Here is a 57,377-nt window from a genome sequence, read left to right on the forward strand (position 1 = left end):
GGACTTACTGAATTTTGCAAGTCTCATAAAGAGCTTTTAAGCGCAGATCTGCTGATAGCTAGTGATGGTCCTCGCATTAATGCTAATTCCCCAACAATTTTCTTGGGTTCAAGAGGGTTGGTTAATTTCAGCTTGACTGTTAAGCCAAGGGATAAAGCCTATCACTCTGGAAATTGGGGTGGGGTGCTGGTCAATCCTGCGACACGTTTAATTCATGCTCTAAGTACACTTGTGGATATGAATGGACGTCTTTTGGTTGATAAGTTATATGCACCTCCACCTAGCGCTCTGGTCAAAGATGCTTTAAGTTCGATCGAAATTGGTAAGGATCCTGGCGATCCCAAAATCGACCTTAAGTGGGGGCAGTCAGAGTTGACCCCTGCAGAGCGTCTCATTGCGAGTAATACTTTAGAAATCCTAGCTTTAGGTTCTGGTCAGCCTGATCGACCAGTAAATGCAATTCCATCCCAGGCTATCGCTCACTGTCAATTGCGATTTGTGGTGGGTACCGATTGGGAAAATTTATTAACGCATATACAAAATCACTTAAGACAAAGTGGGTTTGATGATGTAGTTGTCAATATTCATGCATTTACACCAGCAACGAGGTTGGATCTAAATAATCCATGGGTCAACTGGGTAAAGTCTTCGATTGAAAATACAACCAATAAAAAGGTGACGGTTTTGCCTAACTTAGCTGGTTCACTGCCTAATGATGTATTTGCTGATATCTTAGGGCTGCCAACTATTTGGGTGCCGCATTCTTATCCAGCATGTAATCAACATGCGCCTAATGAGCATATGTTGGAATCGGTAGCCGCAGAGGGTTTGCAGATGATGGCAGGTATATTTTGGGATCTAGGGGATAAGCAAATAACCAAAGATCTTGCTTGGAATTAATTTAATAAAGAAGTGATCAAAATGAACTCAATAAAAAAAGCACTCATTAGTTTTCTGATTTTGGTGTTTAGCCCACTACTATTAGCTCAGACTTGGCCTAGTAAACCTTTAAATTTAATTGTGCCATTCCCTCCTGGTGGGGCGACCGATATTTTGGGTAGGGTGTTATCGGAGGTATTGCCACAAAAACTTGGTCAGGCTGCCGTAGTTGAAAATAAACCGGGTGGGGCAACCTTAATTGGTGTGATGGCTGCGCTACGTGCACCTGCGGATGGATATACGGTTTTAGTCTCTGCAAGTAGCACATTTGTTGTATTGCCCGCTCTTAGAAGCAATCTTCCCTATGATGTTGAAAAAGATCTATATCCAATTAATCTCTCTGTTACAACCCCGTTGGTGGTTGTAACTTCAAGTGAGAAGCCCTATACAAAACTTGCTGATTTAATCGCTCAAGCTAAAGCTAAACCCAAGTCTTTGCGATATACAAGCTACGGACCAGGCACTACACCTCATTTGGCGACAGAGATATTTGCGGGTGCCGCTCAAATCGATGTTGAGCCAATTCCATACAAAGGAAGCAGCGACTCCATATTGGCTTTAATACGTGGCGATGCAGATTTTGGTTTAGAAACTATTGCGGCAGCTGGACCACAGATTAAGGCTGGCAAGCTGAGGGCTTTAGCTGTTACATCGCCAACAAGATCACGTTTTTTACCTGATGTTCCAGGATTAAATGAGCTCCGCTTGCCCGGTGCCAATTTTGAAGTGTTTTATGGAGTTGCCCTACCATCATCAGTACCAAAACCCATTGCCAATAAGTTAGCTAAAGCAGTGTCAGAGGCGATGAGCACTCCTGAGGTTAAAGAAAAAATGGCAGCGCAGTCTCTTGATGTTGCTAATAAGGGTCCTGAAGCAATGGCTGAAGTTATGAAAGCTGAGATTGCGCGCTTCAAGGCCTTAAATAAGCGATTAAATATTCAGCTTGATTAGTGCGGAGCACTCTTGGTGTTGGGACTAGAAGGTACCCACCTAAGTTCAGAAATGAATACGGTGAAGGCACAGCCCAGAGAGTTGTGAAAGTAACACAAACCGAAATCCTTTTGCCCTGCATCAAAGCCAATATTTGTATAAATTAATGTGTGAGTTAAAGATGACACGCTAATACTATGAAAACCTGGCAAATGCGAAGAAATTGTGCTTTAAGTCCTAAGCAGCTGCTGAGGTTTTATATTGCCTTAGTCTGTCTCTCACTAGTCGTGGCAACTGGGTTTTTAATTGCGGGCGTCTGGGTCATTATCATTTTTACAGCTATTGAATTAAGTGCAGTCACAACGGGGTTTTTGATCTACTGTAGACATGCACTTGATTCTGAAACGATTCAAATTAATGGCAATACACTTTTAGTGAAAAAGTTTATTGGTAGCAAAGAGATGCTTTTTCAATTCAATGCCGCATGGGCGAAGATTGAGTGGCCAGCAGAGGATGCGAAGACCTTCCATATTAGTCAATCAAACCTTCGCGTTGAGCTTGGCCAATTTATGCGACATGAGCAACAAGTCGCACTCCTTAAGGAACTAAGCCCGTATTTACGTTGAGCGATTCTCAATAAGCCCGCTAAGTCTCCAGCTAACTAATATGGTGGTAAGAAGTTGAATCAATAGCAGAAAGAACAGCAGGCTGTTCAATATCAGAAAGTAGTTCGCAAAAGGTGAAACGTTCACCGGCATGCCATCTTGGAGTGCGGTTTCTCTGAGGTAATCCATGCGAGGAATTAATAAAAAACTCGAGAAAGCCACGGTAATAATAAAGACTAGCGCTGGAATTCGAATTGACTTCAACTGTCTTGAACCGCGTCTGATCAGGATGTTGGATAAGCTCAAAATGACAAAAGAACAGCCAAGACCCCAATAAGTAAGACGCTGGATAACTAAGTGTGAAATCATGCCCGCAGCTTGAGAGTCCTCTATAGAAAGATAGGTAAGGAGGCAACACATTGCTAGGGCGATAGTGCTTCCTGCCAGGGCAAACGCAAGAAGTTTCATGAGGCGAATAGGCGTAAGGTGTTTATTGCTTGTGTCTTCAACCATAGAGCGATCAGGGTTAATTTGTGCGCCGCGGCATGATATTTCAATCAGTTTGATACTAGCTGTAATCACTAAATTTTGCTTACAACACAATGGAAGTCAATAAAGCTATCAAAGTAGCCTTGAATGCCCTGGCGGACATCGCCAGCCATTCTCGAAATGGTCAACTAGTAACAGTTCCTGAGATCGCGCAAAGGCTACATGTGTCTATAAGTTATATCGAGTTTTTACTGAGACCTCTTCGAGAATCCGGTCTAGTCACCGGTATTAAGGGGCGTACTGGTGGCTATCAGCTTTTAAAAGACCCCCGCATCATTACGATTAAAGATATTGTCTTGGCGATGAATCGTATTAAAAAACGTCAATTAGAGGTCTCAGATATGGCTAAGGAGCTCTATCAGTCGCTAGAGATGTACATGAAAAACTACATTTCAAGCCCAAACCTGGCATCTTCATTTAAAGAGCATATTCCTAGCTTTAGCGAGTTAAAAAAGGCTCCAGAGAGAAAGCGCTTTATGCCACTTCAATTCGATAGTGAAAACAAGCAATCCAGAGCTTCTGCTAGCTCCAAGGTTGCGAAAGGGGAGATTCAAAGGGTAGTTAAAACTGCTTTCAAAAAAACGGAAGACATTCCACGGGGGCCAAATTCTATTTTTAGTTTTGCCGACTATTTAAATAAAAAATCAACTGTAGATTGACTTTCAAAATTGAATAGCGTGGATATTATGGAGGGCGATTACCCTGATTTAGCTTTTATAGATATTGAAACGACCGGATCTCATTTTGATCGAGATCGAATTACGGAAATCGGTATAAAGACACTAAGCAACAATCAGACCCGTGTCTGGGAAAGGCTGATCAACCCACAGACATTTATTCCGCAAAATATTCAAAGGTTGACGGGAATCACTCCCACGATGGTTCAGCATCAACCTAGTTTTGAGGAAATTGCTAGGGAGTTGATGCAAGAGCTTGAAGGGAAAATCTTTATTGCTCACAATGCCCGCTTTGATTATAGCTTTATTAAGGCGTCGTTCAAAAGAGTTGGGATTGAATTTAAGCCCAAGGTCTTATGTACTGTAAAACTCTCGAGGCTTTTGTTTCCGGAGCAATCTAGACATAATTTAGATACCATCATTCAGACGCATCGGCTTCAGGTAAGCGCTAGGCACCGGGCGCTTGGTGACGCCGATCTGTTGTTTCAGTTTTGGCAGGTATGTGAAGCCAAGTTCGGAAGACAGAGACTCAATGAAGCAATCGGTCAGCTGCTTGGCAATCCCAGCTTGCCTCCCAATATAGATAAAAACTTAATTGATTCCATTCCAGATGCTCCTGGTTGCTATATCTTTTATGGCGAAAACAAAGTCCCGCTCTATATTGGTAAGAGCATTTCGCTTCGCAATAGGGTAATGAGTCATTTTCAAGGGGCTTTGACACAGCGCAAGGAAATGAAGCTATCCATGCAGATCCGGGATATTGACTGGATTGAGACTAGTGGAGAGTTAAGCGCTTTACTACTGGAGTCAAGACTAATTAAAGAGCGTATGCCAAGCATGAATGTCAAGCTACGAAGATCAAAAGACCTTTGCGGTTGGAGTCTGATTCAGGATGAGTGTGGCACGCTTGTGCCAAAGTTAGTGTCACATCATCAATTAGCACCTGGCTTGCAAGATAATTTGTATGGCTTGTTCTACAGTAAACGAGAAGCGCATCAGTACTTGAAAGCAATCGCTAAAAAATATAGGCTATGTGAGGCATTGCTAGGACTTGAGAAACGAATCGAAGGAAAATCCTGTTTTGGGTATCAAGTGAAGCAATGTACTGGTGCATGCATTGGGTTAACACCACTTACCACTCATAACCTACAACTTAAGACCGCTCTTGAGTTCTTTAAGGTTCAAGTTTGGCCATATGCTGGCCCGATTGCAATTAAAGATGGCGACGAAATGATTGTGATGGATAAGTGGTGCTACCTTGGAACTGCCATCAATCATGATGAGTTTTATGAATTAGCCGAGTCTGGCGAAGCGGAGTTTGATCTGGATATCTATAAGATAGTTAAAAAGGCGCTTTCCGGGCCCTATAAAAAGCAAATCATTCCGATTAATATCGAAAGTGCAATAAGCGAGTGACTAGCTCTAAATCAGCCATCTATTGGTTCAAAAATGATCTGCGTCTGACTGATAACCCAGCGTTTGCCCTTGCTTGTGCTGGTGTAGATTGCTTGTTACCAATCTACATTCATGATGAGCAGGAAGATGTCGTCCCTCATCATTTTGCAAGAGTGGGGAGTCATCGCAAACGATTTCTGCAAGAATCATTATGTGATCTAAGGTCTCAACTTCAGCAGCACGGCTCAGACTTATTTGAAACATCTGGAGATTTAACAAAGATATTTTTAAGACTAAAGGTGGAGCTTGGGATTGAGCGAGTTTACTGTGAGTCGATAGTGGCGCCAGAGGAGTTAAGACAATTACAAGCGCTAAAAGAGCTGGGCATAGAAGTTATCGATCTATGGCAATCCAGCATGCTAGATCCTCAGTCTTTACCATTTGCACCAGAAAAGATGCCTGATGTATTTACCCAGTTTAGGCAGCAAGTTGAAAAACATCTACTTCGGTTCTCCGAGCCGGTTGCCGCTGTGAAATCAGTGCCCCAATTGCCTAAACAAGAAGTACTTTTTCACTCGCCGATCAATTATGAAAGACCTAAGGCTACTGATGCATTTATTGGTGGAGAGACCTGTGCGCAAGCTCACTTGAGACAGTATTTTGAACGTCATTTGGTTGATTCATATAAGCAAACTCGTAATCAGCTCATTGGGATGGATTATTCGAGTAAATTTTCTCCATGGCTTTCGCTAGGTTGCATTTCTGCGAGGACTATAGCAAAAGGGATTACCGATTATGAGGCGACGCATGGTTCGAATGAAGGAACTTACTGGTTATGGTTCGAGCTTCTATGGCGCGACTACTTCCGCTTTTTGCACTTCAAATACGGTAGAAAGTTATATGTTTCTAGTGGTTTAGGAAACCAGAAAAGCTATCCCTTCAATCAGGAGAAATTTGAGCGATGGGTGACCAGCAATACTGGGGAGCCCTTTGTGGATGCTGGTATGTGTGAATTAAGAGAGTCAGGCTTTCTATCCAATCGTATGCGTCAAATTGTCGCGAGTTATTGGATTTACGATATGCAAGGTGACTGGCGAGCGGGAGCTGCTTGGTTTGAATCTCAATTAATTGACTATGATGTGTATAGCAATCAAGGTAACTGGTTGTATATTGCCGGCAAGGGAACCGACCCCAGAGGTGGAAGACCCTTTAATGTGAAGAAGCAAGCAAGGGATCATGATCCTGAGGGCGCTTACCAAAGAATGTGGCTTAATAAAACTACATAGTTAGCTCAGCTATTGGCATTCGTTTAAGCATGAGGATTACTATTATTTTTGCAACAATTCTATCCATGATTGATAATCATTTAGTTAGATATTAATAAATTAAGGGGTAGCTATGTTGTTATTTGATCGTTATAGATTAGGTGGTGTTGAGCTCAATAACCGTATTGTGATGGCCCCTATGACGAGAAGCAGGGCGGTAGAAAACAATACTCCTAATGAGCTCATGGCTAAGTATTATGGTCAGCGCGCTAGTGCTGGCTTGATCGTGACTGAGGGTGTTTCACCGTCACCCAATGGTTTAGGTTATGCCCGTATTCCTGGCTTATTTAATGAAGCTCAAGTTGCTGGTTGGAAGTTGGTGACTGCAGCAGTTCATGCCAAAGGTGGAAAGATATTCGTTCAGTTGATGCATACCGGGCGTGTTTCTCACCAAGATAATTTACCGGCTGGAGCCCAAGTGGTAGGCCCATCACCCGAAGTTTGTCCAGGCGAGATGTGGGTAGATAAGACTGGCAGCATGCAGCCACACACAACTCCACATGTTTTGGGTGAGGCTGAAATTAAGAATGTAGTTCAGGAGTATGCAAATGCCGCCAAATTGGCTATTAAAGCAGGATTTGACGGTATTGAATTACATGCCGCTAATGGCTATCTTATGGAGCAATTCTTAAACCCTAATGTGAATAAGCGCACCGATGGTTATGGCGCAAACATTGCTGGCCGTAATCGCTTTGTTCTCGAGGTGGCCGATGCTTGTGTGAAGGCAATTGGCGCTACTAAGGTGGGTATTCGTATCTCACCCCAAGGTGTATTTAATAGTACCGGTGATTTTCCAGAGTTAGAGCCACAGTTTTTAGCGCTTAGCCGAGATCTATCCAAATTAGGCTTGGTATACCTACACCTAGTTGATCATTCGGCAATGGGTGCACCTGCCGTTTCAGCAGAGCTGAAGAAAAAAATCCGTCAAGCATTTGCAGGAACCTATATTGCTGTTGGGGGCTTTACTGCACAAACAGCTGAAACGGTATTGGAGGCCAAAGAAGCCGACCTGATTGCATTTGGTAGACCATTTATCTCTAATCCGGACTTGGTTGAGAAGCTCAAGACTGGCGCTGCATTGACTGATCCTGATATGAGTACTTTTTATACTTCAGGGGAAAAAGGTTATACGGATTATTAAGAAAGTCTTTAATTGCTTTTTAGCAATCCTTTAGTGGATTAGCCCTCATCAGTAATGGTGGGGGGCTTTGTTTAATTAAGTATTGAAAAGTGTGCGATTGCATTTTGGTGCAAAGTTCGAATCTGTAGGTCGGATTTTGAATTTTTCAAGCCTCGATAGAGCTAGGTTGATTCCGTCTCAGTCCAATAGAAAGCAAACCTTCATCAGCAGTATCGGGGGGATTTGTCTCTTGAGCGTTACTTAAAGTAAGGCTGAGTATCCTGAAAGTGTGTAGATAATTACTGCACATTTTCTGTACTAATGCCATTGGACTGTGGTCTGAGGGCTGCTATCAGACATTAAAAGACGTTAATTAGTTTTGGCGCCACCTCTTCTACTAATTTAATAGGTATAGCATAGCTTGGTGGCAATACAAGAGCCTTGTTGCCAAAAACAACCTTCGGATGTTTTTTAGATTCAAGCCTCTCGAATCATACCCGCAGCAACCGTATGGTTGGTAGTATCATCGATGAGAATAAATGCACCGGTTTTTTTTGACTGACTAAATAAATCGGCAGCAATCGGTTTTTGTAAAACAAAGTCTACGCGTCCAATTTCATTTGCGGTGAGTGGATGCGTTTCAAGAGCGTGAGACAGTGTTTGCACGTCCAGCACTTTTTGGATTTCTTTCACCTTGGCGCCAATGGTATTGGTGGTGTGGCGTAGGGCGTACTTGCGACTCAATGACAATGGCTCACTATCTAGCCAGCAAAGATCGGCAGAAATCTGCTTGCTCAGCGTTGGTGGCGAAGCATCTTCAGCGCTAATGAATATGGAGCCTCTAGAAACATCGATATCTTCAGCCAGGCTGATCGCAACAGCCTCGCCAGTTTGGGCGGATTGCACTTCATTATTGACATTCTCTTGATCTCGATTTGAGTAATTGCCTAAATAGATCTTAGATACGGTCGCTTCACGATGTTCTGGGAGAACAGTAATTTTTTGGCCGACCTGAATACTTCCAGATTCGATTTGACCAAGGTAAGCACGTAAGTCATCGGAGGCGCTACCATCTTGGCGGGCGACATACTGCACCGGTAGACGTAAGCCGGTCTTTTCAGACTGAGGGCTGGTATCTAGACTTTCCAGCCACTGCAGCAATGTTGGGCCCGCATACCAAGCGGTATCTTTACTAGCGGTTACTACATTTGTACCTAATAAAGCCGATATGGGAACTAAAGTTGGCGTGGGTAAACCAATCTTGCTGCATAAGTCTTCAATCGATGTCTTGATGGTGTTAAATATTTTCTCATCAAAGTTAAGCAAGTCCATTTTATTCACGGCAAAGACCACATGCCGTAGGCCAAGTAAATGTACGATTGCTGCGTGGCGTTTAGTTTGCGCTAATAATGTTGCAGGTTTAGTACTCAGATCAACACAGGTTGCATCAACCAAAATCACGGCTACATCAGATTGCGATGCACCAGTTACCAAGTTACGTGTGTATTGCTCATGACCTGGCGCGTCAGCTACGATGAACTTACGTTTTGGGGTTGAGAAATAGCGATAAGCTACATCAATCGTGATGCCTTGTTCACGCTCAGCCTCAAGGCCGTCAGTCAGTAGCGCCAAGTCAACACCCGCATCTGATGAGGTTACGCGGGCATGTTTAGTTTTCGATAAAGATTCAAGTTGATCCACCAAAATAGATTTGGTATCGTAGAGCAATCTGCCAATGAGCGTGCTCTTGCCATCATCAACGCTGCCGGCAGTGATGAAACGAACGACGTTTTGGTGCGAATTTTCAGAATGCGTTTGACTAGTGCTCATCAGAAATAACCTTCTTTCTTACGGCGCTCCATGGAGGCCTCATTTGTTTGATCGTCCATGCGCGTTGCGCCACGTTCTGTCATTTCAGTAATGGCTGTTTCAGCAATAATGTCGATTGGTGTAGCAGCAGTGCTGAGAACTGGGCAAGTGCAACTGATGTCACCTACGGTTCGAAAACGTACACTCAACACTTCGCTGACATCATCAGGTGCTTTAGGGGTGATACTGGTAACGGGGACTAAGAGGCTATTTTTGCGCACCACTTCACGTTGATGCGTATAGTAAATACTTGGCAATTCTAACTTCTCACGCGCAATATATTGCCAGATATCGAGCTCAGTCCAATTTGAGATGGGGAACACGCGCATATTCTCGCCTTTGGAAATACGTGCGTTGTAAAGATTCCAGAGTTCTGGGCGCTGCACCTTAGGATCCCATTGGCCGAATTCATCGCGGAACGAGAAAATGCGTTCTTTCGCACGGGCTTTTTCTTCATCACGGCGTGCACCGCCCATCAATGCATCAAACTCATGCTCAGCAATTGCCTCAAGCAATGTGACTGCCTGAGCGGCATTTCTGGAATCCGTTTCTTTGCGTAATCGGACAGTCCCTTTTTTAATTGAGTCTTCAACGTGTCCAACAATAAGTTTCACACCAGTTTGTTTAACAACGCCATTCCGATAAGTGATCACCTCTGGATAGTTATGGCCAGTATCGATATGCAAAATAGGGAAGGGGAGTTTTACCGGGCGATTACCAAACTGGAAGGCTTTGCGAGCTAAGTGAAACATCACAATGGAGTCTTTGCCACCTGAAAATAGCATGGCAGGATTTGCGCATTGCGCCACAACTTCACGAATAATGTAGATTGACTCAGCTTCCAGCCAGTCCAAATGATCATCTAATAATTTTTGTTCTTGCATTTCGTAATTCGTTCTTTGCCATTAAATAATTATTTGTTTGCATGAAGACCGCACTCTTTGCTATCGCTCTGTAACCACCACCAGCGACCTGCACGAATATCCTCACCTTTTTTGACTTGACGTGTGCAAGGCTCGCAACCAATACTGGGGTAGCCCTTTAAGTGCAGTGGATGAATAGGTGCATCCTTCTGTTTGATGTAGGCCCAGATATCGCTTTCGGTCCAATCAAATAGAGGATTGAATTTGGCAATGCCGCGAGCATCGTCATGTTCCTCAAAATCTAGCTTAACTCTAGTTGTCGATTGCTCACGTCTTTGTCCAGTCAGCCATGCATCAGCACCCAAAAGTGCTGCATTTAGGGGCTTAATTTTTCTAGCACCACAGCAAGCTTTCTTGGCTGCTTCTCCATCGTAAAAACCATTCATGCCGTATTGATCGATAAATGCTTGAACATCACGGTCTTCTGGATAGGCTTTTGCAATTGAAATCCCATAGTGCTTTTCAGTTGTCTGGGCCATGTCCAAAGTCTCTTGATGCAAGCGACCAGTGGCTAAAGTGAATAACTGAATATTGACCCTGCCTGTAGCAATCGCATCTGTGATCACCATGTCTTCAGCGGCTAAGCTTGTAGCAAATCGAACATCAGAAAAGCGTGAGGCAATGCTTTCTAATCGTTGTTTGAGGGCTGCAGTCTTTTCACCTAATTCTGCAGCGCTAAGGGTGCTTGTTGGAATAGCCCAAAAGGTCGGTTTTTCGAGGGAATTTGATATTTTTTGCAGAGTCATTTACATTTTTTGGATGGGCTCTATATGCACCTCCAGCCTAGACTCAGAAGTTTATTGACTGTTCTTATTACTTACAAATATATATAAGTCATCTCGTTATATGAAAAAGTAATGATTTTAAAGTCAAAACACAAAGGTAGAAAGATTAGTCTAAATCGAGATGTGATTCTGGTTTTAAGGCAGCTTTCACCTTAGGCTCATCAAGTTTAGGGGAGCATAGTTCAATAAACTCATAAGCATATCCGCGTAAAAAGTAGCCTTTTCTGAGGGCAATACGGGTGGTGTTGTTCTCAAAAAGATCACCAACATCTAATAAGCTAAGTTTGGTATCACGATCTGATTGATAAGCCATCGAGGCAATGATGCCTATACCGAGACCCAGTTCGACATAAGTTTTGATTACGTCAGCATCAAGAGCAGACATAACGATATCTGGAGTAATACCAGCCTTAGAAAATGTTTGATCTACGGATTTTCGACCTGTAAATCCTTCGTGATAAGTCACGATAGGGTACTCGGCAATGTCCTCAATCGTTATATTTTTCTTGCTCTCAAGCGGATGCCCTTTTGGCACAACAACAGTGTGGTGCCAAGAATAGTATGGGAAAGTCACCAGCTCGGGAATGTCTTCTAGAGCCTCAGTTGCAATTCCAATATCTGCTCGACCTTCTAATAGTAGCTCTACGATTTCTTGTGGACTGCCTTGATGTAGTGCCAAATGCACTTTTGGAAAACGTTGTTTAAATAGACTCACCACCTTAGGCAATGCATAACGAGCCTGAGTATGGGTAGTTGCAATGGTGAGCTGGCCTTTATCACTTTGGCTAAATTGTTCACCTAATTGTTTAATATTTTTTGCATCGAGCAACATGCGCTCAACGATCGTTAACAACTCTTTGCCAGGCTCTGTAAGGCCTAAAAGCCTCTTACCCTTACGAACAAATAACTCAATACCAAGCTCATCCTCTAGGTCGAGAATATGCTTACTCACACCTGACTGGGATGTAGATAATGCATTTCCAACCTCAGTCAGGTTGAAATTGCGGCGAACAGTTTCACGGATTATTCGGAGTTGTTGAAAGTTCATACTGGATTATCTGCCTGAAATCTTATTTAGTGATTATTTTCAAATACTCGTAATTGGGATGGAACAATGCGTACTTGTTGACCCTCTGCTAATCCGCGGCTAGCGATTTCTGATCGTGGCAACTCTACTTCATAAAACTGGGGTGTTGCTGGGGATTCGGGATTTGCAATTGCCGAAAGCTCGACTCGTGAGTTAAGGCCAAAAGAAAGGATACGGTCAATGCGTGCAACCACCCCATCATTGCCTTGATTTTCAGGAATGATATCGAGTTCATGTGGTCTCGCAAAGGCCAAAACAGATGCTCCCTGAGCAATTGAGTCTGAGCGATCGTGCTTGAGTTGATGACCGCCAACTTGAATACTTTCTCCCTCAACGCGACCATGAAACAAATTGACGTTTCCAAGAAAGCCATATACAAAAGGAGTAGCAGGGTGGTCGTAAACTTCATCTGGGCTACCGATTTGCTCAACATTTCCTTGGTTCATCAGGACGACTCGATCCGCTACTTCAAGCGCTTCTTCTTGATCATGCGTTACAAAAATAGAGGTGATATGAAGTTCATCATGCAGTTTTCGGAGCCAGCGACGTAGTTCTTTGCGTACTTTGGCGTCCAATGCCCCAAAGGGTTCATCCAGTAGAAGTACCTTAGGCTCTACTGCTAAAGCCCTTGCCAATGCAATTCGTTGACGTTGGCCGCCTGATAATTGTGCGGGGAAGCGATCGTGAAGCCAATCTAATTGCACTAGCTTAAGAAGTTCATGAACTTTATATGCAATCTCATCTTTACTCGGACGATCTTTTCGATTCTTCACATTCAGACCAAATGCTACATTGTCAAAAACAGTCATGTGTTTGAAGAGTGCGTAGTGCTGGAATACAAATCCCACTTGGCGATCTCTCACCGGTGTAAGCGAGGTATCGATGCTATCCAAAATAATATTGCCACTATCTGGAGTTTCAAGGCCAGCAATAATACGAAGGAGGGTGGTTTTGCCACAACCAGATGGACCAAGTAACGCCACTAATTCACCTGAAGGGAAATCGAGCGATACATTATTTAGGGCGACAAAGTTCCCGAAAGATTTATTAATATTTTTTACTTCGATACTCATAGTGGTCCTTCAATTACGGGCGGTGCATTAGTTTCTGATTCAAGGCGCCATTCCACATAGGTTTTGGCGGCTAAGGTAAGTAGTGCAAGCAAAGCCAGTAGCGAGGCAACTGCAAAAGCGGCCACATAGTTGTATTCGTTATAGAGAATCTCTACTTGCAAGGGGATGGTGTTGGTGTAACCCCTAATATGGCCAGACACCACTGATACTGCACCGAATTCACCCATGGCGCGTGCATTACATAATATGACGCCATACAGTAAGCCCCATTTAATATTGGGAAGGGTAACGTACCAAAAAGTTTGCCATCCGCTAGCGCCAAGAACAGTTGCAGCTTCTTCCTCTTCACGTCCCTGGGCTTCCATTAGGGGAATGAGTTCGCGTGCTACAAAGGGGAAGGTGACAAATATCGTTGCGAGCACAATGCCAGGCACCGCAAAAATTATCTTGATGTCGTTATCACTTAACCATGATCCAAACCATCCCTGTGCGCCAAATACAAGAACAAAAATTAATCCGGCAATGACTGGTGATACCGAGAAAGGTAAATCAATCAAGGTGATTAATAGATGTTTTCCGTGAAAATCAAACTTAGAGATCGCCCAAGAGGCTGTGACGCCAAAGACCAGGTTCAGGGGGACGGCGATGCCGGCGGCTAATAGAGTGAGTTTTATGGCGGACCAAGTATCGGGTTCGGCAATGGCTTTGAAGTAATACACCCACCCCTTATGCAAGGCTTCTGCAAATACTGAAAACAAGGGCAATAGTAAAAAAAGCCCAAAAAAGCTCAAGGACAAAATTAACACAAGCGATTTGACAATGAATGAATCTCTCGTAGCCGAGCTGCGCTCAAATCTAGTGATGGAGTCCATTAGCGCACCCTCCCTGTTCGCTTGGCAGTCCAAGCTTGGAGTCCATTAATGGCAAGAAGGAGTAGCAAGGATATCAAGAGCATGACTGAGGCAATTGCAGTGGCCCCTGCATAGTCATACTGCTCTAGCTTAGTAATAATCATTAGGGGGGTAATTTCGGAAACCATGGGGATATTGCCGGCGATAAAGATTACAGAGCCGTATTCTCCAACCGCCCTTGCAAACGCTAATGCAAATCCCGTTAACAATGCTGGTAGCAATATTGGTAGGACTACCTTCTTGAATGTTTGCCAACGACTTGCCCCAAGGCTTGCTGCAGCCTCTTCAAGTTCAATTTCAATTTCTTCCAAAATGGGCTGGACCGTTCTGACAACAAAAGGCAGTCCAATAAAAATGAGCGCGACCAAAACGCCCCAGGGTGTAAATGCAATCTTGATACCTAAAGGTTCAAGATATTTTCCAATCCAGCCATTTTTTGAGTAAAGGGCTGCTAATGCAATACCAGTAACTGCGGTTGGGAGTGCAAACGGTAAATCGACCAAGGCATCTACTAAGTTCTTACCAATAAAGGTATATCGAACCAGGGCCCATGCCAGCAACAAACCGAAAAAAGCATTAATTAACCCAGCCAGAAGAGCCATTCCAAAGCTAAGGCGGTAAGAGGCTAATACTCTTGGGGCAGTAACAGCATCGAAAAATGCAGGCAGAGTAAGACTAGTGGTTTTAAAGATGATTGCTGAAAGCGGTATCAGTACGATAATGGATAGGTAGGTGATGGTGTAACCAAGCGATAGACCGAATCCGGGGAAGATATTTTTCTTAATACTAGACATCTGCAGAGTCTATGGGGTACCTTGAGAAAAGGGAAACAAGAAAAGGTCATTAACTTATACGCAAAATGTATATAAGCATCCTGATAAAAAAGCCCAGAGGATTGGTTCTGGGCTTACGTTGCTATAAGAAGGGAGGCTTATTTAAGGATGATTTCATCAAAAGTGCCGCCATCATTAAAGTGAGTCTTTTGTGCCTTTTGCCAGCCACCAAAGACTTGGTCAATCGTAATAAGCTTAACCTTGGCAAATTGGCTTGCATATTTAGCAGCTACCTTAGGATCACGAGGACGATAGTAGTTGCGGGCTGCGATCTCTTGACCTTCAGGGGTGTAAAGGTTTTGTAGGTAGGCAGTTGCTACCTTGCGAGTACTTTTTTTATCCACAACTTTATCCACCACTGCTACTGGAGGTTCGGCCAGGATTGAGATTGAAGGGGTCACAATTTCATACTTCTCTGGACCGAGCTCTTTAACAGCCAAGAAAGCCTCGTTCTCCCAAGCAAGAAGAACATCGCCGATACCACGCTCTGTAAATGTCGTAGTTGAGCCGCGTGCACCAGAATCCAGTACTTTTACATTAGCAAATAGCTTCCTAACAAATTCCTTGGCCTTGACATCATTCCCACCGGGCTGTTTCAGAGCATAGGCCCAAGCAGCAAGGTAGTTCCAGCGCGCTCCACCAGAAGTTTTAGGGTTGGGTGTAATGACTTCGATGCCTGGCTTAACCAAGTCGTTCCAGTCTTTAATGCTTTTTGGATTTCCCTTGCGTACCAAAAATACGATGGTAGACGTATACGGGGAGGAATTGTCTTTAAATTTTTTCTGCCAATCCTTAGCAACCAAACCCTTTTCGGCCAAGATGTCGATGTCATAAGCAAGTGCTAGAGTAACCACATCAGCCTCTAATCCATCAAGTACTGCACGGGCTTGCTTTCCTGACCCGCCATGGGATTGCTTGATAGAAATTTCTTCATTATTTTTCTTCTTCCACTCTGCTGAAAAAACTTTATCAAAGTCCTGATAGAGCTCGCGTGTAGGGTCATAAGATACATTCAGAATGGTTTGATCTGCTACTGCAGTGGATAAAAGACCTAAGGAGAAAAAAAAGCCGAATAAAACTTTTGAGAATTGATTGCGTTTCATATTGCTTCCTTTCTATTGATGCAATCAATGTAGCGGGGAAGTATTCCAATGTGAAGCAAGAAATTCTGGATTGTTTATCTCAAAAATGAATTAGCAGTGTCGGCAGCGTTGTTATTGGGAGGATGCAAAATTATTTTTTATTTACGAACTCTCTTGGTACCCCTGACATTACATACAGGGCTGCGGAGGTCAAGGCTCAATCTATAATTGACCAAATTCACAATATGAGATCAATATGTCTATTACACGCCGTTCATTTATAAAAACTACTGCTGGTGTTCTAGTAGCGCCAACTTTGTATCCAATTACCACTGGCTTTGCTTAATCGGGCGAGTGGAAGACTTATGAGATCACTACCGAGATTACGATTGATGCCCTAGATTTTCTAGCTGCGGTGGTTGATACGCTTAAATAAGTAGCTAGATCGGATTGAAAGCAAACCCTCATCAGTAATGGTGGGAATTTGATTAACCATATATTAAGAAGTGTGCGATTGAATCACTAACAGCAAACCCTTGTGTAGTAAGGGCTGTAAATTTTGGAATTTTGTTAGGCTGAGGCGAATCGCCCGCAAAGCCTTATTCTATATGGTGGGTCGGGCGAGATTCGAACTCGCGACCAACGGATTAAAAGAAGTCGTGGCTCTTCAAAACCTCATATAAATCAATAGTTTGTAAGACCTAAATGTGAGTGTGCGATTGACTGTGCGATTGCATTTTGGTGCAAAGTTCGATTCCGCAGTTCGGATTTGATGTCTCAGCACTAACTTTCGATAAGCACGAACTCGCCTAATGAAAGTTTTTCTCTAAATTGGGAAAAAGAAAATTGAGCCTTACTTACTCCAGAGTTCAAGATTTCAATCTTTCCATCGGGAGTGAAATTCGCAAAATATTCTCCAGCGGGAAATAATATCTGAGCAAGGTGAGTCTTGCTGCTTGAATAAGCATCAAGGATGAGCCCATGTGTAATTCTGATACGCATGCCAAAGCATATTTCTTAATTATTAGAAACAAATAACTTGATGCACGCTTTTGCTAATACTCTGCACCAAAATGAGTCTTAGTGCCACAATAAGATTCAATATTATGAATTGCACTAATCAAGTGCAAAAAATTTACTATTGCTCCCTAATTGGTTGTTTAATGAGTTTGTAAGAATTTTTGTGCAATGCAATGATCCGATCTTATGGCGAATTATGAAACTAATCACTGCAATTATTAAGCCTTTCAAGTTAGATGAAGTTCATGAGGCTCTTGCCGAAATAGGTGTTAATGGAATGACATCTTATGATGTGCGAGGATTTGGTCGTCAGAAAGGACATACCGAGCTTTATCGTGGTGCCGAATACATCATTGACTTTATCTTGAAATTAAAAATTCAAGTAGCAGTTGCCGATGAGCTGCTGGAAGATGCGTTGCAAATAATATCTCGGGCAGCCTACACTGGAAAAATTGGTGATGGGAAAATTTTTGTGTATCCGATCACTGAGGTCATTCGTATTCGTACTGGAGAGAGGGGTCCTAACGCTCTATAGGCCGGACTGTAACTGCAACATCTAGTTTGTGATCTGACCCGCCATGAATAACCCCGCGAATGGGGGACACATCTGCATAGTCCCTGCCCTGAGCGAGAAGAACATAGTCTTCACCAGGTGAGATATATCCCCAGCGATTATTGGTGGGATCTAAGTCACACCAATTTCCACCTGTTAAATCTCCATTTGAATCAATATTAGGTACGTATACAGAAACCCATGCATGAGAGGCATCGCCACCAATTAGGCGTGGTTGACCTGGGGGTGGGTTGGTAAGGATATAGCCGCTGATGTACTTGGCTGGTAGTCCAATACTACGAAGAGACGCAATCAGAATATGTGCAAAGTCCTGGCAGACACCTTTTCGATTATTTAAAGCTTCGAGTGCGGGTGTACCAATATCTGTACTTTTGCTGACATAGTGAAACTCACCATAAATTCTCTGGGTTAAATCAATTGCAGCTTCTAGTACTGGACGTCCTGACGTGAAGTTTGCTCTAGCAAACTCATAGAATTCTGAGCGAATTTCCACAAACGGAGAGCTAAATAAAAATTCTGATGCAGCATCCCATTTGCTTTTGGAGTGATAGCGAAAGTATTCGCGCACCAGTTCCCAGGCGGGCGTATCTTGCGGTTTAGGTCCTGATTGAAAGTTTCGATTGGTTTCAATCAATGATTTAGCGCTGATTAACAACTCGCTATGTCGATTTTGTAGAGAAAAGAAAGTCCGTACATTTCTATAGTTATCTAGGCTCTCTTCTGACCAAGCAGGTTTTGGATTCACTTGAATCTCTGATTCCAGAACCTGCTGACTTTGAACCGAGGCTGGCTTTAGATGAGCAAAATGCTGCGCAATTTCAACGCTCGGATCATAGTCGTATTGGGTTTCGTGAATAATTTCGAGCAACATAAAGTTGTGCTTATATCTGAACTGTGTACTCTTGGGTATGAATCAAATTAAAGTAGCGTGCGCTAATTTCATCAGAGACATTCCAGGCTGATTGAGAAACGGCATGTAAACAGTTTCTCAAATCCGAAAAATTACCATAAGCATCTGCTGTGGATAGCTTCAGTAGATCAAAATTTTGCAAATTTGTCACACTGCGCGTGAGCTCATCCGGGCTGTCGCGCTCAGTACCTGCTAATTTAGATAATCGAGCTCGTAGAGCCTTGCTGACCCATGCCAAGGAACGGGGATTCTCATCGTCCATTACTAACAGGCTGATCAGTGGTGCTATATCACGGCTCTGTTGGTGCTGGGCATGGAAGGTAATGGTGCTGTCAAATAAATTCAGTAGCGCGGTATATCCAGAGCCATCCACATTTGGATTAAACAATAATCCCATTTGGATGGCTGAGTCCAGCACCTCTGTGAAAAAGGACAAACGTTCTATATGTCGACCTATAGAGAGAAGTTGCCAGCCATCATCACGCGTCATGCGATCAGTTTGGGCGCCCGTAATGGCAGCTAGAGAGCTACTGACTTGGCCCAAAGCGTCAATTACTAAAGAGGATGAAAAGTCGTGATAGGTGGCAGCCTTATGGCAATCTTTTTGAAAGTTTTCAATACAGTAATTAATGGTGCTCCATTGCTCAGTTGATAGTCGTTCACGCACATTTGATGCAGTGCGTTTCATTGAATTGAGATTAAATCCTACGCTAGTGACATTTTTGCTGCTGTTAAGCGAATCAATTAAGGTTCTCTCAAAAATACGATGGCGAATGTCGCCTTGGTCAAAATTTCTTGGAACGCCCTCAGGTACCAAGCCATACTGGTGGCAAAGATGTTCGAGCCATGACCATAAGGAGCGGGATGGGGTGTATTCACTATTGATATTTTCAAGATACAGTTTAGCTAGGCGTAGGATATTCTCGCTACGCTCTGTATATCGGCCAAACCAATATAAATTTTCGGCCGCACGACTGGTAACCATGCGTTTACGGATGGTCAATTCTTTAGGTTGGTTTGCTTGCTGAGAATTTTCTTCAATATTGATAGCAGATTGATTGGTTTGCACCCAAACATCAGCGCTACTTCCGCCACGTTGCATGGAGGCGATACCTGAATCATCGCTAGCAATGCGGGCAAGGCCCCCTGGTAAAACCTGCCAACTATTCGAACCGTTGCTCAGAGCGAATACCCTCAACATATAAGAGTGTGGCTCTATTAGTGAAGCATCGTTGAGGTTAAAGGCATTCAACCAGGTTGGCATTTGTGCCAGCGGTATATAGGTTTGAACCGTATGCTCATCGGGCTGCCGAGTAATTTTTCCAACCCATTCATCTAATTGAGCTTGCGTAAGGTCACCGCCAAGAACAGACTCGTAATTCTGGTGTCCGCTACCTTTAGGGTATGTTGGTTTAATTGCGCTACGAGTCAGATTTGGAATGGCTGATTCCAGTGCTGCTCGCTCGCCACACCACCAGGTATCCATTGCGGGTAGTTGAATTTGCTCACCAAGTAGACGCTCGCTGATAGCAGGTAAGAAGCCGAGAAGTGCAGGGGACTCCAAAAAGGCAGAGCCTGGAGCATTTGCCAAAATGACATTACCAGCGCGGATGGCTTGAAGTAAACCGGGAACTCCTAAAGTAGAGTCAGAGCGTAATTCCAGGGGATCCAAAAACGCGTCATCTAAGCGTTTTAGGAGAATATCAACTGGTTCTAAGCCTCGCACTGTTTTTAAGTAAACCCGTTGATCTCGAACGGTAAGATCTCCACCTTCAACCAAGGTTAATCCAAGGTAACGAGCAAGGTAAGCGTGCTCAAAATAGGTTTCGTTGTATGGGCCCGGAGTTAGAAGTGCAATATGGGCATTCGAGCCCGCAGGACTTTCTAGCTTTAATGCATCAATCAAATCGCGATAGGCATTCGCTAAATGGGCAATGTTCATTTGCTCATAAGCTTTGGGGAACTGGCGGGAAATTAAGTTTCTGTTTTCTAGTAAGTAGCCCAGTCCAGAGGGAGCTTGGGTGCGCTGTGACAAAACAGACCATTTACCATCCGGAGATCTTGCTAAATCAAAGGCAATGATATGTAGATACTTACGTTCATGAAAGTTTGCACCATACATTGACCTCAGATACCCTGGGTGACCATGAATGAGTGCCGGAGGAATGAATCCTTCCTTAAGCAAAGTTTGCGGTCCATAAATATCTTGCATGATGCCCTCAAGGAGTTTTGCTCTTTGCAAAACTCCTGCCTGAATCTCATGCCAAGAATCAGGATTAATAATTAAAGGGAAAAGATCTACCGACCATGGACGCTGTGGACCAAATTCATCGGCATAGACGTTATAGGTAATGCCGTTATCACGAACTTGGCGATTGAGCTCAAGCGTTCGTTGGTCTAACTCAGACAGCCCAGATGGCCCAAGCTGCTCAAAAAACGTTTTCCAGTGTGGCAATAGATCCTGAGAGTGACCTCGGAGTTCGTCAAAATGACCGGCTTTTGCATGTGGTGCTAAACGAGCTATCTCATCCGCCAAAGGGAGGGTGTCTACAGAACTCGGAGGATTTGCTTGAGAAGGATCCACAAGCTATTGTCTCATCGACGCATATCAAGGGTAAATGGGAACTCTTTGCTGGCACTAATTTCAATATTAGATTGCACTCCCTCAATCGATCCTGGTGTATGACCCATGCGGAAGAAGCGTGCAAGACGACGGCTTTCTGCCTCATAAGCATTCACGGGGAAGGTGTCGTAATTTCGGCCACCTGGATGGGCAACATGGTACTGGCAGCCACCCACAGAACGCTTCATCCATGTATCAACCACATCCAAGGTGAGTGGCGCATGAATACCAATACTAGGGTGCAGACTTGATGGGGGATTCCAAGCCTTGTACCTTACCCCCACAACATACTCGCCAGCCGTGCCGGTCGGCTGAAGCGGCAATGGTTTCCCGTTGCAGGTAATGGTGTAGCGACTTTGATTGAGTCCTGTCACGCGCACCTCAATACGCTCAATAGAAGAATCAACATATCGCGCAGTGCAGCCATCCGTACTTTCCTCGCCCATCACATGCCATGGCTCAAGACCATTTCTAATGGTGATTTCTGTACCCATAGTTTGGATTTGGCCAATGAGTGGGAAGCGGATCTCGAGATGCGGTGCAAACCACTCAGGCTTAAAGTCATAACCATGGCGTTGCATTTCCTCTATGACATCATCAAAGTCCATCTTGATAAATGTTGGCAGTAGGCAGCGGTCATGAAGTTCGGTACCCCAGCGTGTTGCAGGTGCTAAATAGGGTTCGTCCCAGAAGCGAGCAATCAGTGCGCGAATCAGTAGTTGCTGAACGATACTCATACGGGCATGTGGCGGCATTTCGAAAGCGCGTAATTCAAGTAAACCTAAGCGACCAGTTTGGCTATCGGGTGAATACATCTTATCGATACAAAATTCGCTACGATGAGTATTACCTGTTACATCAATCAATATATTGCGTAGGGTTCGGTCAACCAGCCATGGCGGCATGCTTGCACCATACTTCTTGCGATTTTCATGAATCTCTTTGAGCGCAATCTCGAGCTCATACAGTTGATCGTTACGTGCTTCATCCACTCGCGGTGCTTGACTCGTTGGACCAATAAACATGCCGCTAAATAGATAACTTAGGCTCGGATGGTTGTGCCAATACAAAATCAAACTTGCTAAGAGTTCTGGTTTGCGTAAGAAGGGGCTATCGACTGGTGTGGCGCCACCCATCACAAAGTGATTACCGCCACCTGTGCCGGTATGGCGGCCATCAGTCATAAATTTTTCGGCAGATAGACGAGACTCAAAGGCGGCCTGATAGAGAAACTCAGTGTGCTCGACCAACTCATTCCAGTTATGAGCTGGATGAATGTTGACTTCAATAACACCTGGATCAGGAGTAACTTGCAATATTTTTAATCTTGGATCACGTGGAGGTGGATACCCCTCAATCACGATCTGAAACTGCAACTGATCGGCAGTAGCTTCTACAGCCTCCAGTAAGTTGAGATAGTCTTCTAGTCTTGCCAGTGGTGGCATGAACACATAGAGGGCACCATTTTTGCCGCCATGTTTGTTTTCGGTATCAGGGCCGTTAGCGCGCATTGGATCACGAGTCTCGACGCATAACGCTGTCCTGGTGATCCAGGCAGCAGACTCTTGGCGTTGAGGATGGCGAATATTCTCTGATTGACCCCAAATCGTATTACCTTTGGTAGATTTACCAGTCATCTTGATTGGTGTGTTGGTAACCAAACTGGGGTGTTGGTGAATTACCGGCGCAGCAGTTCGTAGTGGAGGTCGAGGAGCAAACGGATCTTGCTCGATCATGTAAGGATAATCCGCTTTACTGGTCCAGGGCAGGGAGTCCAAAGGTAAGCGGTAGCCCATCGGAGAATCTCCTGGCAAAAGATATAGGCGATCTTCGCGATAAAACCAGGGACCAGTTTTCCAATGAGTATCGAAGTAGTTCTGAGCTTGACCTGCTTCAATCGGCAATACATAGCCAATAACTGAATCAAGTTTTTGAGTAAAAACGCGTTTTAAGCGAGTGCGTTCCATCTCATCATCTAAATTCGACTGAAATGGATCGACATTGACTGGCAGTTTAGATTCGCGCCAGAGGTAGTAAAAAACATCTTCGTAGGCAGGCTCAATAAACTCATCAGCAAGCCCTAGATTTTTGGAAAGTGTATAGACAAATTTTTCTGCATCTTTGTTGGTGTAGGTAATGGGATCACGTTCATCAGCAAAGAGTTTTGGGTTTTTCCAGATTGGGTGACCATCAGCCCTCCAGTAAATCGAAAGTGCCCAGCGAGGTAACTGTTCACCCGGATACCATTTGCCTTGTCCAAAGTGCAAGAAACCACCATCACCATATTGTTTGCGTAGGCGCTCCACTAAATCCGTTGCATAACCACGCTTTGTAGGTCCTAGCGCATCGACATTCCACTCGCGCTCATCACGACCATTGATAGAAACGAAGGTTGGCTCTCCGCCCATAGTTAGACGTACATCACCAGCTTCTAATTTCTGATCAACTTTATGACCAAGCTCCACAATGGCTTGCCATTGTTCTTCTGTATAAGGTTTTGTCACTCGAGGTGATTCATAAATCCTTGTGACTTCCATCGTGTGCTTAAAGTCTACTTCGCACTTATCAACACCACCTTCAATTGGAGCTGCACCTGAAGGTTCTGGGGTGCAGGCAACTGGAATATGGCCTTCACCGGCAAATAGTCCAGAGGTTGGATCTAAACCAATCCAGCCTGCACCAGGCAAATAGACCTCGCACCATGCATGCAGATCTGTGAAGTCCACCTCTGTGCCACTAGGGCCATCTAAGGCTTTGACATCTGGCTTTAATTGAATCAGGTATCCAGATACAAAGCGAGCGGCTAAACCGCTTAGGCGTAATAAATTCACCATTAACCATGCTGAATCACGACAGGATCCGCTTTGTAAATCTAGAGTCTCATCGGGAGTCTGAACGCCAGGCTCCATGCGAATCAGGTAATTAATGTCGCGTTGAACTTTTTGATTTAGCTTGACTAAAAAATCAATCGTTCGCATTTTGCTGCGATCGATAGTTTTTAAATACTTATTTAATGTAGCGTTGCGCATCTTACCTAAGTAGGGGCGCAATTCCTTTTTTAATTCTGAGTTATAGCTAAACGGATAGTTCTCAGCGTCAGGTTCCAAGAAGAAATCAAAAGGGTTGTATACCGCCATCTCAGTCACAAGATCAACGGTTACCTTAAATTTCTTCACCTTTTCAGGAAAAACTAAGCGCGCCTGATAGTTTGCATAAGGGTCTTGCTGCCAGTTAACAAAATGTCCTTCAGGCTCCACCTTGAGTGAGTAAGAAAGAATATGACTGCGGCAATGCGGGGCAGGCCGTAATCGTACTATTTGCGGCCCCAGTTCCACTAGGCGGTCATAGTTGTATTCGGTGACGTGATGGAGCGCAGCATGGATAGACATGATTCAAAGTCTATAAGTTCACTATAAGGGTGCAGAATTGCTTCGCACAAGACTAGTGCGGTAAATCTGAAAATGCCCAAAATTGGACAAAAGACGTCAAAAATAGGGCATAGGAGCCGAAATGCCAAATGCAGAAGGAATAAGTTGTAGTTGTACTCCCTCTGAAAGTGGATATGCCCAATCAAACTACCTTGACGATCAGTAGCAAAAACTATTCATCATGGTCTTTGCGGGGTTGGCTCATGCTCAAACTTTCTGGCTTGCCATTTCAAGAAATAGTGGTGTCGCCAGATGATGTGGATAACAGAGCAGAGTTATTGCTTCTCTCGCCCTCAATTCTGGTTCCTCGGTTGGATCATGATGGTTGTCGAGTTTGGGACACTATGGCTATTGGCGAATATTTGAACGAACTTAAGCCAGGTGCTCATTTATTGCCAAAAGATCCGATTGCTAGAGCACATTGTCGCTCTGTATGCGGGGAGATGCACTCTGGATTCTCAGCTCTGCGTGCTTCATTGCCAATGAACATTAAGGCAAAGTTTGCGTCATTTAAGGTTTGGTCAAAAGCACAAATTGATATCAATCGCATTGTGGTCATTTGGCAAGACTGTCTTACAAGCTATGGCGGTCCATTTCTGTTTGGCAAAGAGCCCACACTAGCCGATGCTATGTTTGCACCGGTAGTCACCAGGTTCCTGACTTATCACGTAGCGCTTGATAAGGCATGTGAGAAGTACTGTGATCACATCATGGCAATGCCTGACATGAAGGAATGGGTGATGGGCGCCCTTGAAGAACCCGATGATATTGAAGAACTTGAAGTGGAGTTTTGATCATGAATACACCCGTTAAATTTAAAAGTGATACTGATTTCTCTCATGTAAAGCCAGCAGATACTCAGTTTTTGCCAGGTGGTTTACGAGACTTTTTCTTGTACCGAGATTTAGGTGTGGCTAAAGCTACCAAAGGTAAGGTAATCGCCCATTTGGTTAAAGCTAATAAACCACCAGTTGATGGCACTGGCTGGCACTATCACGTAGCCGAATTTCAAATTGTCATCATGAACAAGGGTTGGGCAAAGTTCATGTATGAAGATAAGGTCACATTAGTTGAGGCCGGCGATGTCGTGCATCAAATGCCTGGGATTACTCACTATTTGTTTGATTACTCGCCAGATATGGAGTATCTGGAAATCGTAGGACCTGCGGATTTTGAAACGGTTCCAGTGGCTAAGGGGCCAGCAGATGTTCCTGGAGTTACCCCATGGAAGTCTTGAGTAAAAATTCACTGACCTCCGATTTTACGGTGCTGTTTCAGCGGATTATGACGTTGGCAGAAGAGCTTGATGGCATGCGTGAGTATTACCGAGATCTTTATAAGAAGATTGAGGCGGATGAATTCTCGGATGTAGATATACAAGAGTTAGACCTTCTTAAAATCTTTAACGTTGCGGGTTTTGTCAATTTATCCATTATTTCTGCACAAGCAGCACAAACAGCGGCAATCATTGCGAATGATGTTTCCCTAAGCAGGGTATTTGATCCTACTTTAAAAACCACTGAGCGAGCGCTACGCCACATTGAGAGCGGTTCTTATAAATGATGTACAAGGCTTATCAAACCTTTGCAAACCTCCATGATCCTATTCGCATATTTGCGAAAGCATCAGAGCGTGTTTCCAATAATTGGTTTGGTAATCTCAGCTTAAATCCGCTACAACGGCTCTCGGCGCACTATGAACAAATTGCATTGCTTGGTTTTACGCACACGAGGCCAGATTTTAAGATTAATTCGGTAATTGATTCGTTCGGCATAGAACAAGCTGTAAGAGAAGAAAAGGTGCACTCAACCCATTTTTGTGATTTGGTGCGCTTTAATAAACCTGCTGTTGAGGGTCAGCCGAAGATATTGTTGGTAGCGCCTATGTCAGGGCACTTCGCCACTCTTTTGGCTGGCACTATTAGAACCCTATTGCGAGATCATGATGTGTATGTCACTGATTGGCTCAATATTCGCGATATACCTCTGAGCTGCGGTGAATTTGAATTTGATTCTTATGTAAAACATATTATTCATTTTCTGCGGTTTATTGGTCCGCAAACTCATCTCATGGCGGTATGTCAGCCAACGGTAGCCTGCCTTGCTGCTACAGCAATCATGTCCGAAGATAAAAGTCCTGATGTGCCAGCAAGTTTGACACTGATGGCTGGCCCAGTTGATGTCAGTCAAAATCCTACTAAGGTAAATGAGTTAGCAAGTAGCAAACCGATATCATGGTTTGAAGAAAAGCTTATCGGAGAGATACCAAAACCTTTTGGAGGTGCGGGTCGAAAAGTATATCCAGGCTTTTTGCAGCTAATGGCATTTATGAGCATGAATCCAGATCGTCATGCGGAATCGTTTCGTAAGCTCTACGAATACCGAATTAGCGGTGAGACTGAGAAGGCTGACGCTATTCATGAGTTTTATGAGGAGTACTTTGCCATCATGGATTTATCTGCCCAGTTTTACCTGCAAACAATCCAAAAAGTTTTTATGGATCGAGACCTTGCTTTGGGAAGGTTGACTTATCAAGGTAGATTGGTTAATCCAAGGCTAATAAAAAAAACTTTTCTCCTGACGGTGGAGGGAGAAAGGGATGATATTTGTGGCATAGGACAAACATTGGCTGCCCAAGATCTTTGTAGTGGTCTGCCGGGCTACATGAAGTCACACCATCTTCAGGCTGGTGTGGGGCATTACGGTGTATTTAACGGTAAGCGCTGGGATACACAAATATATCCCGTTGTTCGTAACCACATTCAATCGGCTCTTTAAATCGGGAGGGAATCATGGTTGTCTATATCACTAATGGGATAGTTGCGAGGATGCGGCGCAATGATGGAACTGATAGAGGTTCTCTATCGCTTCAACCAGGAAAATATGTTGCAAACAAAATCAATGATGGCTCATTAGAAATTTTGCAGGATGCTGGGGAACCTGTTTACTTGTTGCCTTTTATTTGGTGGGAAAAGATGGAATTAGGGGATCTTTTGATTGCGGCATAAAAGGTTTTATAAATGAATTATCAGTACATCAAAATTGAACAAGCAGAATTGATTGCGACAATTCGATTCAATCACTACAGCAAAAGAAATGCGTTGAGTGAATGTTTAATCGAAGAGATACATCATGCGCTTGAACTTTTTAGTAAAGAGGATGTACGTGTCTTAGTGCTTCGATCTGATAAAAAGAATAAGGTATGGTCTGCCGGTCATGATGTAATGGAGCTCCCTAGGTCTGAGCGTGATCCCCTTCCAGCAGATGATCCTGTTATGGTTTTGCTGAAATCTATTAGGGCCTTTAGGGCGCCAGTAATTGCCATGGTTGATGGTTCTGTCTGGGGCGCATCTACAGATCTGATTATGAGTTGCGATATAGCAATAGGGGACCATGATTCGACATTTGCAATTACGCCCGCAAAACTAGGTCTTCCATACACGGCAAGTGGTATCTTGCACTTCATGTCAAGAATGCCCCTTAATGTAGTTAAGGAAATGTTTTTAACGGCAGATCCAATTGGCGCTGACAGAGCATTACAGATTGGTATTCTTAATCACCTTTACGTTTCTGGAGAATTGGAGGCAAAAACCTATCAAATGGCCAGAACCATTGCAAAACGATCACCACAAGCAAACTCAGTCCTCAAAGCTCAGGCTCAAATGCTCTCTGATGCGGCTGTTCTAAATCCTACAGTATTTGAGCACCTGCAGTCTTTACGCAAGAATGTTTATATGGGTAGCGACTACAAGGAGGGGATTACGGCTTTCTTTGAAAAGCGGGAGCCTGTTTTTGGCCAAGCTGCTGAGTAGGGTTCTGCGTTGATGGATCGACAATCTCTAATTGAATTTAGCTATATCAGTAGAGCGAAAGATCCATTCTCAAAACTGCAATTAGTTCAGCTATTTGATAAAGCATTTAATTTCAACACTGCAAATAGAATTACTGGCGTCTTGTTCTATGAAAATCGATACTTTGCTCAAATATTAGAGGGTACTAGAGAAGACATTTCTCATCTGTGGAAGCGAATACAAAACGATAATCGTCACGTAATTATTCGTGAATTAGATTTTAGGGAAATTCATGAGTGAGCATTCCCTAGTTGGGGTATGCGATTCTTTGGTGCTGATCGAATTGCGAAATATATCCCAAATTTGAAGCAGCATCTTAATGGTTTGCCGGAGAATGACTCCAAGCTCTTGACCTTAATGCGTTCTGTTGCAGCTTTGGATACAACATGAAAAAAGCCCCTAGATTACTAAGGGGCTTTTGTATGACTGGTGGGTCGGGCGAGATTTGAACTCGCGACCAACGGTACTTAGGCGCTAAGTTGACGTTGTTTAATCAATTCAGAAGCTGGTATGCGCACTACTTTGCCATTAATCGATGTCACAATCGCAGTATTAGTCTGGATCGCTAAATCAATGGCTGCTTTGCCAGCGCGTTGCATAGCATTGTAGGATCCTGATATGTCGGGATCTGGTGAATTTCTAACCTGATCAATAATTGATTTCATTTTTACCCTATTTCGATTGGCTCTGGAGGGGTTTTGTCACCATCTAGCAACAACCATGAGTGTACTGCCTTTTGGTATCTGGGTAAATTTTCTAAACCAGCTGTATAGCGTCTGCGAATGACCTCTTCTGGGATATTGTGACCGCCTTGCGCTACTCGCTCTGCAACGCGAGAAATTGCTAATTCTTGTGAGCTTAGGCCAATAAACCAGAGTTTGACTGCGTAACCCAATTTTTTCCATCCTTCAATACGTTGAAGGTAGTGAACGCCAGATAGTGTCGTTTCAAATGCAAAGCTTTCGCCAGCTTCTGTACATAAATCAATCTCCTGAAGCATTAGGCGAGCTGCTTTAAAGGCGGCAGATTCCGGATTAAAAGGAGCCAATCCAGCAGCAATAAGATCGGCATTGATAAAGCGATAGGTATGCGCTTCTAGAGGTAAGAAGGTTTTAGCAAATGTCGTTTTGCCAGCACCATTAGGGCCAGCAATGATGATAATTTTTTTATTCGGACCAGTTGTCATCTGCGTCGTAGCGTGACATAGCGTTGCTTAGTTTCTTCTAATATCTGCGCAATGCTCTTTTTACCAGCAACGTAATCAGTGAGGTTTTGCTCTAACTGCTTAGTTGGAACAATGCCCTCAATCCGAGCGGAAGCTACAGCGTTTGATACGTTGTATTGGCGCGCTTGAAATTGGGTGGCAAACTTGATTGACATATCCATATTTTAATGGACTTAGGGTTGATTTCATATCTAAAAAGTAGCCCTAAAACAAGCTGAAAACGGCTATTTCTAATAGGAATCGTAGGCAATAAAAAGCCCCGCAGAAGCGAGGCTTGGTGATGCTGGTGGGTCGGGCGAGATTCGAACTCGCGACCAACGGATTAAAAGAAGTCGTGGCTCTTCAAAACCTCATATAAATCAATAGTTTGTAAGACCTAAATGTGAGTGTGCGATTGACTGTGCGATTGCATTTTGGTGCAAAGTTCGATTCCGCAGTTCGGATTTCGAACATTTCAAACCTAAAAAATTCGATAGGAATTCCCAAATTCTGAAACTACAGTACTACTGACTAATTTCTTTTTTGGAGAACTTATGTCGTTGGAATTAGTGCGTTGTTTTGAACAATTTGAAACCCAAGCTCAGGATTCATTTGTCCAGAGAATGGTCAATATCAATGGGGTTTCATTTGACGAGGAGTTTTTAGGTAAATTGGTGGCCAATCATTTCTCAAGTTTACCTAATGGGAAAAGACCTACTTTTAGTACTGCATTTGAGATTTACCTAGCTGAAAGTAAGTCATCCCACCGCAAGCGGTTTCGAGATGATGCCACCCGGTATTTCAACTACTTTTGTGATCTTTATGGTGACATGCCCTTAGACGAGTTAAAACACTGGCATATCACTACCTATAGGGATCACCAGTTAGAAAGGGGTCTTAGCCCCTCCAGCATTCGCAAACACCATAACTGCTTAAATGCCATACTCAACTTAGCTTTCAGATTCTTAGATATTGATCGCTTAAGTCCTTTTAGAGGTCTACGCATTAAAGGGGAGGGTGAGACTAAGCGCCACATGGCTGTAGTAACCCCTGCATTAATTGAGAATGTGAAGGCTAGATTGCTGGAGAGCAGAACAAACTATGCGTTAATTGGCTTAATTCAGTTAAACACTGGTATGCGCTTATCAGAACCTGTTTTTGCCAGACTTGAAGATTGCATCTTGGATCATCCCATTCCCCATTTATGGGTTCGTCAAAATAGACTGTCTGATCGCAAGACAAAATCCAGTATTCGGGCAGTACCTTTGTATGGAGTTTCGCTTGAGGCAGCTACTGATTTATATGAGAGGGCATTACGCAAACGTAGCGCTTGGTTGGTCCCAAACTATGCCAAAGAGAACGGCAATGGCTCATGCTCAGCAGCAATGGGCAAGAGTCTTAGGGACTTAGGTTTTCGTAGTCATATGTTTCGACATGCTTTTGTAGATAGACTAAAAGCCTGCAACGATATTCCAACTAGATTAGCTGAAAGTATTACCGGGCATTCCAGTGGCGGATCGGAGTTTAATCACTATGGAACCGTTGGCTATACCCTGGAGCAAAAGTTAGAAGTCATTAAAAGAGTGGCAATATAGAGATAAGGTCATTTCGCCCATCTAACTTTAGTAATCGATGTGGCGAAGGTATGGCCCAGGGAGTTAGAGAGCAGCACAAGCTCAACTCCTTTGGTACCAGGTTCAAGTCCTGTGGGGCATTAGAAATGAAAATACTAACCTTAGAGTTGGTATTCTTTTAAGCGTTACCTTAAGTAACGATTGGTTTATTTAAGTAATTGAGTTGCAAGTGATTCAGCTGGTTATTTTTGATTTTTTTGTTGCTTAATCATGAAATTGCGAAACTTCACAAATGCCTCATGATGGTCTAAGGCATCAATAGTTTCAATCTCTGTTTGGCCATTGCTTAACTTATAAGTAACTACCCAGTATTTACCGCCAGCATTTTCAATGGAAAGTATTTCATATGGCTTCAAGGCGTCATCCTATAAATAGTCTTGCTTTTTAAGTCGTTTAACCAGACCCATGAATAACTCCAAGGATTCTTTTGAGAAATCTTCAAACTCAATTGATGGTAGGTGGGTAATCCGAAGTTGCTTTTTCTCATCCTGCTCCACATATCCCATTTCTTCTAATTTAAGAATTTTACGTCTTACGGTTTCTCTTGGCATGCCTGTTGATAAACTGATGGAGTGGGCGTTGCTCCCTCTAAATTTTGAAGTGAATTCACTGAGCATGACTCTTTCTTGAGTTAGCTCTGAAAATACATTGCGAGCGTTGTAATGTGCTATTTCGCCAAGCACAATACAACATTCAATATCGCCTTCAAATAGGTGATAAATCCGAATTAAATGATTGATGTAGTGATCATTTATGGCAAACAAAAGACCACTCAGTTTTAAAGAAACTTCTTTATCCATTGATTGAGAATACTCACAAAAAGATTGAATTTTAGGCAAACTGCCCAAAATGGGTAATTTGCTCACAAAATCATCGTTAGCACTTGTATTGTTTTGTCAGCCAATTGAGATTCAGGCTTGGAATAAAACAATCAGATGGGGTAATTTTGTGGATTTAGGATTTGAAAATACATCGAGTAGCGATAGCTATAACTTTAACCATCCCAAGCTGGAGTTAGCAGTATCCAATCTGAATCGCGGTCGCTACGAGGCTGCATTTGAGATCTTTTTTGATTTAGCAGTCAACGAATTAGATTCTGAAGCTCAGTTTGCTCTGACCAAAATGTGTTTTGATGGCCACTTAGATGCGGGGCAGCTCGATAAGCTCTTTGAATGGGTGAACTCAAACAGTAGTTTGGGTAATGGCTATGCTCACTTTAATGTTGGTTTAATGCATGAACGCGGTATGGGGATGATTGAGCGAAATATTCCTGTGGCCGTTGAGTATTATGAAAAAGCAATCAAAGAGGAAGTGCTCGATGCTTACTGCAATTTAGGAAATATTTATGTTGTTGGCACTGGCGAGGACCAAGGTGTCAAAAAGAATATTCCTCGAGGTGTAGAGCTGCTTACTGTTGGCGCCAATGAAGGCAGTCGTCAGTCAGCCTATAACTTGGGCGTGCTCTACGAAAAGGGTGAATATATCAAGCAAGATCATCAGAAGGCCTTTTACTTCCTAACGCTGGCAACGCTTTTAAAGCACCAACATGCACATCGCTGTCTAATCATCATGCAACATGCCATTAAGCAAAACTTTACCCAAGCCTTTGATGCGGCAGAGAGGCAGTATCACAAAATTGAGAATCTGAGAAAGATGTATAGGGTTTTGTAAAGCACTCCAATCAAGGACAAATCAGATTTAATAAATTTCCTGACAATCTAAGGTTGTAAGTCTAAATTTAATAGATGTGTAACAAATTGTCGTTAAGAACGATATTAAATGACACTAAGGTGCTAAATTAGACCTGTCATGTTTAAAACAATTCTTGCTCTTCCTCGAACCGTTTGGCTCATCGGGCTAATTAGTCTAGTCAATGACTCGGCTAGTGAAATGCTTTACCCCTTAATGCCTTTATATCTTGCCTCGGTTTTAATGGCGGGACCAAAGGCGCTGGGCATTATTGAAGGAATCGCTGAAGCTACTTCCAGTATTTTTAAACTAGTTTCAGGAGTAATCGTAGATCGTACCAAAAAGGCAAAGCCGTGGATTGTGCTGGGTTATTCACTGGCGGGTATTGGTAGGCCACTAATAGCAATCGCCAATTCTTGGATATGGGTTTTGGCAATTCGCTTTACAGATCGCATGGGTAAAGGCCTTCGAAGCTCTCCTCGCGATGCTCTTTTAGCTGAGAGCGTCAATGAGAATCAGAGAGGCATTACCTTTGGACTTCATCGCTCTATGGATAATGCTGGTGCAGTTATTGGCCCTTTATTAGCGGCGCTATTTTTATCTTTAGGCGTGCCGCTAAGAGATATTTTTCTTTGGGCGATTGTGCCAGCAATCATCACAATCATTCTTGCCTTATGTATCAAAGAACCTAAGAAAGAAGCTGTTCCAGAAGCAAGTAAATTTAGTTGGTCTCTTGAGGGTATGCCTGATCAATTTAAAAGATATCTTGTTGTAGCAGGTATCTTTGCTTTGGCTAACTCCTCAGATATGTTCTTGCTATTAAGAGCAAGAGAGGCTGGGGTACCACAAGCAGATATTCCTTTGTTATGGGCAGCCATCTCTCTCATTACGACTGTATTTGGAACGCCTTTATCGGCCCTATCAGATCAGTTTGGCCGAAAGCGATTTATTTTGATTGCGTGGATTGCTTTTGCTTTATTTTATATTGCCATGGGCTTGCCTGATATTTCCATGTTTCACATATTTGCTTTGTTTGGGGTCTATGGTTTGTTCAAAGCTGCAACAGAAGGGGTGGAGAAAGCATTGGTAGCCGATATGGCACCCAAAGGCTTAGCAGGCACAGCATTTGGCTGGTTTAACTTAGTAACTGGACTGATGCTATTTCCAGCCTCGTTCATTTTTGGTTGGATCTATGAAGCCATTGCCCCTCTGTACGCTTTCCTATTTTCAGGCAGCTGTGCGCTTGTGGCATTTATATTGATGGCGTTTTGGGTTGACCGTGCTCAGTCAACCGCGTAATAAAAAAGGGCTCGTCAAGAGCCCTCTTTATTAAAGTAGTAAAGCCAAGGTTTATTTCACTAATAGTACAGGTTGTTTGGCAAGACTAGATACTCGCTGCGCTACTGAACCAATTAATACATCTAGTAGAGCGCTACGTCCTTTTGCGCCCATTACTATGATGTCAACCTTTTCCTTATTCGCCAAGGTAATAATTTCCTCAGCAATATGCCCACGCTTAATAACCATGCTGTGTTTAACCCTCGCAGCATCTAAAACCTTTTGAGCAGGTTTCAGTTCTTTTTCGCTGATTTCGCGTAAGTAGTCATCTACTACGCTCTTGGATACAAACTGCTTTACATGAGTAAGGCCTGTATCATCATGAACGCTAACTAGGGTCACTTTGATTGGGCTTCGAGAATTAGATGCGAGTTTTGCGACATACTTTGCAGCATTTAGTGATGATTTCGAACCATCGATTGGTAGCAATATTTTCATTTGTTAACCTTTCTATATTTAAGTCTACTGATTAAAACTAAGTTTAATAGGTTGGTGATATTTACGGATCTAGGGTTTATAGGGCTTAATCACTGCCTCAAGGGCATAGGCATCTCCTTGATCTTTCGCTTCTTCAATACTTTTTCGTAAGTTGGTTACTTCCTTGCAACTCATTTTTCTCAGTTTCTTAGGGTCAACTCCATAGGTGTCTACAAGTCGTCTGCGGCGAGCTGCACAAATCTGGAAACGGATGATCCAAAATAATCCAAATAATGCTGGTGACAAAATTAAGAGAAGAATGCTCATATTGAAGGCCTAGGATTTAAACCTGCTTCTAATAAAATAAAACATGGCACCGTAAAAGCAGCCAATTAAAAAGGTAATGGTAATAAGTCCTACGGCAAGTAAAGGATTAAATGCCTGAACTTGAAATGGCGAATTGAGCATGTGAAGCTTAAAGATAAAGTCTAGCAATGGTTGTGCAATGCCAAGTGCTACTAATATAACCCAGCAAAAATGCAAGCTCGAGAGGCATAAGCCACCAATGAGGGTTGTGCGGAATATGTTCATATATCCCCCTTTCAGTCTCATGTTATGCCTATTAAGGTAGCTTGTCACATTGACAAATGCTTGAGTATTTAAGGAGGATATGATTTTAATTTGCTTTGACAATCTCTAAAACCGCTTTGAAATGCGGGTTTTGAGCGGTACCAAGCCATTCAAAGGCTAACATTTCAACTGTCGCTGGAGTGGCGCCTGCAGCAGTGAGTCTTTGGATGGCAATATCTTTGTCTTGGACTCTTCGCGATCCGATTGCATCTATCAAAATGGTAATTTGAAAACCGTGCCTAATTAGGCTTAGTGCGGTTTGCATAACGCATACATGGGCTTCGCAACCAGCCAAAACTAAATTACTAGTATTTTTGGGTAACTGATTGATTAGCCCATCTTGACACCCGTCAAAATGGTCTTTACTAAATGTACTGTCACAGTAATAAATTATTTCTTGTACGTTATGTCCCAGGCTGTTGGGGCTTTGTTCTGTACCAATAATCGGAACATTAAGAAGTTGGGCAATTTTGGCAATCCGAACGCATTGATTCAAAACTTCTGCGCCCTGATAAATTGATAGCATTAATCGATCTTGAAGATCAATAAAAATGAGAGCAACTTCACTCGTTTGAAATTTCATTACGCTTTAATTATTTAGATCAAGCTCGGCTATTTTGAAACCTGTCTCTGGTGAGGCCGTATTTATATGAAAGCCTAGTTCTCTAACCATCTTTAACATCTTAATATTGCCGGTTAATATATACCCAATCATTTTTTTTAAGTTTTGCTGTTGAGCATGATTTATTAGGTATTTCATCAAATTCATGCCAACTCCATGAGCTGCATATTCATCCCCAATGCTAATTGAAAACTCACAGACATTCTCTGAATCTATGGCGACATATCTAGCTATGCCTATAATTTTTTCAATATTACTGTGAGTGATAACTGCTACAAATGCCATCTCTTTTTTATAATCTAACTCTAAGATATCTTCCAGAAAAGCATCAGGCAATTTTAAGATGGCATGAGCAAATCTTAAATATCGATTTTCTTGAGAGAGTTGATTAAAAAGCTCAATAAGTCCCTTTTTATCATTTTTTGCAATAGGCCTAATGCAATAGGAAAAGCCATCTCTTATTGCGTGAATTGTTTCGCTACAAGAGTTACTCTTCATATTCACTCTTAGTATCTTTTCGAAAATGATAGTCGTCTTTAATCTTTTGATTTTCCTGACGATAGCCAATGATGAGTAATGCAATGGAGAGGATTAAGAAAATCCCAGCAACCATAAATGCTGCTGTAGGAGATTCATGAGTTTCTGGCCAGTTAGCAAAAAACTGAGCAAATGCGATAGTGGCTATAGATACCAAAAGAACAGCAAAAATGAGCTTTTTCATAAAATGTCCTTAGACGTTTTATTGAAGTATCAGCTTAACTTATTCTGATTATTATTGCTGTCTTGTTTAAGGCGGTAAAAGCTATAACAGTTGAACCCCAAATCTCTTCATCAACAGGGCAAACATGCCAAAGCAGATAACAGTTACCACAATACTTGCGCCCATAGTTATCCAAAAACCTAATTTAGGCAGTAGATAAGGAAATAGGAGGAACATCGGCAATGTTGGTATCACATACCAAAAAGTGTAATAAGCATGGTTTGCTACCTTTTCTTCTGGCTGATTCTCAATGAACAGCCAGGTCAAGGTAAGTAGTGTCATCAAGGGCAATGCCGCAATAAATCCCCCTAATTTGTCACTTCGCTTAGCTACCTCACTAATGAATACAACCATCCCGGCTGTGAGCAAGTATTTGGTGATGATCCAAGTCATAACGCCTCCTTAAAATAATTTATCAACTTCAAGCAATGTTAGAACCCCCATGACGGCGAAGATACCTGCCGCTATTGAGTGAACCAATTTCATCGGAATCTTTGTCGCAAACTTATTGCCAACAAAGACTGCTGGGACATCTGCAATCAACATTCCCAATGTAGTACCAACTACAACTGCTAAAGGGGCAGCATAGTGAGCCGCTAAAGCAATAGTAGCCAATTGAGTCTTGTCACCCATCTCTGCTAAGAAGAAGGTAATAAAGGTTGCTCCAAATACGCCCAAGTGTTTAGCGACTTGCGTTTCTTCTTCCTCAATCTTGTCAGGAATAAGTGTCCAAATTGCCATACCAATAAATGAAGCACCTAGAATCCATCGCAATACTTCAGGATTGACCATTGCTGTAATCCAGGCTCCTAATGCGCCAGCCAAGCCGTGATTGATGATGGTTGCCGCAAGAATACCTAAAATGATGGGAACTGGCTTTTTAAAGCGGGCCGCAAGAATAAAAGCCAGTAATTGGGTTTTATCGCCCATCTCGGCAAGAGTCACAACGCCAGTGGAGATTAAGAGTGAATCCATCTTGATAGTCCTCTAGGCTGTGACATAAACAAATGACTACAACGCACCCACAGCCTAAGTAAGTGTTTGTAGTCAAAAGTCTTGCCAAGTATCTAAACCACTTACACCATAAGCTAGCAGCTTAAGTATGTTGATGTAAGCCATCTTCTGTAGAGAAGAGAGGCTACTCCCTAGTGACAGGTAAATTATAGCAATATCTTTGTGACGGGATTGTGAAATGTTGTTTTTGCGATCTTAAACGACAAAATTATTAAATAAGCATAGAATTAAAGTATGAGAAAAATTTGTATTACTCTCTGTCTAAGTTTGTTTGCTAGCCTAATCCATGCAGGTAGTATGCCCGTATCTGCCGACTCGATATCCCAAGTTCATTCTGGGCATATGGTTCAGCATGATTGCCATACAAAAAGTGATGTAAATGGTGAGAAGTCACAATCAACCAACTATCAAGCACAACATCAGTGTTGTTTAGGCGTAGTGGCAAACTTATCCACAAGCCAATATATCCAGCCCAATTTGTCAAATCAATTTATTTTTCAAGTGCCCCAACTCATTATTGAGGCAGTCCCAAGTCACATATTCAAACCTCCAAGATTCATTAGTTAATTAAGCAGTTAACTAAATTTTTGTGGCGATTTGCCACGTCTACGTATTGGAGAAAAATATGAACATGACTCACTACATGGAGTTATTGGCTGTTAACCAGCCTTGGAATTTAATTATCTTTATGGCCATCCCAGTCATCTTGGCTGAGACATTGGCTATTACAGAGCTGTACTTGCTCTTTACTCGCAAGTTTGACGGTGCCCTGTATTACCTCAATCGCTTTGCTGGGATTGCAGTAGGCATCTACTTTATTGGCATCATTTATTACATCATGACCAATGCTGTTATTCCTATCACTAAAGCTGGTGAATGGAGAACGATTGTTGATCCGATCGCAGTAGGTAGTTATGTGATTGCAGGCCTGCCTTTAATTTGGATTGCCCTACAAGAGTTCGGTTTAGTTAATCGAGCTTTAGATCAAATGGACAAGCTTAAGATTCACGCAATTTGCGTAGCCTTATTCTTAGTGTTCGGACACATCGCGATGATTGCAGGCATGGTTGATCCAAGTATTCTTGGCTACAAGGGTGCTAGCGCCCATCAAATGAGTTCGGGCTCTGATGATCATGAGTTTTGCCATCCCGAAGAGCATGAAAAGATGATGAAACAACATCAACAAATGATGGGTAATATGACGCCTGATCAAATGAAGCAGATGCAAAAGCAAGTGCCTATGAATGGCGGACAAATCCCAATGGGTGGTGGCCAAATGCCTCAGCAGATGAAGAATGGTCAGATGCCAATGAGCAACCAAGGACACAATCATTAATAAAAGGTTTGCCCGAAAGAGCAGCCTTTATTTGAAGAAAGAGATGGTTGATATGAAATTAGTTAATCAACAAAGAAGAATAATTTCTTTAGGACTTGTTCTGTTGCCAACAATGGGTTTTGCGGCAACTGAGAAGCCAGTAATAACGATGTGGAAAAGCCCAACTTGCGGTTGCTGTAAAGATTGGGCTGACCATGTTGAAAAGAATGGTTTTACTGTAAAAACTTATACAGATGGCAATGACGAGATTCGTAAAAAGCTAGGCATGCCCATTCAGTTTGGCTCTTGTCATACCGCTTTGATTGATGGTTATGCGATCGAGGGTCATGTTCCAGCAAAAGAAATTAAGCGCCTATTAGCAGAAAAACCCAAGGCGATTGGACTCTCTGTTCCTGCTATGCCTCTTGGCTCTCCAGGCATGGATGGCCCTGAATACAAGGGTAGAAAAGATTCATACGATGTTTTACTAATTGGACTAAATAGTAAGCCTAGCGTTTATCAATCCTATAGATAAAGGAATTGAAATGAGTGAAATTAATTTAAGTGTGAGTGGTATGACATGTGGCTCATGCGTTAAGCATGTGACCAATGCTCTTAAATCATTAGATGGCGTTGAGGATTTAGTCGTTGATTTAGCCGCCGGCAAAGTCAAAATAACTAGAACTACGGATAAGTCAGATGATTTAATTGCGGCATTAAAAGAGGACGGTTATCCAGCGCAATTAGATTCCGGTGGTGCGCCTCAAGCTAAACAGGGCGGAGACTGTGGTGGCGGTTGCTCTTGTTCTTAATTCGCCTTGGGAAGGCCAGGGCTGAGTTAAGTATCCTCAGTCCCGGTCAGATCCATAGACCGGATTTGGGTTAAAGTGGCTTCTACATTAGTTTGTCGAGTTAGCCGACAAACGTATTGATAAAGTGTCGCGTTTCCGGACACTTGTATGTCTCTTGAGTTGCCTTGAGATGTCGAGTCTCAATTCGGCATCTCACCATTGCTGCTAATTGCCATTCAATAGATCTCCAGTGCCTTCAACATTAGCTATCTTTCTGAGCTTACTTAGAGAGCATAAAGGTTCTGATATTGGTTTATTCAATAAACTAGATAGACCAGGCAGGTTCATTAAGAGGTAGTTTTTATCAGATAGTGGCTTGAAATATAGCCGCTACTGTTTTAGCGTCTGCGTATTAATTTTTATGAGCTTTACAGTAAGTTCAACGTATTGATTGAGCCCCGAACTTTTTGATGAATTAAGGCCGGTACAATCAGTAAGAAAAAGAATTTGCAAAGTTTGTGACTCTTTTCGGAGGGGTGGTATGTATTTATTAAGGTTTACCCCATAAAGATTTTTTGTTTTTGTTCAAATAGGTTGGGTTAATATAAAAAAATTATAATTAATTAACTTTATTCTAAGGAACGATAGTGGACAACCTTATTCAGGGAAGTAATCAGTCAAGCGAGAGTTCAATATACAAGGCAAGCCTGTTATTTTTAGTCATAACAAGTTGGGTAAGCGGTATTTCATTCGCTTTATATATATTTGCTTTCTATATTCTGGCTAACACATTAAGTGCAGTGGAGGCATGGAATAGTGTCCTGCCTCAGCTGTACAGTCCAACGAAACCAGCGGCAATGACGGGAATGATCTCGCATTTCTTTTTTGGCAGTCTTTTGCTGATCATGGGGCCAATTCAATTTAGCGAAACTATTCGAAAGCGTTTTACAGACTTTCATCGTTGGACAGGATTGTTTTACACATTATCTGCTTTTGTGACCGGGTTAGGTGGAGTAGTTTTCTTGGCTGTTTGGGGGGCGGCAGGTGGAACTCCAATGCTTGTTGGGTTCGCGCTTTATGGAATTTTAATGATGCTTGGATCAGTCCAGACTGTTAGGTATGCATTACTTCGTCAATTTGAGCTTCATCGTCAATGGGCGATCAGATTATTTGCCCTCGTTTTAGGCTCTTGGATTTATCGAATGGGTTATGGATTCATTCATACTACTTTGGGAGGATGGGGTTTGGGCGTTAATTTTTCGGGACCTTTAGATTATTTTATGGATTTTGCATTTTTTGTTATTCCGCTAATGGTCGCTGAAATTGTCATTAGAAAAAGAAAGGGTGCGGTGCATTCCTTTTGGAGTTTTTCTGGCACTGCGATTTGTTTGATAACTGGGCTGCTAATATGCAGGGAAACCTACTATTTCTTGGCTACTTCTTGGGGTGGACCGATCGGAAGTCTTTTTGGTGCTTGAATAATTCATATCCCTTTATAAACAACGGGGGGCTTATTACTGGGCTTTAGTAATTATTCAATCTTAAGCCTTTGATTTTTCTTTGTGTAATCTTGTTTCATTTCACTTTCCGTTAATTTTTGATTCCACATGTCAAAATGGCGAAGTTAGATATTTTTTGATTACTCATTATGGAGCTTTAAGCCAGATTTCTGGATATAGCTTTAGATGAATTAGCGCTAGGCTAATTGCGGATAAGGTGAGTATTTGACTCAGTAGGTATTTTTTAAGGTTTAATGATTGGTCAATATAATCATTATAGTAAATTATTTAAGGTTATATATGCGCACCTCGAAGCTCAAATGCATTCTTGCTTGCCTTTTATCCCCCCTTTTTTTTGCCGAAATCGCCTTCGCTGCTGATGCTAGTTCAATTAACCCGGTTATTTATTTAAATCAAGGGTGGACCGCGAAGCAAAGATCTTTTTTTTACTGGGCTCCCCAGGGATCTGCGTTGCTTTCATATGACATATATCTTGCCTTAGAGTTACCGGACTCTAAGGAGTTATTTAACTCTATTGCACAAACCGATAAATTTGGTCTTTTGCATGATGGTGTTGATGCTGAATATAACCCTGACGGCTTGCCAATCGGCATAGCTAAGTCTGTCGTTTCATCTGGTAGATATAAGGGTGAGTACGCAGGTTTAACTTGCGCCGCCTGCCATACTGGACAAGTTCAATATAAAGGTCGACAAATTCGAATTGATGGTGGATTGGCAAATCGCTTTGAGCTGTATTTATGGATTTCAACTTTATCTAAGTCCCTAGATGCCGCCTTAAATAATCCTAGTAAATTTGATGCCCTTTACGCTAGAGTTAACTCAAGATCAAAAGTATCCGAAAATGATTTAAGAGGTCGACTTAAGGTCGATGCGGAAAACGTTCGTCTTCAGATCACAAATTCATTTGTGGTTCCATTTAATCCGGGTCCAGGAAGAACGGATGCTTTTATTCAGGAAAATAATACTTTTGCAGCTGTAAAGACGGGAATTCATGAGAACACTCGTCCGGCAATTGCACCAGTAAAGCCGCCAGTTTTATGGAATACCCCACATTCAGCTTGGGTGGAATATAGCGGCATTCAGGATAACCCGCTCATTCGTAACTTTAGTGAATCTCTAGGTGTTTTTGCAAGATATAGCTTAGAGCAAAATCCCACTGGCAAGGTTTCATTTGAAACTACAACTGATATTAAGTCTATCCTCAAAATTGAGAGTCTTCTTAGGAAATTGGCGCCACCACAATGGCCTCAAGCTGACTTAGGTGCGCTTGATGGTCGCAAGGTCAAGGAGGGGGCAAAATACTTCAAGCAATACTGCCAGGAATGTCATTCAAGCTATCCATATCGCTGGAGTGAAGCTAGAAAAGAAGGAAAGCGCTTTATTGAAAATGCAATGGTGCCTATTGACGTAATTGGAACTGATAAAACCCATTTTCAATCAGTTATGTTTGATCCAAAACCAACAATGTTGACTCGTCATTTAGCCCAATATTTCGATGGTAAGCCAATCGTTAATACCGGTGATTTCTTTAATGCATTTGAGCCAACAATGATTGAATTATCTTTGAAAACAGCTGGCATTACGTCTAAGGCTGAAATTCTTGATGCAAATGGCTACACATTTTTTGGTGATGATCCAAAGTTAAAGCCACCTTTCAACAGTTTGAAGGCCGCACCTCGTGATGGAAGTTGGTCTAATGCGCCATTTCTACATAATGGCTCTGTGCCAAACATTTATGAATTGTTACTGCCCGCCTCTCAAAGGTCAAAAACATTCTATGTTGGAAGGGAGTTTGATCCAGTAAAGCTTGGTGTAGATACAACTGGTACCTCAGGGAAGTTCTTAATGGATACCCGCCTAGTGGGTAACTCTAACTCAGGACATTCATTTGAGTCTAGACCGGGGCCAGGTGTCATTGGACCAAAGTTAACTGACGTACAGCGTTATGCAATCATTGAGTACCTGAAATCTATCCCGGAAGTTGCTGGAAGGGTAACGCCTTTTGGAGGGCCTGAGAAGCCAAGTATTGCCTCTCAGGATCCTACCTGGTTTAACTTTAAGCACCCATACTAAATTCGGATCTTTTATGTCAGATCATGTTGACGGCCCAAGATCAATGGCGGATCCGTCCATTGATCTGACGGATATATATGCCTTCACTAGCCCTGAAGATCCCAGCAATACTGTAATAGTTATAAACGTTTTTCCAGGGGCCGGGCAGAATGCATGGTTCTCGAATGCCGCTTACTACACTGCAATTTTAAAAAGAGTTCAAATTGATGGCATTGAGAAAAAAGCCGCATTTAGTTCGGTAGGCAGTGAGATATGTTTTAGATTTAAATTTGAGAGTCTTGAGCGAACTCCTGATGATGGATCTTTAGTTCAGATGGGCACATGCATGTTGCCCGATGGCACGACACTAAAAATTCGAGTCGGCGATATTCGAGGCTCTTCAACATATGATGGAAAAATTCGAGTTTATGCCGGCCTTAGATCGGATCCTTTTTTCATTGGTTGGTACAACGAACCAACGTTAAGAGGCGGCTCGAATTTAACGCAAGATGACAATGTTCTAGCGTTGGTGATTGAGTTCAACACAAGATCAGTATTACATCCCGAGCTTGGTTCTCTTTTTGGCGTAGTTGGCGAGTCGTCGCCAGTAGATAAAACACCTAATTTGAATGCCATACCCAGATTTGATTGGGCCGGAAGACCTGAGCTAGCTAACTATCTCATTACCATTCCTGGCGATGTAAATTTACTCGACTTGTGGAATCAACAAACTCCCTACGGCGTAGATCCTGTGGTGCTTCCGTTATTTCGCGAGCGACTTAAGAAGCACTTTCGAATTTGGGACATGAAAGACGGAAAGAGGGATTGGTCTGAGGAAGATTTAAATGCAAATGTGAACATTTTCTTAAATGACTTTTTGCTTATAGATGTATCTAAAAAAACTACAGACAACAGTAATCTTGAAATTGAGAAGAGTGTAATAAACGGGAGGAAGCACACAACAGGCGGTGGGCGAACGCTGGATTGTAATGCTGTGGATATTTTACTTACCTGGATGATCAATCGAGATAGTGGTCCTTTCCTACAGAGTCCAGCAACCCAAGCAACCAAGAAGGCTGAAATTAAATTCCCATATCTTGCCGCTCCAAATACCGCTTTACTAACAATTGAAAAGTCTGTGGAGCTCAATTTAAGTGAGTCGCAGCTGTGGAAAATTGTTGGAAACTTTTCCGCCTCCTGGAATTCGTTGATTGCTGAAGTCAACTCAACCGGCACCGGTCCTGATGCTATTAGAACAATGATCTTGACCGATGGAAGGGTGATTGTCGAGCGTATGTTGACTAAAGATGACTCCATTAAGACTCTTAAGTATGAGCTGATTAGTGGTATGCCAGTTAGCACTTTGACAGGCGTTCTTATGGTTTTACCTGCCATTAAAGGTAGCAAATTAGTTTGGAAAGTTAATTACCTTCCTGCTGGGCAGGGGGAGATATTTGTTAGGCAAGAATTAATTACTTGGATGAATGCAGGTTTATTGTTCTTAAGAGGAATTCGTATTAATAAATAGAGCTCTACTATTGGTAAGGTTTTAATATTTTTTTTGGATCTTTTTTGTGAATTCTTATTATTTTGTCGACGCCAATAGTTCAGTCTGGTCTGAATACGCTATTGAAATGACAAAAGATTATTTTCTGTGGATGGATAAACAGATTCTTGATGTTTGCAATTTCTCCATTGAGGATGTAGTTGGTATACCTTTAGATGAATATATTCAATTGTCAATGAATAAGATCGTTCCTAAAAACGAAATTAGATCTGTGTATCGTTTACTAATTGAGGGTGATCAAGCTGTTGCGATGGGGGGATTGCGTAAACTACCTAATGGGCATGGCGAGATAGTCAGGCTCTATACAAAACCAAGTAGTAGGGGTAAGGGTTTTGGCAGGGCAATGCTTGAAAAAATTATTGATGAAGCTAGAGATTTTCATTTTCCTGTATTAAATTTAGATACGGGGATTTTCATGAGGGATGCGCAATCTCTTTATATCTCCAATGGATTTCAGTTCTGCGATCCATATGATGGGGCAGAGCCTCCCCCTCGCTTATTGCCTTATTGGCTATATATGAAACTGAAGCTTTAGGTTCCTAATTTTCTATTGAGTAAATTTACTAAGAAGCTAATTTATTCTAGTAAGATTGATGTAATTTCTAGCTTAATCACTATCTGGGTTTATTCTTTATGCGTATATTTCTATTGATACAACTTGTTGTATTGCTTGCTATTTCAGGTTGCGCTAATACTAGAAGTAGCAGTTTTAAAGAAATGTCATCGGCATATCGTGAGGTTGTGGAGCAATACAGTACAGATAACATTTTATTAAACATCGTGAGGGCATCTAATAATATGCCTCTTAGCTTCCTCGATATACCCTCTGTAGTGGGTTCTGGAAGTATGACAGTTAGTGCCGGTATTGGAACAGATGTCTATAGCAAGGCCCCAGCCTCTGTTGGAGGATTTTTTTCTGCTGCGAATACAGCAACTGATTCTTCAAATACCTCTGGCTCACTAGGAATGTCAATAAACAATGGCTTTACTTTTACTCAATCTTCGCTTGATAACAGTTCATTTATGTTGGCATTTTTGAAGGAGATGCCTATTGAATATGTTGACTACAAGGGAACCGAAAGATTAAGGCCCAGAACAGTTGAATATTCACTGTTAATAGACAAAATTGAGCTCGTGAGTCCCGATGGTGAAAAAGTACTGCGTTTTGTAAATGACCCAATGGCTCCTCATTATCAGAAATTTCAAGAGGCTCTATTGTTACTTATTGAGGTTGGATTGCGTGCTGAGAGCAGAACTCAATCTACACCAATTACTCCTCCAATGAGTCAGGCTGAATATCTTGCTTATTCAAGAGGTATGAATAATGCCTTAATTGACAATATAGTTAAGGGATCTATTGAGGTGGTTAAGAAATCTAAAGGTAGTAGCATTTCTTATCAATTATTCAAAAATACACCTTATTCAGTTATGTGTGTAAATAAGCATGAGGCAAAAAGACTCTATGACAATTTTTTCCATGAAGCCTCATATTGTGAGACCTCAGCCGTAGATGATGTCTCGGAAATGAATTATTCAAGCGTCTCGAATATGTATAAAGAGCGTAGTCGTGATTTAAAGGATATGAAGATCAATATAAAATTACGATCGGTTGGTAATGTTTTTGACTATTTGGGTAGCGTGATGCTTGTGCAGCAAAAAACACCCCCAAAAGATGTTTTAATTTATCCGTCTCGAAATTTATTGCAAAGTTACTATGATGCTTATAAAGAGCCAACCCCGCTCTTAAAAGTTTATAAAAATAATTCATCAATTAACCCTGTGGCGAGCGTCAAGTATCGTGGCGATATTTATGCCATAAGCGATGATGATGATTCTTACTCGAAAATTGTGATCGAATACCTTTCTATTTTGCTCACTATGGCAAAGGTTCCGGGATCAATACCTGCATCTCCTGCAGTTCTTGTGAGGTAACTTTAATAGTCAGCATGTTTATTGTTCCTTTTAGATCTATTTAGCTTGAGAATCCCAGCCATGTGCCTAGGCCAGTAGCAATAAAAAAGATAAGGTAGCTAACTATTGGCGCAAGCTGAGCGAAGTATCGGCTTGGTATCTCTCTTGGGGAAAGCGTTTTTAGAAAAAGCTGGTATTGAATTGCCGTGAGCAGGCAGATTGTTGAGCCGATGCCAATAAATATAATCCCTACGATGGCTGATAATTGAATGCTTGATGCATCAAAATCATTGGATAGCTTTAGAAACCTGATAAAGAGTCCAAAGCGTTCAATTACAAATCCTAATGCAATGAATGAGATCGAGGATCTTTGCCATGCGAGTAGAGTGCGTTCGGCAGCAAAGAAAACTTGTGGATTGTCAAGTTGAGGCTGATTTTGATTCATTTTCAAATGCTATTAATTTAGAGTTTGCAGATGACCGCACAGAATTGATAGCATTTTTTTGGTTGAAATAAAACCGAGCATTTTTCCCAAATAGATACATATCGTAAATACGTAATTCTTGAGCGTTAATTTCCTTAATAACTTCTAAAAGTTGCTCCTTAGTATTTGCTGCTAAGACAGCCTCGTCCAATATTCTTGTCTCTACAAAATATTTTTCCATTAAGCCCTCTGACGGGAAGAGTCTAAGGGAATTCAAAAGCTTAAATGCTGGAAGAATTAGTGCAAAAAATGCAAGAATGTAAATCCAAATGCTGTCAAGAAGGCTTGCAATCCAAATTGGAAGGTATCCAAAGAGTGAAGGTGTTCCATCCCTATAATAATGTTCCGCTATGGGGCTGAGCGGAAAATTGTTATCTATGTCTCTAGGAAAAAATCCGGGGTCCGAAAAAAATGTGCCTGCTGTGCGGCTATATTCTTTTGCGGCCAAAATAAATCCCCATTGAATAGCTCGGTGAGAATTTTTCTCTACTAAAAGATTTGTGGTTGATGCCAGTATTGTGATGTCATGTGGGGGGTCAACATTTTCAATGCTGCGAGATCCCTTCGGGATTACAAGTTTTTGTAAGAATGGCAATTTCTTCAGATAGGCGTCCGCTAAGCTAAAGTCAGCAATTTTGATGGATGCATCGCTAAGTAGATGCTTAATAGTTTCAGATTGAGTGCTATCCACAATAAAGAGAGCATCTATTTTTCCTTGCTTAAGAAGTTCAGCCCCCTCCTTATGTGGAAGCTCCAATAAATCGTTTGATATTGGGGTTTTGATACTTACTTTATTTAACTTTTGAAATAGGATATTAGTAGCGGTACCCGGCGTGCCAATAGAAATCTTTTTGCCTTGTAGATATTTAAATGGATCGCTACCTGTAGGGGCGCCCCCTTTATAAAAGATCCATATTGGAGCAAATTGAACGCTTCCCAATGAAACTAGGCCTGGATACTCTTCTTCGGTAGCAGAGCCTACCGTTAAAAAACTTGCGTTAATTTTTGATTCATCTGAATACAGTCCTTTTAGTCCAGCAGTAAGGCCATTAGTGCCAACTAATTCAAGATTGATGCCATTTTTCTGAAAATAGGTTTGAAAACTTTTTGCAATTTCCTGGGATGAGGAGCCATCTTGCCCAACAGCAAGATATGCTGTTTTGGGTGGAAGTGGATTCACGTACAAGATTAGCGTGATTAATCCAATGATGAGGAGGGGAATGTAGATATTGAAAAATAAAACTAACTTTATCCACCCCTTTTTTTCTTTTGCAAAAAAATGCTTAAAGTAATGTTTAATTTCATCTGATTGGGTTTTGGCGCCAAATTTCATGATTTACCTAATCTTTATCAATTGTGAAAATTAATGCGCTATTTTTCAATTTTTTATTAAATTTATAAGTTCGTTCATTTTCGCCTTTGGTGATTGGTATTGGCATATCCTGGGAATAAATATTTAATTGGTCGCCAAAGACGCCTTCTATATTAACTGATGTACCCCTGTAAAGCTCAAGGTAGGAGGCCCCGTCATCCGACTCAAAATCGAATAAATCTCTGTCTTTAATCCCATTTTTTGGCGAGCATATTTTTAAACTTTTATGTATCTCTAATCTACTGCTTGAGAGGTTTATGGCATCTTCTGCTGGATTTTTAATGTCAAGTGAATTGAGTGAAATATGGGAGTTTGTTAAATCCAATCCATCATCGCCCGAATAATTACTAGAGACTGAGCTTATATTCCACTCGTGTTTATCAACGCCAAGTATTGAGATGCCATCTATATCTTCATTAATTGATGATTGCCCATCCTCTTTTCCTAGATATCGTAGGCTCAACTTTTTGCCTGTAAATGAGGAGAAAGGGATTTTCATTTTTTTTGCAATCTTGATGGAGTCTTTAGAAGCGGCATTTTTTGTTCCCAAGAACCATACGCCACCGTTGTCCGCTAATTTTATTGTTTTATAACTCTTGTCAGCAGCACTAATAGTCAAATTGATAAATTTAAAAGAAGATCCTTGGTTAAAAATGAGGGCAGATCGCTTTAAGCGACTTTTTCTGAACATTCCATTAACTAAATAAATCTTGGCGCCATCTTCTGCCCTCAGGCTTGCCGCTTTCAAAACCTGAACTTCACCCTCAACAATGTAGATGTTTGATCTTCGCAAAATCATATTGTGGGAAATTTTTGGCGGTAAAAGAATGTAATTCTTGGACATTTTCGATTTTTCTTAATTAAACTCTATATTTGTAGTTATTATATTTTGATTGAAGTACTTTAAAATACTAAGAATTTAGATGACAGGCCAGTTCTTATATGTTTAAAACTTATTTCCATCTTCTTTCTGATGGCGCTCTTTTATTCATTTTCCCAATCCTGTCGTGTGCAACCCTTTTTTTGATTGCATACCTTTTCAGGCGTTATCAAAAGCGTTTTGGTTTAAGTAACTACGATCCAGACATATTGGATACTGCGACGCAAAATACCATGTCTGGCGGCTATGTCGTCCTTGGATTTGTCCTCGTTTTGGCCATGACCACTGTCTCAGAGTTAGAGAGTGGAGTATCTAAGGAGGCTGCTGCAATTAGGGGTCTAGACAGGATGCTGGTTCTTGAGGGGTCACCTCCGGCTCTCGAATCGCGAAAGTATCTACTGGAATATACAAAATCTATACTCCAAGACGAATGGCCCGTTTTAAAAGATGGTCAGGGGAGTCAAAAAACATCCCTTGCGTTAAGAAATCTTTTTAATGCATTGGATCAAATTGGCTCTGGAGCGATTAAGGACAATGTTGTTTATAGCAAGGTGTTAGAGCAGGCGGATAAGGTTGCTGAGTTGCGCAATAATCGAAATTACAATGTACAAAGCAATCTTCCAGATACTTTTTATATTGTTAGTCTTATAAGTATTATTGGCGTCATTCTGATTTGCAGTTTAAGGCTTATTGAGGCTACTAGAGTTAGGATTATTGCATTAACCATACAGATAATCATGCTCACTCTGATGTTCAGTGCGATAGTAATTATTGATCTACCCTATATTGGAGATACGGTTACTTCCTCTGAGCCAATTCAAAAAGCCTATGAAAGTATATTGAGTCAATTTCCAACTCAATAAGTATTAGCATAAGAAGGGCATATCCATGAGAGCTGGGGCCTATATAGGTGATTACGGTATGGTATGAATATCTCCAGCGGTACTAGAGTTCAATGGTTTGCATGACTTTCCATTCCGCCCCCTCCATTAGCAATTCGAGTAAAAAATTGGAAATATTTATCTAACGAGTATTGTCGGAGATGGTGGAATCGAGTTAATGCGCTTAGAGAGCGTCAGCATTGTTGCGAGAAACTCAAAAACTGACTTTGTATAGCTTCCATCATCATCCTTGATGTAATAGACATCTGATCTATAAGTAACCTTTGAAATTGCATCATCAAGGTTACCATTTTTATATACCTTAAATAATGGTACTGAAATCGCAGGATCACCATAATTGGGTTTATAGGTAGAAACATCTTTTGATGTAACCATTACTAGTCGCGATGGATCTTGATATTGTGCAATCAATGCATTTCCTAGGTAATCAAAAATATTCCCCGTAGATCTCAACTTGATCCGCAATTCAAGCTCTTTATTGCGAGGATTTCGTTCGTTTAGGATTTCGGATAAAAAGCCTGAATATTCTTTTTTGCCTAATTTTTCTTGAGGAATTGGGGAGTCTGTGCAATATGAAGATTTACCTAATTTTTTCCCAAATAAGTTCTCTGACTTATATTTATTAATGCAAAATCTCGTGGCTGTATTTATTTTGTATAACTGATGATGCGCCTTGCCATCTATAGTAATCTTTTCAAGACTAATACCAGATTGATTGGCGGTATCTTTAATGAGTTCGACATATTTTTGATAGTTTGCAACAAACTCTTTCTCGCTGATGGGAGGGCCAAGGGGTTGCTTGTTTGGGTGAGCCTCGACTGTAAGCCCGGCATCGAGCAATACATCCAGAAGAAATTGAAACTCTTTGTAGTCTTTGCTGCGTGGATCATTGGTCCACCAGGCTACCTCTTCATTATCAATAGTCCTTATCTCAATATTATCAATAAGAAGCAGCAACATAGCTGGTCTGGGAAGATTTTTTTGGCTTCCATAAAAACGGATTGTTTCTGGTGGAACATCTTCTAGAAACTTGCTCATAAAGTGAGCATTATCCAAAGAGGATTGAGTAAAGGTAAAAGAATTATTAACGGCCATGCCAAGCGAGCTGCCATATATTGTTGAGTTGCTTGGCAGTATTCCTGCTGCAGGCTGTATCGGAGACTGGGCATTAGCTAGGGTGGTAGATGCGTTAATGCCAGCAGTGCCCGTATAACTACCGCTTCCTACTACAGACGGGATGTCCAGAAAGCTCATTGGCATATCTTTCGAGGCGCGGACAATATTTAGGAGAATATTGTCATTGGCATATTGCTCAACAACTTCGCGATAAGCTGAGGATGTGTCTCTGAAGTTTGCTGATTGAGTTGATACACATCCAGATAGGATGCCGATAATAGATAATGAAAGAAGTTTTTTCATTTAAGTGATTAGTAATAGGTTAGTAATTGCACTTAGAACGTCATAATGATTTGATATGGCGCTAAAGATGTTTTTTCGTATTTTGTAATAAATTAGCTGCACGCCCAGTCGGTCTATTTTGATAATTGAGAAGCGCAAGTTCATATGCTTTGCTGGGATTATTGCCTGATCCCACATAGAATTCAACAGCATGATCAGCAAAAGCTAGCGGATATCTGTCAAGAAGGCTTGTGAACAGTGTTTTCGCTAATTGAAGATATTGCGCAGAAAATTTTGGTTGATTTTTTGCTGCATAAATTTCAGAAATTCTCCAGCTAACTTCAGGGTCTGTGCTCCCAAGTGCTGGCTGTAATATTTTTAGGGCTAAATCATTTTTGCCGGAAGCCATATAAATTTCCGCTTGATGGAGTCTTGCTTTTGTGTACTTAGGCATGTAGGAAATTGCTTTTGCATACCAAGAGGATGCGAGATCTTTATTGCTAGGCTTGGCTATTTCTCCCCACAGCATTCCCAATTGAAAGCAAATCCAGGCTGGAATGAAAGGTGATGGATTTTTGTGTCTATAGTTTAAAGCCTGGAGATAGATTGAATTAGCTTTTTCAATCTGGCCCATATCGGCAAGTAGGGCAGCATATGGTATTGATTCTTCAGGAGATTCTGAGGCCTGCGCTCTTTCTTCTCGAAATATCAGGACCTCCTGTTGATCTCGCGCGGTAGCTTGTAGAACACTCATTTGAACTTGCTGAATTTCATTGAGATTGCCGTTTAGAAGCTTAGATCTGCGCAAATACTCTTTACAGACATCAAATAGATGCATTGACCCAGAAATTTGAGCGGCCTGAATATAGGCAGTTGCGGACTTTGAATTGTTAAGCAAAACTTTTTCTGAGAGATTGGAAAGGCGATCTAGGGATGAATAATCCCCCAAAAATTGAGAGTTAACTAGCTCTCCATTGATTATCGCGCCAGATATTACTAAATTGGTTGGTTGCGCATCAAAGGTTCGATATAAGCGAGCCAAAGAGCTAAGATGATTATTTACTGCTATATCGCCATCAGTAAAAGAAATGACTGAATATTCTTCTTGTATTTGAGATTTTGGAGCTGCGTTAGTTGTTGAAAGTCTTAATAAACCGCCTATTGCTAGGCTCGTCCCAATAGTTCCACCCAAAAACTGTCTTCTATCCATTATTTGCTTTGCCAAATTTTTAATAACGTTTTAAATCCGAGCTTATAAATTGGTGCTTTGGATTGCTCTCTGATGCTGGCTATTTAGTTCTTTAGATTATAAAGTTTCTACTCGGTCAAATTTTTTTTCAGAGTACAAAATTTAGTCTCTGGCCTATTGTTTGAGCCTTGACTGATATGTAAGATACCGCAATTACGTCAAAAATACACAGTTTCTAGATTAAGTGAGTTTTTATCGCACAAAATCACATTTGTCGGATTACCTGACAAACCGAGTGGTCGACCTTACTTAAATCTGAAGTTAAGCTACAAGTGTCCGGAAACGCGACACTTGCAAGTCTCTTGAGATACTCACGGTCAACCAGCGTCCGCCATCCTAATCCATAACGATTCACAAGATCATCTATTGTCGTCAGCAGTCACCACTTTTGCCGAACCCAAAAGAAAAAGCCCCTAGATTACTCAAGGGGCTTTTTTATAACTGGTGGGTCGGGCGAGATTCGAACTCGCGACCAACGGATTAAAAGAAGTCGTGGGTCTTCAAAACCTCATATAAATCAATAGTTTGTAGGGTCAAAAAGTCACTGTGCGATTGAGTGTGCGATTGCATTTTGGTGCAAAGTTCGAATCTGTAGGTCGGATTTTGAACTTTTTGGTGTTACCTTATGGATCAGTTGGGTTTACCTGCTTGACTCTTAGAGTGGTAAAAGATCGCATTAATCAATTCGTCAAGCAATACAAGGGTTAAGAGTGATTTCGGTGGGCGTGTGATACGGTGTTGGCTTAAACGACACTAATTTCACCATTTAAATCTCATGGAAGATTTTCTTATAGAAATCAAAATTAAAAGCGTAGAATTAAAAATTAACCTAAATAAATTGGCAATTAAATGTACGTATCAGTAAGACTTAAATTCGCAATCGCCTTGATTTTTTCATTGAGCTGGATGGGGTTGTCAATTTGGTTCTCTCTGCCCTGGTACTCCGATCTAGCGGATCAAATAGGTGGGATATATGCGTATTTTCTGATTACGATGATCGCAATTGTTCCAGGCTTTATGAATGCTTTTGTTTTTATTTCTTTACTTCTGGATAAGCGTCCGCCAGTAATTGCTGATCAGCGGTATATACCGGTAACAATATTAATAGCTGCTTATAACGAAGTTAATTCGATTGAAGATACTCTGGCGAGCTTAATGAAACAAGAATACCCAGAGAAGATAAAAATCATCGTAATAAGTGATGGCTCAATAGATGGGACAGTTGATAAAGTTCGCAGTATTGCTGCAAATAACTCAAATATTGAATTAATTTATTTACAGCATAATGGAGGAAAGGCTTCTGCACTTAATCACGGCCTGAGTCATGCAACTACAGATATAGTTATTACGATTGATGCTGACGGTTATGTATTCAAAGATGGAATTCGCAACCTAGTTGGGCGATATTTGTCCGATCCCTCTGATACAAAAGCAGTAGCCGGTGAAATACTGATACGAAATTCACGTGAAAATTGGATCACAAAGGCGCAAGAATGGGATTATTTCTTAGGCATTGCTAGCGTTAAAAGAATTCAATCTTTATTTCAAGGCACATTGGTCGCGCAGGGGGCTTTTTCTCTCTATGACAGAAAAGTCTTATTAGAGCTTGGTGGTTGGCCGGAGATGGTTGGCGAAGACATTGTATTAACCTGGAAGATGCTTAATCGTGGTTATCGGATTGGTCACGCCGAGGATGCACTTGTATTTACGGATTGCCCTAACACCCTTAAGAAGTTTGTTAAACAGCGACAGCGTTGGTCCAGAGGGTTGATTGAGGCATTTAAGGAAAATCCGTTATTGTTGTTTAGGCTTCGATTAACCACCTTATATGTTTGGTGGAATACGATGTTCCCATTGATGGATATTGCCTATACCTTTGGATTTATTCCAGGGCTGATTTTGGCGTGTTTTGGAATTTATTGGATAGTTGGTCCCATGACCTTGTTCTTGCTGCCAATGGCTGCATCATTAAATTGGCTCATGTACATCAGAGGCAAAAAGATGTTTGAGAGTGAGCATCTTCATATTCGAACCAATTGGTTTGGATTTATATTTTATGTATTTGCTTACGGCTTAATACTTCAGCCTGCATGTGTGTATGGATACTTCTCTGAATTTTTTAATCTTAAAAAATCATGGGGCACGAAATGAGCCGCGTCCTGAAAAGTTTTACATATTTTTTCCTTAGCTTGGCAAGTGGATCTGTCCTAGCACAACAAAGTACTCCAACGCAGGCGATTTCAATTCCTAATGCATATATAGCATCGGATAGTGAGGGATTTTCGACTTATAAATATCGCGCTGGATATATGCCTTTGTATAGTAATGGTGAAAAATATACCGGCATTAACTATCAACATAATTACTTTACGCAAGGATCTTGGGATTCTTCGGCAGAAGTTTATACATTGCTAACTAAAGCAATTGATTCTAAAAATGGATTGGGCTATAACGCGAACATTAGCTATAACCTCCAAAATGGCCATAAGTTACTTGCAACTGATAGCTCATATAGTCTGCAGGCAACAAGTACGACAATCGTGGAGGCTTTGTTATTTAGGGATCGAGTTGAAACTCAAAACTCGCTGAATAATGGGATTTATTACACTTTTCCCGCTATCAGCATTGAGCAAAAAATCATTGATCGTCTGTCGGTGGTGCTGATGGGTGGGAATATGTATTTTTCAGATACTAATACCAGGCCAACTGCTAAAGCTAAATTAATCTATGATTTAGTTCCTGAGTATGGGCTTACGGCTCAATTGCGTTACAGGCAGTATCGAGATACGAATACTGCCGTACCAAACAACTATTTCAATCCATCCGAATATAGCGAAACTATGATCGCTTTTGGCTTTAGGAAGCGTTACGAAGGGTGGATGATTAATGGCACGGCTGGAGTTGGCCGTCAAACTGTCAATCAAGACCCAAGTACCACGACTCAGCTCTATGAGTTGGCGGCCACAAGCCCTGTAGCATCAAATGATTATTACTTTAAAACTCGTGCCGGCTATGGAAAATCAGCAGGATTTTTGGGTCCCAATTATTTCTATCGCTATGTGATGGAAGAGTTAGTTATTCCCTTTTAACCTGCACTAAAAGGCAACTTGATTTCTGCCGTTATTTTTTGCCCTATACATTGCCTCATCTGCTTGCTTTATAAGAACTTTGCAAAAATCATTAATAGCAGTAATCGACCCAGTTATTTCAGCAATGCATATGCCAATGCTAATGGTCAGCTGAATTGGCTTAACGCTTGATAGGCTATAGTCAACTTTTCTCTCAACCTGCTCTCTAATACGCTCTGCGATTATCTTGGCTTGCTGCTCGTCAGTATCGGGAAGAATAATAATGAACTCCTCTCCACCCACACGCCCAAAGTGATCATTACTGCGCAATAGACTTCTAATATAAGTAGCCAATGAGTGAAGTACTTCGTCGCCGATATTGTGGCCGTGTTCATCATTGATAAGCTTAAAGTGGTCGATATCTAACTCAAGTACAGCGAAAGGTTTTTTTGTTCTCTGGGATCTCTTAATTTCATTAGATAACTGGTATAAAGTTTCTGTACGACTTAAGCAATTGGTTAGTGGATCAAGTTGAGAGAGGATCGACATTAATTGATTCTCAGTGTTTACTTGAGACATTAGTTTGTGAATGCCAATAGTTCCAATTAAAAGCGAGGCTGAGATTGTCAAGGAAAGAATGGCATCTGTCATATTGAAGTGATTAGTTTCTAATATGGAAAAAATAGGGCTAATTCTTCGCCCTAACATTAAAGTTAAACCAAGGCATAGAAAAAGCCAGCCCCACTTGTACCTTGTCGGCGATTTGATTGCTAGCAAAAAGGAAAAGAAAGCTGTTCCTGCTTGCGTTATAAAAGATAGAGAATATAAAAATAAAGCAAATATGCCCATAAAGCCCATGTAATGATTGATTTAATTTAATTTCTCACAGTAGACTCTAGCCGTCAATCAAAATCCCGTCATTGAGTAAATTTATCGGCTAATATTAAAAAATGAATGATCATCGATTGGTAAAACAAGTTTGGGCCTTAGCAGCTTATTCAAATGCAATTAAAGTTTTGCTCAGGGCAAAGACGCAGCTAGAGCTAGTTCAG

General features: G+C 41.8%; 60 protein-coding genes and 1 riboswitch (2 of these 61 running past the window's edge). Of the genes, 30 read left to right on the top strand and 30 right to left on the bottom strand.

All coding sequences use genetic code 11. The annotated features are described in order from the left end of the window. From NHB35_RS03075 to NHB35_RS03085, 3 genes are all read left to right on the top strand, one after another. Positions 1-900, top strand: partial view of a M20 family metallopeptidase gene (locus NHB35_RS03075; RefSeq protein WP_353432935.1) — the 3' portion only. It extends 501 nt beyond the left edge of the window; 900 of the gene's 1,401 nt are visible here — the last part of the coding sequence; its start codon lies beyond the left edge, outside the window; it ends in the stop codon at positions 898-900. A gap of 21 nt (positions 901-921) precedes the next feature. Continuing rightward, the gene (locus NHB35_RS03080; RefSeq protein ID WP_353432936.1) at positions 922-1,890 is read left to right on the top strand and encodes a tripartite tricarboxylate transporter substrate binding protein; all 969 of its coding nucleotides are present in this window, start codon (positions 922-924) and stop codon (positions 1,888-1,890) included. Positions 1,891-2,081: 191 nt separating this feature from the next. Further along, entirely contained in the window at positions 2,082-2,495 is a 414-nt protein-coding gene (locus NHB35_RS03085) for a DUF2244 domain-containing protein (RefSeq protein WP_353432937.1), read from the top strand. Here the strand turns inward: NHB35_RS03085 and NHB35_RS03090 are convergent. Then, on the bottom strand, positions 2,487-3,056 hold the full coding sequence (locus tag NHB35_RS03090) for a DUF4149 domain-containing protein (protein WP_353432939.1): 570 nt from the start codon (positions 3,054-3,056) through the stop codon (positions 2,487-2,489). The two genes, NHB35_RS03085 and NHB35_RS03090, sit on opposite strands and share 9 nt — an antisense overlap. A 20-nt stretch (positions 3,057-3,076) precedes the next feature. On the opposite strand from NHB35_RS03090, the gene NHB35_RS03095 reads away from it, so the two are divergent. The 4 genes from NHB35_RS03095 to NHB35_RS03110 all read left to right on the top strand — a co-directional run bounded on the left by NHB35_RS03095 (position 3,077) and on the right by NHB35_RS03110 (position 7,561). Beyond that, entirely contained in the window at positions 3,077-3,682 is a 606-nt protein-coding gene (locus NHB35_RS03095) for an Rrf2 family transcriptional regulator (RefSeq protein WP_353432940.1), read from the top strand. A 27-nt stretch (positions 3,683-3,709) separates the two neighbouring features. Then, entirely contained in the window at positions 3,710-5,116 is a 1,407-nt protein-coding gene (locus tag NHB35_RS03100; protein WP_353433379.1) for an exonuclease domain-containing protein, read from the top strand. Continuing rightward, complete coding sequence (locus NHB35_RS03105; protein ID WP_353432941.1) at positions 5,113-6,381, top strand: DASH family cryptochrome; 1,269 nt, start codon at positions 5,113-5,115, stop codon at positions 6,379-6,381. The genes NHB35_RS03100 and NHB35_RS03105 overlap by 4 nt, the downstream gene beginning before the upstream one ends. 115 nt (positions 6,382-6,496) lie before the next feature. Next, positions 6,497-7,561, top strand: a complete 1,065-nt coding sequence (locus NHB35_RS03110) for an alkene reductase (protein WP_353433380.1) — start codon at positions 6,497-6,499, stop codon at positions 7,559-7,561. A 456-nt stretch (positions 7,562-8,017) separates the two neighbouring features. Here NHB35_RS03110 and NHB35_RS03115 read toward each other — a convergent pair whose 3' ends face one another. The 8 genes from NHB35_RS03115 to NHB35_RS03150 all read right to left on the bottom strand — a co-directional run bounded on the left by NHB35_RS03115 (position 8,018) and on the right by NHB35_RS03150 (position 16,124). Continuing rightward, the gene (locus tag NHB35_RS03115) at positions 8,018-9,370 is read right to left on the bottom strand and encodes a GTP-binding protein (protein WP_353432942.1); all 1,353 of its coding nucleotides are present in this window, start codon (positions 9,368-9,370) and stop codon (positions 8,018-8,020) included. Continuing rightward, a complete protein-coding gene (gene cysD / locus NHB35_RS03120; protein ID WP_353432943.1) occupies positions 9,370-10,293 on the bottom strand; it encodes a sulfate adenylyltransferase subunit CysD in 924 nt (307 codons plus the stop codon). The genes NHB35_RS03115 and cysD overlap by 1 nt, the downstream gene beginning before the upstream one ends. A gap of 29 nt (positions 10,294-10,322) precedes the next feature. Next, a complete protein-coding gene (locus NHB35_RS03125; RefSeq protein WP_353432944.1) occupies positions 10,323-11,078 on the bottom strand; it encodes a phosphoadenylyl-sulfate reductase in 756 nt (251 codons plus the stop codon). A gap of 145 nt (positions 11,079-11,223) precedes the next feature. Further along, positions 11,224-12,165: a CysB family HTH-type transcriptional regulator gene (locus NHB35_RS03130; RefSeq protein ID WP_353432945.1), complete on the bottom strand. Its 942-nt coding sequence runs from the start codon at positions 12,163-12,165 to the stop codon at positions 11,224-11,226. 26 nt (positions 12,166-12,191) lie between these two features. After that, on the bottom strand, positions 12,192-13,277 hold the full coding sequence (locus tag NHB35_RS03135; protein ID WP_353432946.1) for a sulfate ABC transporter ATP-binding protein: 1,086 nt from the start codon (positions 13,275-13,277) through the stop codon (positions 12,192-12,194). Continuing rightward, positions 13,274-14,149 carry a sulfate ABC transporter permease subunit CysW gene (gene cysW, locus NHB35_RS03140; protein WP_353432947.1) on the bottom strand — a complete coding sequence of 292 codons (876 nt, stop codon included), beginning with the start codon at positions 14,147-14,149 and terminating at the stop codon, positions 13,274-13,276. Before cysW ends, NHB35_RS03135 begins: the two co-directional genes overlap by 4 nt. Continuing rightward, complete coding sequence (gene cysT, locus NHB35_RS03145) at positions 14,149-14,982, bottom strand: sulfate ABC transporter permease subunit CysT (protein ID WP_353432948.1); 834 nt, start codon at positions 14,980-14,982, stop codon at positions 14,149-14,151. Before cysT ends, cysW begins: the two co-directional genes overlap by 1 nt. Positions 14,983-15,119: 137 nt before the next feature. Next, positions 15,120-16,124 carry a sulfate ABC transporter substrate-binding protein gene (locus NHB35_RS03150; protein ID WP_353432949.1) on the bottom strand — a complete coding sequence of 335 codons (1,005 nt, stop codon included), beginning with the start codon at positions 16,122-16,124 and terminating at the stop codon, positions 15,120-15,122. Positions 16,125-17,319: 1,195 nt separating this feature from the next. Between NHB35_RS03150 and NHB35_RS03155 the strand changes: the two genes are divergently transcribed. Continuing rightward, a complete protein-coding gene (locus NHB35_RS03155) occupies positions 17,320-17,658 on the top strand; it encodes a P-II family nitrogen regulator (RefSeq protein ID WP_353432951.1) in 339 nt (112 codons plus the stop codon). Here the strand turns inward: NHB35_RS03155 and NHB35_RS03160 are convergent. From NHB35_RS03160 to NHB35_RS03170, 3 genes are read right to left on the bottom strand one after another with little or no spacing between them, the layout of a single operon-like run. Then, positions 17,645-18,568, bottom strand: a complete 924-nt coding sequence (locus NHB35_RS03160) for a transglutaminase family protein (RefSeq protein ID WP_353432952.1) — start codon at positions 18,566-18,568, stop codon at positions 17,645-17,647. The two genes, NHB35_RS03155 and NHB35_RS03160, sit on opposite strands and share 14 nt — an antisense overlap. A 10-nt stretch (positions 18,569-18,578) precedes the next feature. Further along, positions 18,579-21,191, bottom strand: a complete 2,613-nt coding sequence (locus NHB35_RS03165) for a circularly permuted type 2 ATP-grasp protein (RefSeq protein ID WP_353432953.1) — start codon at positions 21,189-21,191, stop codon at positions 18,579-18,581. A gap of 11 nt (positions 21,192-21,202) precedes the next feature. Next, entirely contained in the window at positions 21,203-24,619 is a 3,417-nt protein-coding gene (locus NHB35_RS03170; RefSeq protein WP_353432954.1) for a transglutaminase family protein, read from the bottom strand. Between the two features lie 173 nt (positions 24,620-24,792). Here NHB35_RS03170 and NHB35_RS03175 point away from each other — a divergent pair, with 173 nt between their 5' ends. From NHB35_RS03175 to NHB35_RS03205, 7 genes are read left to right on the top strand one after another with little or no spacing between them, the layout of a single operon-like run. Further along, positions 24,793-25,452 carry a glutathione S-transferase family protein gene (locus NHB35_RS03175; RefSeq protein WP_353432955.1) on the top strand — a complete coding sequence of 220 codons (660 nt, stop codon included), beginning with the start codon at positions 24,793-24,795 and terminating at the stop codon, positions 25,450-25,452. Positions 25,453-25,454: 2 nt separating this feature from the next. After that, entirely contained in the window at positions 25,455-25,895 is a 441-nt protein-coding gene (locus tag NHB35_RS03180) for a cupin domain-containing protein (protein WP_353432956.1), read from the top strand. Beyond that, positions 25,883-26,221 (top strand): hypothetical protein, encoded by a 339-nt coding sequence (locus NHB35_RS03185; RefSeq protein WP_353432957.1) that lies wholly within the window; start codon positions 25,883-25,885, stop codon positions 26,219-26,221. The genes NHB35_RS03180 and NHB35_RS03185 overlap by 13 nt, the downstream gene beginning before the upstream one ends. Beyond that, on the top strand, positions 26,218-27,435 hold the full coding sequence (gene phaZ, locus NHB35_RS03190) for a polyhydroxyalkanoate depolymerase (RefSeq protein WP_353432958.1): 1,218 nt from the start codon (positions 26,218-26,220) through the stop codon (positions 27,433-27,435). Before NHB35_RS03185 ends, phaZ begins: the two co-directional genes overlap by 4 nt. A gap of 14 nt (positions 27,436-27,449) precedes the next feature. Beyond that, entirely contained in the window at positions 27,450-27,665 is a 216-nt protein-coding gene (locus NHB35_RS03195) for a hypothetical protein (RefSeq protein ID WP_173955427.1), read from the top strand. Positions 27,666-27,677: 12 nt separating this feature from the next. Next, entirely contained in the window at positions 27,678-28,469 is a 792-nt protein-coding gene (gene scpB / locus NHB35_RS03200; RefSeq protein WP_353432959.1) for a methylmalonyl-CoA decarboxylase, read from the top strand. A gap of 12 nt (positions 28,470-28,481) precedes the next feature. Continuing rightward, positions 28,482-28,748, top strand: coding sequence for a BLUF domain-containing protein (locus NHB35_RS03205; protein WP_353432960.1), 267 nt, complete (start codon positions 28,482-28,484; stop codon positions 28,746-28,748). A gap of 227 nt (positions 28,749-28,975) precedes the next feature. Here the strand turns inward: NHB35_RS03205 and NHB35_RS03210 are convergent, their stop codons facing one another. The 3 genes from NHB35_RS03210 to NHB35_RS03220 are packed head-to-tail and all read right to left on the bottom strand — an operon-like array spanning position 28,976 to position 29,888. Beyond that, positions 28,976-29,173, bottom strand: coding sequence for a hypothetical protein (locus NHB35_RS03210; RefSeq protein WP_353432961.1), 198 nt, complete (start codon positions 29,171-29,173; stop codon positions 28,976-28,978). 2 nt (positions 29,174-29,175) lie between these two features. Continuing rightward, positions 29,176-29,694, bottom strand: coding sequence for a zeta toxin family protein (locus NHB35_RS03215; protein WP_353432962.1), 519 nt, complete (start codon positions 29,692-29,694; stop codon positions 29,176-29,178). Next, positions 29,691-29,888, bottom strand: coding sequence for a hypothetical protein (locus NHB35_RS03220; protein WP_353432963.1), 198 nt, complete (start codon positions 29,886-29,888; stop codon positions 29,691-29,693). The genes NHB35_RS03215 and NHB35_RS03220 overlap by 4 nt, the downstream gene beginning before the upstream one ends. Positions 29,889-30,266: 378 nt before the next feature. On the opposite strand from NHB35_RS03220, the gene NHB35_RS03225 reads away from it, so the two are divergent. Further along, positions 30,267-31,307, top strand: a complete 1,041-nt coding sequence (locus tag NHB35_RS03225) for a tyrosine-type recombinase/integrase (RefSeq protein ID WP_353432964.1) — start codon at positions 30,267-30,269, stop codon at positions 31,305-31,307. A gap of 221 nt (positions 31,308-31,528) precedes the next feature. Here the strand turns inward: NHB35_RS03225 and NHB35_RS03230 are convergent, their stop codons facing one another. Further along, positions 31,529-31,702, bottom strand: a complete 174-nt coding sequence (locus NHB35_RS03230; RefSeq protein WP_353432965.1) for a hypothetical protein — start codon at positions 31,700-31,702, stop codon at positions 31,529-31,531. A 9-nt stretch (positions 31,703-31,711) separates the two neighbouring features. Beyond that, the gene (locus NHB35_RS03235) at positions 31,712-32,212 is read right to left on the bottom strand and encodes a helix-turn-helix domain-containing protein (protein WP_353432966.1); all 501 of its coding nucleotides are present in this window, start codon (positions 32,210-32,212) and stop codon (positions 31,712-31,714) included. Between NHB35_RS03235 and NHB35_RS03240 the strand changes: the two genes are divergently transcribed. Together NHB35_RS03240 and NHB35_RS03245 are read left to right on the top strand one after the other, a co-directional pair. Beyond that, a complete protein-coding gene (locus NHB35_RS03240) occupies positions 32,205-33,017 on the top strand; it encodes a tetratricopeptide repeat protein (protein ID WP_353432967.1) in 813 nt (270 codons plus the stop codon). The genes NHB35_RS03235 and NHB35_RS03240 overlap by 8 nt on opposite strands. 138 nt (positions 33,018-33,155) lie before the next feature. After that, positions 33,156-34,334, top strand: a complete 1,179-nt coding sequence (locus tag NHB35_RS03245) for an MFS transporter (protein ID WP_353432968.1) — start codon at positions 33,156-33,158, stop codon at positions 34,332-34,334. Positions 34,335-34,385: 51 nt separating this feature from the next. Here NHB35_RS03245 and NHB35_RS03250 read toward each other — a convergent pair whose 3' ends face one another. The 7 genes from NHB35_RS03250 to NHB35_RS03280 all read right to left on the bottom strand — a co-directional run bounded on the left by NHB35_RS03250 (position 34,386) and on the right by NHB35_RS03280 (position 37,777). Continuing rightward, positions 34,386-34,811, bottom strand: a complete 426-nt coding sequence (locus NHB35_RS03250; RefSeq protein WP_353432969.1) for a universal stress protein — start codon at positions 34,809-34,811, stop codon at positions 34,386-34,388. 69 nt (positions 34,812-34,880) lie between these two features. After that, on the bottom strand, positions 34,881-35,117 hold the full coding sequence (locus NHB35_RS03255; RefSeq protein WP_353432970.1) for a hypothetical protein: 237 nt from the start codon (positions 35,115-35,117) through the stop codon (positions 34,881-34,883). A 349-nt stretch (positions 35,118-35,466) separates the two neighbouring features. Continuing rightward, the gene (locus tag NHB35_RS03260; protein ID WP_353432971.1) at positions 35,467-36,003 is read right to left on the bottom strand and encodes an isochorismatase family protein; all 537 of its coding nucleotides are present in this window, start codon (positions 36,001-36,003) and stop codon (positions 35,467-35,469) included. A gap of 6 nt (positions 36,004-36,009) precedes the next feature. Then, a complete protein-coding gene (locus NHB35_RS03265; RefSeq protein ID WP_353432972.1) occupies positions 36,010-36,540 on the bottom strand; it encodes a GNAT family N-acetyltransferase in 531 nt (176 codons plus the stop codon). Next, positions 36,530-36,763 carry a DUF202 domain-containing protein gene (locus NHB35_RS03270; protein WP_353432973.1) on the bottom strand — a complete coding sequence of 78 codons (234 nt, stop codon included), beginning with the start codon at positions 36,761-36,763 and terminating at the stop codon, positions 36,530-36,532. Before NHB35_RS03270 ends, NHB35_RS03265 begins: the two co-directional genes overlap by 11 nt. Positions 36,764-36,844: 81 nt before the next feature. Continuing rightward, positions 36,845-37,195, bottom strand: coding sequence for a DUF3147 family protein (locus tag NHB35_RS03275; RefSeq protein ID WP_353432974.1), 351 nt, complete (start codon positions 37,193-37,195; stop codon positions 36,845-36,847). Positions 37,196-37,204: 9 nt separating this feature from the next. Continuing rightward, entirely contained in the window at positions 37,205-37,777 is a 573-nt protein-coding gene (locus tag NHB35_RS03280) for a TMEM165/GDT1 family protein (protein ID WP_353432975.1), read from the bottom strand. A 6-nt stretch (positions 37,778-37,783) separates the two neighbouring features. Further along, positions 37,784-37,961, bottom strand: a riboswitch (yybP-ykoY riboswitch). Positions 37,962-38,441: 480 nt separating this feature from the next. Here NHB35_RS03280 and NHB35_RS03285 point away from each other — a divergent pair. The 8 genes from NHB35_RS03285 (at position 38,442) to NHB35_RS03320 (ending at position 46,993) form a co-directional block, all read left to right on the top strand. Continuing rightward, entirely contained in the window at positions 38,442-39,152 is a 711-nt protein-coding gene (locus NHB35_RS03285) for a DUF6803 family protein (protein ID WP_353432976.1), read from the top strand. Between the two features lie 52 nt (positions 39,153-39,204). Then, the gene (locus NHB35_RS03290; RefSeq protein WP_353432977.1) at positions 39,205-39,666 is read left to right on the top strand and encodes a DUF411 domain-containing protein; all 462 of its coding nucleotides are present in this window, start codon (positions 39,205-39,207) and stop codon (positions 39,664-39,666) included. Positions 39,667-39,676: 10 nt separating this feature from the next. After that, positions 39,677-39,943, top strand: a complete 267-nt coding sequence (locus NHB35_RS03295) for a heavy-metal-associated domain-containing protein (RefSeq protein ID WP_353432978.1) — start codon at positions 39,677-39,679, stop codon at positions 39,941-39,943. Between the two features lie 626 nt (positions 39,944-40,569). Further along, a complete protein-coding gene (locus tag NHB35_RS03300; protein WP_353432979.1) occupies positions 40,570-41,400 on the top strand; it encodes a DUF2306 domain-containing protein in 831 nt (276 codons plus the stop codon). A 321-nt stretch (positions 41,401-41,721) separates the two neighbouring features. Beyond that, entirely contained in the window at positions 41,722-43,515 is a 1,794-nt protein-coding gene (locus NHB35_RS03305) for a di-heme-cytochrome C peroxidase (RefSeq protein ID WP_353432980.1), read from the top strand. Positions 43,516-43,528: 13 nt separating this feature from the next. Then, positions 43,529-45,022 (top strand): DUF4331 family protein, encoded by a 1,494-nt coding sequence (locus NHB35_RS03310; RefSeq protein ID WP_353432981.1) that lies wholly within the window; start codon positions 43,529-43,531, stop codon positions 45,020-45,022. 106 nt (positions 45,023-45,128) lie between these two features. Further along, positions 45,129-45,596 carry a GNAT family N-acetyltransferase gene (locus NHB35_RS03315; protein ID WP_353432982.1) on the top strand — a complete coding sequence of 156 codons (468 nt, stop codon included), beginning with the start codon at positions 45,129-45,131 and terminating at the stop codon, positions 45,594-45,596. A gap of 98 nt (positions 45,597-45,694) precedes the next feature. Next, positions 45,695-46,993, top strand: a complete 1,299-nt coding sequence (locus NHB35_RS03320) for a hypothetical protein (RefSeq protein WP_353432983.1) — start codon at positions 45,695-45,697, stop codon at positions 46,991-46,993. A gap of 40 nt (positions 46,994-47,033) precedes the next feature. On the opposite strand, the gene NHB35_RS03325 is transcribed toward NHB35_RS03320, so the two are convergent. The 3 genes from NHB35_RS03325 to NHB35_RS03335 are packed head-to-tail and all read right to left on the bottom strand — an operon-like array spanning position 47,034 to position 49,672. Beyond that, entirely contained in the window at positions 47,034-47,417 is a 384-nt protein-coding gene (locus NHB35_RS03325; protein ID WP_353432984.1) for a DUF202 domain-containing protein, read from the bottom strand. After that, a complete protein-coding gene (locus NHB35_RS03330) occupies positions 47,392-48,789 on the bottom strand; it encodes a TAXI family TRAP transporter solute-binding subunit (RefSeq protein ID WP_353432985.1) in 1,398 nt (465 codons plus the stop codon). Before NHB35_RS03330 ends, NHB35_RS03325 begins: the two co-directional genes overlap by 26 nt. Positions 48,790-48,796: 7 nt before the next feature. Continuing rightward, positions 48,797-49,672 carry a hypothetical protein gene (locus NHB35_RS03335; protein WP_353432986.1) on the bottom strand — a complete coding sequence of 292 codons (876 nt, stop codon included), beginning with the start codon at positions 49,670-49,672 and terminating at the stop codon, positions 48,797-48,799. Positions 49,673-49,770: 98 nt separating this feature from the next. Here NHB35_RS03335 and NHB35_RS03340 point away from each other — a divergent pair, with 98 nt between their 5' ends. Next, the gene (locus NHB35_RS03340) at positions 49,771-50,571 is read left to right on the top strand and encodes a hypothetical protein (RefSeq protein ID WP_353432987.1); all 801 of its coding nucleotides are present in this window, start codon (positions 49,771-49,773) and stop codon (positions 50,569-50,571) included. 156 nt (positions 50,572-50,727) lie between these two features. Here NHB35_RS03340 and NHB35_RS03345 read toward each other — a convergent pair whose 3' ends face one another. Next, complete coding sequence (locus tag NHB35_RS03345) at positions 50,728-52,029, bottom strand: hypothetical protein (RefSeq protein ID WP_353432988.1); 1,302 nt, start codon at positions 52,027-52,029, stop codon at positions 50,728-50,730. Positions 52,030-52,090: 61 nt separating this feature from the next. Further along, complete coding sequence (locus NHB35_RS03350) at positions 52,091-53,218, bottom strand: hypothetical protein (RefSeq protein ID WP_353432989.1); 1,128 nt, start codon at positions 53,216-53,218, stop codon at positions 52,091-52,093. A gap of 924 nt (positions 53,219-54,142) precedes the next feature. Between NHB35_RS03350 and NHB35_RS03355 the strand changes: the two genes are divergently transcribed. Next, positions 54,143-55,408 (top strand): glycosyltransferase, encoded by a 1,266-nt coding sequence (locus NHB35_RS03355; RefSeq protein ID WP_353432990.1) that lies wholly within the window; start codon positions 54,143-54,145, stop codon positions 55,406-55,408. Beyond that, positions 55,405-56,346, top strand: coding sequence for a hypothetical protein (locus NHB35_RS03360; RefSeq protein WP_353432991.1), 942 nt, complete (start codon positions 55,405-55,407; stop codon positions 56,344-56,346). Before NHB35_RS03355 ends, NHB35_RS03360 begins: the two co-directional genes overlap by 4 nt. A gap of 6 nt (positions 56,347-56,352) precedes the next feature. Here NHB35_RS03360 and NHB35_RS03365 read toward each other — a convergent pair whose 3' ends face one another. Further along, positions 56,353-57,183 (bottom strand): GGDEF domain-containing protein, encoded by an 831-nt coding sequence (locus NHB35_RS03365; protein ID WP_353432992.1) that lies wholly within the window; start codon positions 57,181-57,183, stop codon positions 56,353-56,355. Positions 57,184-57,275: 92 nt separating this feature from the next. On the opposite strand from NHB35_RS03365, the gene NHB35_RS03370 reads away from it, so the two are divergent. Then, positions 57,276-57,377 carry the 5' end (the start) of an HD domain-containing phosphohydrolase gene (locus NHB35_RS03370; RefSeq protein ID WP_353432993.1) on the top strand. It continues 1,074 nt past the right edge of the window, so 102 of the gene's 1,176 nt are visible here — the first part of the coding sequence; the start codon lies at positions 57,276-57,278; the stop codon falls past the right edge of the window.

The organism is Polynucleobacter sp. MWH-UH23A (assembly GCF_040409805.1).
Classification (GTDB): Bacteria; Pseudomonadota; Gammaproteobacteria; order Burkholderiales; family Burkholderiaceae; genus Polynucleobacter.

Bases quoted from the DNA above. Each gene is read 5' to 3' on its own strand.
- NHB35_RS03080 (WP_353432936.1), top strand. From the start codon at position 922: ATGAACTCAATAAAAAAAGCACTCATTAGTTTTCTGATTTTGGTGTTT.
- NHB35_RS03085 (WP_353432937.1), top strand. From the start codon at position 2,082: ATGCGAAGAAATTGTGCTTTAAGTCCTAAGCAGCTGCTGAGGTTTTAT.
- NHB35_RS03095 (WP_353432940.1), top strand. From the start codon at position 3,077: ATGGAAGTCAATAAAGCTATCAAAGTAGCCTTGAATGCCCTGGCGGAC.
- NHB35_RS03100 (WP_353433379.1), top strand. From the start codon at position 3,710: ATGGAGGGCGATTACCCTGATTTAGCTTTTATAGATATTGAAACGACC.
- NHB35_RS03115 (WP_353432942.1), bottom strand. From the start codon at position 9,370: ATGAGCACTAGTCAAACGCATTCTGAAAATTCGCACCAAAACGTCGTT.
- cysD (WP_353432943.1), bottom strand. From the start codon at position 10,293: ATGCAAGAACAAAAATTATTAGATGATCATTTGGACTGGCTGGAAGCT.
- NHB35_RS03125 (WP_353432944.1), bottom strand. From the start codon at position 11,078: ATGACTCTGCAAAAAATATCAAATTCCCTCGAAAAACCGACCTTTTGG.
- NHB35_RS03130 (WP_353432945.1), bottom strand. From the start codon at position 12,165: ATGAACTTTCAACAACTCCGAATAATCCGTGAAACTGTTCGCCGCAAT.
- NHB35_RS03135 (WP_353432946.1), bottom strand. From the start codon at position 13,277: ATGAGTATCGAAGTAAAAAATATTAATAAATCTTTCGGGAACTTTGTC.
- cysW (WP_353432947.1), bottom strand. From the start codon at position 14,149: ATGGACTCCATCACTAGATTTGAGCGCAGCTCGGCTACGAGAGATTCA.
- cysT (WP_353432948.1), bottom strand. From the start codon at position 14,982: ATGTCTAGTATTAAGAAAAATATCTTCCCCGGATTCGGTCTATCGCTT.
- NHB35_RS03150 (WP_353432949.1), bottom strand. From the start codon at position 16,124: ATGAAACGCAATCAATTCTCAAAAGTTTTATTCGGCTTTTTTTTCTCC.
- NHB35_RS03155 (WP_353432951.1), top strand. From the start codon at position 17,320: ATGAAACTAATCACTGCAATTATTAAGCCTTTCAAGTTAGATGAAGTT.
- NHB35_RS03160 (WP_353432952.1), bottom strand. From the start codon at position 18,568: ATGTTGCTCGAAATTATTCACGAAACCCAATACGACTATGATCCGAGC.
- NHB35_RS03170 (WP_353432954.1), bottom strand. From the start codon at position 24,619: ATGTCTATCCATGCTGCGCTCCATCACGTCACCGAATACAACTATGAC.
- NHB35_RS03175 (WP_353432955.1), top strand. From the start codon at position 24,793: ATGCCCAATCAAACTACCTTGACGATCAGTAGCAAAAACTATTCATCA.
- NHB35_RS03180 (WP_353432956.1), top strand. From the start codon at position 25,455: ATGAATACACCCGTTAAATTTAAAAGTGATACTGATTTCTCTCATGTA.
- NHB35_RS03185 (WP_353432957.1), top strand. From the start codon at position 25,883: ATGGAAGTCTTGAGTAAAAATTCACTGACCTCCGATTTTACGGTGCTG.
- phaZ (WP_353432958.1), top strand. From the start codon at position 26,218: ATGATGTACAAGGCTTATCAAACCTTTGCAAACCTCCATGATCCTATT.
- NHB35_RS03195 (WP_173955427.1), top strand. From the start codon at position 27,450: ATGGTTGTCTATATCACTAATGGGATAGTTGCGAGGATGCGGCGCAAT.
- scpB (WP_353432959.1), top strand. From the start codon at position 27,678: ATGAATTATCAGTACATCAAAATTGAACAAGCAGAATTGATTGCGACA.
- NHB35_RS03205 (WP_353432960.1), top strand. From the start codon at position 28,482: ATGGATCGACAATCTCTAATTGAATTTAGCTATATCAGTAGAGCGAAA.
- NHB35_RS03210 (WP_353432961.1), bottom strand. From the start codon at position 29,173: ATGAAATCAATTATTGATCAGGTTAGAAATTCACCAGATCCCGACATA.
- NHB35_RS03215 (WP_353432962.1), bottom strand. From the start codon at position 29,694: ATGACAACTGGTCCGAATAAAAAAATTATCATCATTGCTGGCCCTAAT.
- NHB35_RS03220 (WP_353432963.1), bottom strand. From the start codon at position 29,888: ATGTCAATCAAGTTTGCCACCCAATTTCAAGCGCGCCAATACAACGTA.
- NHB35_RS03225 (WP_353432964.1), top strand. From the start codon at position 30,267: ATGTCGTTGGAATTAGTGCGTTGTTTTGAACAATTTGAAACCCAAGCT.
- NHB35_RS03245 (WP_353432968.1), top strand. From the start codon at position 33,156: ATGTTTAAAACAATTCTTGCTCTTCCTCGAACCGTTTGGCTCATCGGG.
- NHB35_RS03250 (WP_353432969.1), bottom strand. From the start codon at position 34,811: ATGAAAATATTGCTACCAATCGATGGTTCGAAATCATCACTAAATGCT.
- NHB35_RS03255 (WP_353432970.1), bottom strand. From the start codon at position 35,117: ATGAGCATTCTTCTCTTAATTTTGTCACCAGCATTATTTGGATTATTT.
- NHB35_RS03260 (WP_353432971.1), bottom strand. From the start codon at position 36,003: ATGAAATTTCAAACGAGTGAAGTTGCTCTCATTTTTATTGATCTTCAA.
- NHB35_RS03265 (WP_353432972.1), bottom strand. From the start codon at position 36,540: ATGAAGAGTAACTCTTGTAGCGAAACAATTCACGCAATAAGAGATGGC.
- NHB35_RS03270 (WP_353432973.1), bottom strand. From the start codon at position 36,763: ATGAAAAAGCTCATTTTTGCTGTTCTTTTGGTATCTATAGCCACTATC.
- NHB35_RS03275 (WP_353432974.1), bottom strand. From the start codon at position 37,195: ATGACTTGGATCATCACCAAATACTTGCTCACAGCCGGGATGGTTGTA.
- NHB35_RS03280 (WP_353432975.1), bottom strand. From the start codon at position 37,777: ATGGATTCACTCTTAATCTCCACTGGCGTTGTGACTCTTGCCGAGATG.
- NHB35_RS03285 (WP_353432976.1), top strand. From the start codon at position 38,442: ATGAACATGACTCACTACATGGAGTTATTGGCTGTTAACCAGCCTTGG.
- NHB35_RS03290 (WP_353432977.1), top strand. From the start codon at position 39,205: ATGAAATTAGTTAATCAACAAAGAAGAATAATTTCTTTAGGACTTGTT.
- NHB35_RS03295 (WP_353432978.1), top strand. From the start codon at position 39,677: ATGAGTGAAATTAATTTAAGTGTGAGTGGTATGACATGTGGCTCATGC.
- NHB35_RS03305 (WP_353432980.1), top strand. From the start codon at position 41,722: ATGCGCACCTCGAAGCTCAAATGCATTCTTGCTTGCCTTTTATCCCCC.
- NHB35_RS03310 (WP_353432981.1), top strand. From the start codon at position 43,529: ATGTCAGATCATGTTGACGGCCCAAGATCAATGGCGGATCCGTCCATT.
- NHB35_RS03315 (WP_353432982.1), top strand. From the start codon at position 45,129: ATGACAAAAGATTATTTTCTGTGGATGGATAAACAGATTCTTGATGTT.
- NHB35_RS03320 (WP_353432983.1), top strand. From the start codon at position 45,695: ATGCGTATATTTCTATTGATACAACTTGTTGTATTGCTTGCTATTTCA.
- NHB35_RS03325 (WP_353432984.1), bottom strand. From the start codon at position 47,417: ATGAATCAAAATCAGCCTCAACTTGACAATCCACAAGTTTTCTTTGCT.
- NHB35_RS03330 (WP_353432985.1), bottom strand. From the start codon at position 48,789: ATGAAATTTGGCGCCAAAACCCAATCAGATGAAATTAAACATTACTTT.
- NHB35_RS03335 (WP_353432986.1), bottom strand. From the start codon at position 49,672: ATGTCCAAGAATTACATTCTTTTACCGCCAAAAATTTCCCACAATATG.
- NHB35_RS03340 (WP_353432987.1), top strand. From the start codon at position 49,771: ATGTTTAAAACTTATTTCCATCTTCTTTCTGATGGCGCTCTTTTATTC.
- NHB35_RS03345 (WP_353432988.1), bottom strand. From the start codon at position 52,029: ATGAAAAAACTTCTTTCATTATCTATTATCGGCATCCTATCTGGATGT.
- NHB35_RS03350 (WP_353432989.1), bottom strand. From the start codon at position 53,218: ATGGATAGAAGACAGTTTTTGGGTGGAACTATTGGGACGAGCCTAGCA.
- NHB35_RS03360 (WP_353432991.1), top strand. From the start codon at position 55,405: ATGAGCCGCGTCCTGAAAAGTTTTACATATTTTTTCCTTAGCTTGGCA.
- NHB35_RS03365 (WP_353432992.1), bottom strand. From the start codon at position 57,183: ATGGGCTTTATGGGCATATTTGCTTTATTTTTATATTCTCTATCTTTT.